This is a genomic window from Sporosarcina sp. ACRSM (genome assembly GCF_022346545.1).
Classification (GTDB): Bacteria; Bacillota; Bacilli; order Bacillales_A; family Planococcaceae; genus Sporosarcina.
This window is the reverse complement of record NZ_JAKRNU010000016.1, coordinates 1-57671: the sequence shown is the minus strand read 5'-3', so window position 1 is coordinate 57671 and position 57671 is coordinate 1. Positions and strand designations below refer to the sequence as shown.

Below are 57671 nucleotides of genomic sequence, written 5' to 3'. Positions count from 1 at the left end.
CCCACTGATCAACCCAAAATTCCAGCCAAGACCCAGTAATACAAGCGCTGTAACGAGCACTGCCATCGAATCAGCTGGCCCCCAAGCCGCTAAAAGACCTGCGGCAAGCAGTGTAATGGCAGAAGCGATCGCCATAGCAGAACGGCCAATTTTATCAACAAGCATACCGGTTACTAACGAAGGCAAAAACATCGCGCCGATATGAAAACCAATGACAATTCCAACTGCATTCAAGCCAAATCCATGGTGTCCCATATGTATGGGGGTCATCGTCATAATGGCAGTCATCACAAATTGAGTAATCACCATGACGGAAGCGCCGGCCAAAATACCTCGTCGCTTATCGATCATTGACAAATCAGCATTTTCCTCTAAAGGTAAACGACCGGACGATTGTTTAGCATCCGCGATTGCTTTTGCGACAATAAAAGGATCTGGCCGAAGTGAAACAAAGAGAATCAAACCAGCAAGTGTATAAGCAGCGGCAGCCAATATAAACGGCCCCGCTAAAGCAGGAATTCCTATGGATACCGCAAACTCTCCCATTACATCCACCAAGTTTGGGCCTGCAACTGCACCGAGTGTAGTGGATACCATCGCTATACTGACAGCCTTTGCCCTTTGTTTGGAGCTGGCCAAGTCCGTTCCTGCATAGCGTGCTTGCAAGTTTGTCGCCGTTCCAGCCCCATAGATGAAGAGCGAAAGGAATAACAGCCAAATGCTATTGGTCACTGCCGCAATGATTACACCGATGGCACCAAGCCCGCCAGCCAAAAATCCAGTCGCCAATCCAGTACGACGTCCAAACCGCTGAGATAGCCGCCCCACAAGCAATGCAGCCCCTGCTGACCCTAAAGTAAATAATGCAGTTGGGAGTCCTGACACACTATCTGTCCCTAACATGTCTCGGGCAAGAAGTGCCCCCACTGTTATTCCTGCTGCCAGTCCCGCCCCTCCAAAAATTTGGGAGATGACAACAACGAGTAACGTTCTCTTATAAAGTTGTTGTTGTTTTTCCGGAGAATGAATGAAGGATTGAGTATCTGTCTTACGTCCACGATGTTGTGACACGATCTAACCGACCTTTCTTAAATATTGATTTTATTTTCTTTATCCTCGAACCAGATTCCAAATAGCTTACCATGTACAAAAAAGCCATACAACATTATATTTGTATGGCAAACAATTTATCTATTAGATAAGACCATTTAGCAAACGTTTGAGAATCACCACTCCTTTCTCAAGTTCTTTAAGCGTATCTGGTGCACAAAACGTACAGAGTTTCCTCTGTACGTCAGATGGTGATCATCGGTGAACTCTTCTTATGTTGTGCTCAGCACTTTACTTGCAGGTTCTTGCGGTTGTGACTCCTGTCTTGCTTTCTCCAATTCTAATTCAATTAACAAATCGCCTGAAGAAATCGCTTCGCCATTTTGAACATGGATATCGGTAACGATGCCCGAAAAAGGAGCCTGGACAGTTGTTTCCATCTTCATCGCTTCAGTGATCACTAAATGATCTCCCTGAGTGACTTTCTCTCCTTTTTCGACGAGCACCTTGATCACCGTTCCAGGCATCGTCGCCGCCAAGTGACTTTCATTTTTCGGATTGGCTTTCAATTTTGAAGCAACGGAAGATTTGATGCTTTCATCTTTTATAATCACTTCACGTTGCTGCCCATTTAATTCAAAGTAGACGACACGTGTACCATCTGTTTGTGCCTGTCCGACGGAAACAAGTTTTACAATCAATGTCTTTCCTGTTTCGATTTCAATTTCAATTTCCTCATTAAGCCTCATGCCGTACAAGAACGTCGGTGTATCCAACGTGGAAACATCGCCAAACTGTTCAATTGTTTTCATATAATCCAAGAATACTTTCGGATACAAGGCATAAGCGATCGTATCATGGTCCGTGACTTGGTCGTCCATTTCTTTGAACAATTCTTCTCGGAGCGCGTTAAAGTCTACTTCTTTCAACAACTCTCCTGGACGGACTGTAAGCGGCTCTTTTCCTTTTAAGATCACTTGTTGCAATTGTTTTGGGAACCCGCCATACGGCTGGCCTAAATACCCTTCGAATAGCTCAATGACAGAATCCGGAAAATCAATTTTGTCGCCTCTTTCCAGTAACTCTTCTTCCGTCAGGTCGTTTTGGACCATGAAGAGTGCCATATCGCCAACGACTTTTGAAGAAGGCGTCACTTTCACAATGTCGCCAAACATCATATTCACGCGGCTATACATATCCTTTACTTCTTCCCAGCGCTTGCCAAGTCCGACGGCTTTTGCCTGCTGTTGCAGATTGCTATATTGCCCGCCAGGCATTTCATGTTTATAAATCTCGGTATTCGGAGCGACCATGCCACTTTCGAAATCCTGGTAATATTTTCTGACGCCTTCCCAGTAATGGGACAGCTCTTCCAAGGCATCGCTACTGACAGAAGGCTCGCGCTCCGTTCCATTTAAAGCATGGCAAAGCGTATTGGCACTCGGCTGTGAAGTCAATCCCGCCATTGAGCTTACAGCTACATCGACAATATCCACGCCCGCTTCAATTGCTTTGGCATACATGTAAATGCCACTGCCGCTCGTATCGTGGGTGTGTAAATGAATAGGTAGATCCACAGTCTCTTTCAACTCGGAAATTAACCGGTAAGCTGATTGCGGCTTTAACAAACCAGCCATATCTTTAATGCCGAGAATATGCGCACCTTGGTTCTCTAACTCCTTGGCCATATTTTTATAGTATTGAATGTTGTATTTCGTACGGGTCGGGTCATCAATATCCCCTGTATAACAAATAGAGGCCTCCGCAATCTTGCCGGTCTGGCGGACTGCGTCAATCGCTGTTTCCATTCCCTTGATCCAGTTTAAACTGTCGAAAATACGGAATACATCAATACCGGTAGCAGCTGATTGATCCACAAACTCACGGATGACATTATCCGGATAATTCGTGTAACCAACTGCATTAGATGCACGAAGAAGCATCTGGAATAACACATTCGGGACTTGCTCCCTTAACGAAATCAGGCGCTTCCACGGGTCTTCCTTCAAGAAGCGGTAAGAAGCATCAAATGTCGCACCGCCCCACATTTCAAGAGAAAAAAGATCTGGCAGCAGTTTCGCTGTTGGCTCGGCAATACGAAGCAAGTCATGGGTCCGGACGCGGGTCGCAAGCAAAGACTGATGCGCATCGCGGAAAGTCGTATCTGTCAGCAACACTTCGTTCCGGGATTTCACCCATTCAACGAGTCCATCCGCCCCTTTTTCATCTAGAATCTGTTTCGTACCGGATGCAGCCGCTCCCAACCCGCTAACTTTCGGAATAGGCGGTTGGTCAAACAATGGCTTTTTCTTTTTCTCAATACCCGGAAAGCCGTTGATCGTGACATTGCCGATATAATTAAGCATTTTTGTCCCACGGTCTTTACTTTTTGGAGAAATGAATAATTCCGGCGTCGTGTCAATAAACGATGTATCGTAATTTCCTGTAATGAAATTCTCATGACGCATGACATTTTCCAAGAAAGGGATGTTTGTTTTGATGCCGCGAATCCGGAATTCTTGAAGGTTTCTCAACATCTTGGATGCCGCTTTTTCAAAGGTGAGAGCCTGCGTCGACACTTTAACGAGCAGCGAATCATAATAAGGCGTAATAACAGATCCCTGGTAGCCATTCCCGGCATCTAACCGGACACCGAAACCACCGCCGGATCGATAAGCCATTATTTTCCCCGTATCCGGCATGAAGTCATTCTGCGGATCCTCGGTTGTGACACGTGATTGGATGGCAAAACCATTGACGGTGATATCCTTCTGAGCAGGGATCCCCACTGTTTCACTGTGCAAAGTGTAACCTTCCGCAATTAAAATCTGGGATTGCACAATATCAATGCCGGTCACCATTTCCGTAATTGTATGTTCAACCTGAACGCGCGGGTTCACCTCAATGAAATAAAATTGATTGTCCGCCACAAGGAATTCCACAGTTCCCGCATTTAAATAATCAACGTTTTTCATCAGCTTGACTGCTGCGTTGCAAATAGCTGTCCGCAAATCTTCAGGTAATGAGACGCTTGGAGCTACTTCCACTACTTTTTGATGGCGACGCTGTACCGAACAATCACGCTCATATAAATGAACGATATTTCCATGAGCATCCCCCAGAATTTGTACTTCGATATGTTTTGGATTTTGGATAAACTTTTCTACATACATTTCACTGTTGCCAAAAGCCGCTTTCGCTTCTGACCTTGCCCGCTCAAAGGCTTCTCTTACTTCCTCGATGCTGTTGACAATCCGCATGCCGCGTCCGCCACCGCCAAGTGCGGCTTTAATCATAATCGGAAAACCATGTTCCTTACCAAAAGCCACTACCTCTTCAAGACCGGAGACAGGACCGTCTGTGCCTGGAATAACCGGTATTTCTGCTTGCTGGGCCTGTACTCTCGCCTTCACTTTATCGCCAAACATATCTAAATGCCGAGATGTAGGACCTATGAAAATGAGGTTTTCCTCCTCACAGCGTTTAGCAAACTCTATATTTTCTGACAAAAAACCGTATCCTGGATGAATTGCATCCACCTCTGTCTGTTTGGCAATTTCGATAATGTTTTCAATATCGAGATAAGCATCAATTGGTTTTTTGCCTTTTCCGACTAGATAAGCTTCATCTGCTTTGTAACGGTGATAAGCCCCTGAATCTTCCTTAGAGTAAATGGCCACTGTACGGATGTCGAGTTCTGTACAAGCTCGAAACACGCGAATAGCGATTTCTCCTCGATTGGCTACAAGTACTTTATGAATCCTTTTGTCCTTACTTTGCATATTGGATTACCCCCACTCGTTTACCTATCCAGCAAACTATAAACATTCCAATAATTCCATTGTTCGTTGAATAGTTTTAATAATCATATACTAGTACCCCAAAATAGTTTAGTCAATACATTTTATTTCATTAATGATGATTTATTTTACTCACTATCTTATTTTTTAGTCCTTCAACTCAAAAAACTCTAGATTATCAAATCTAGAGTTTTCCCGACTTCTTTATATTAAAATTATATTTCCAACTTTTTGTATAAAAACTAACTATTTTGATCTAGATGAATTAATTGCTCTTAAATGCATGTATACCGTATTTTTTGAAATCCCTAAAATTTCCGCGATCTTAACGACAGCATCTTTAAACTGAAAAACACCTTGATTATAGAGCATCGTCACAATGACCTTGTTTTTCAATAAGTGCGGAACACTTTCATCCATCTCCACCTCTTTTTGGACCTGGTTAACCGCTTGGTAAATCAATTCGTCTACATCTTCCACAAAAGTTTCAGAAGCATATGCTGCCCCATTTGAGCTACTTAGATTTGCAAGCACTTCGGACAGTGGCGTATTTAAATAAAAGTTAATACATAAAACCCCAATAATTTTACTATTTTCGCCTTTTATCACAATAGTTGTTGCTTTTAATGGCTCGCCTTTTTTATTTTTCACATTATATGAAATGTATCCTTTTTCGTCTTCCTGCTGTAATTTTGACAGCATGGATAAGGCTAAATCTGTAATCGGAGCACCGACTTGTCTCCCCGTATGATGTCCATTTATGATTTTGACAACAGACTCATTCAGATTCTCAAGACTGTGCAAGACAAATTCATAACCACTGCCCAAGTAATCAGCCATACCTTCAATCATCGTTTTATAAGACTCTAATATAAGTCTGTCATTTTCTGTTAAGGTTATACTCGAGTTTTTCACACTATCACCCGGTTCATATTTTCTAATGAAATATATTTCACTCCGTTAAGTGTAACAATCAAGCTTTTTTTTGTCGAGCCTTCATCGCGTATAACGGCTATAGCCGGTTGGAAATATAAAAGTGTTGCTTTGCTGGTTTTTCACTGAAATATTTTTCTTCAAGCATGTTCAACTGCTGTAATACCTGTCCTGCATAACCTAAAAACCCAGCTTCCAATCTCAAATTCACCTATCAAGTATTTCTGAATATAATACGCTAAGAAAATGAATATAAACAAAGGGAGTCTTTTATTGTGCAACTTCAGGTTAGCAGGTCTTTATTTTCACTCACAGAAGTAAGAACCGTTGAAGTTCAGGCAGAAATGGGAAGGAATATTGACGTAAGTCAACTGACGTTTCAATTTGGCGGAAAGAGTCTCGCTGAGTGGAAAAAATGGACAACCGGGTCAAATTTTAGTGGAGATCCCTTTATTACAATCATCGAAAAACCTCACTTTATTGGCGATACCGGGATTGTCAAAGCCACCTTGAAGTTTGACCTTCCCTTCAATAAAGAGAGTCTTGCCGAGAGATCCATTCGAACACAATATCAACAGTTTATTGGAAGTTACGAATTGGCGATGATCGATCCGCGAACAAAGATGAAGGCTTCCACTACTGTCCGGCTAAATGTCTATGATGAATTCCTTTTTTATAATGAACTAAAGCCAGAGATTGATAAAATTTCTAAACAAGCTCACCAAAGAAATAATCGTTATCTTAAGTACCAAAGTCTCGGAAAGTCCGTAGAAGGTAGAGATCTTCATTTTGTTATTTTGGCGAAGAGTAAAGCCGCAGTTGACAGCTATTTAAATGTTACACTTCCGACGGCATTGGAACAGCCTGAAAAATTTATACATCAGCTGGATAACGGCTTAGCCGGTGAATATCAGGTTCCTATTTGGTTTAATAATATCCATCCCGATGAAATTGAAGGACTCGATGCCCAAGTTGAATTATTGAGAAAGTTCGCCTTGGAGGATAGGATCACGGTTCCTACAGTTAGAAATGGCCAAAAGGAAACCGTAAGCCTTAACGTGACTGAAATGCTTGACCATGTCATTTTTCTCTTCATGTTTACGAATAATCCTGATGGAAGAGCTGCGAATAGTAGAAGAAACGCAAATGGCTTTGACTTAAACCGCGACAATCATTTTCAAACTCAACCCGAAACAATTGTTGTCACTCAGGAAATTGCCAAATGGACTTCCCTCTCCTTCCTAGACATGCATGGTTATATTGGTAGATTTTTAATTGAACCGACCACTCCTCCTCACAATCCAAACTATGAATACGATTTGCTTTACAATAATATGATCAGGCAGGCTCGTGCTATGGGAGAAACGGGATTAGGCAACTCTGACTTTAAGTCCTATGTCATCCCAGCATTAGAATATAAAGACGGCTGGGACGATATGTCTGTCGGTTATACACCAATGTATGCGATGCTGCATGGTTCACTTGGTCACACAATTGAAATTCCAGCATTAAGTCAAGATGGTTTTCATGCGATGGTAGGCATTGGACTGGGAGCCGCCCTTTTTGTACATGAAAATAAAGATCAGCTGTATAAAAATCAGCTTGAGATCTTTAAGCGCGGCGTAAAGGGCGAGGATAATCGTTCAGTCGATCCGTATTTAGTGAATGCTTCCAGAAAATCGATTGGAAGAATAAGAGGTGAACATACAAACTTCTTCCCCGATTACTATGTGATTCCCATAGGTTCAAAACAACAAGAAAATAAATTAGAAGCTTATAAAATGGTCCAATATTTATTGCGTAATGGTGTAAAGGTCGAAAAACTAACAAAAGATACTGTAGTAGAGCGAATCACTTATTCAAAAGGGACTTTTGTGATTCCTATGAAACAGGCAAAACGCGGGGTAGCCAATGCCATGCTCTATAAAGGAGAAGATGTGTCAGGCTGGGAAGCGATGTATGATTCAACCGTCGTAAATTTTCCTGATTTAAGAGGGTTTACAGTACATGAAATTCGCAATACGGATGCTTTTAATCAAAATACGATTAGAATTAGAAATACAGGGCTTCCGAAAGGTAATATTCACACACCTGCAACTTACCATGTGTTATCGAATACAAATAATGAAACCATTAAACTTGTAAACATTCTTCTAAAGAATGGGGCTGTCGTGGAAAAGGCACTTGAAACAAGAGGATTGATCAATAAAGGCGATTTTATTGTCCGAACAAATGATTTACAGCATTTCGGTAAAAACTATTATTTCATTGCCAGATATTTATATACCTCCATTCCTGTAAAGACAATGCAATTAAAGCAGATGAAAGTAGCTGTCATTGGGTCGACTCAATTGAAGTTTGCAGTTGCGGAGCTTGGTTTTGAAATGGTCAAACAAGCAGACGCGGACGTAATTGTTAGCGATAGCAGCAGTATCATCGTATCGTATTTAACTGGAAAAACATTTGTGGGAATAGGGTTTGAACCATTAAAAGCTGTCAGCAGTAGAGGATTATTGCCTGGCTTAAATATAAACCACACAAAAAATGGCCATGATGGCTTATTCAAAGCAAAAATCAAGAACCATCTGCTCACCTCTGGCTATCAGTCCGATGAGATTCTTTATACTACCTCTGGAATGTGGATTACTTCAGTACCCGCAGGAGCCGAGGTACTTGCTTCCTTCAGCAATCGTAATGATTTCTTTTTAGCTGGATGGTGGCCCGGACATGAAAATGCAAAAGGACAAATCCTCGCCTTTACCCATACCTTAAACAATACCACTTTCACCCTTTTTGCCAATGGGCTAGCCTTTAGAGCACATACCCATAATAGCTATCGTTTCATCGCTAATTGCATCTATGATTCATTGGCTAAAAATTTGAGTGGGGAATGAATCATTGAAAAAAATGTCTTGTCCCCCGGTGTTAGAAAGCATTACTTTAGTGGGGGACAGACATCATATTTCAGCAAACTTATCTGATAGTTAACTTGAATCCAACCTGGTATATAGTAAAGCCATTCGAACTTCCGCATGCCCTAATCGCGGCACAGTCGGCTTTCGAATCGTGCGCCAAAGAGTGGAGCATCTAGCGTTTCTCTAAACGTTTTTGATATTACATTGTCAACGAATATGGGTGCATGTTAGCTACCAGATTCCGGAACAATTAGGAATTGCATGAGTAGCTGGTTCGCTACTTTTAGTAATTGAGGAGTAAATTCAATTTATAGTCTCTCTTAATTTGACCAAGTTATACCACAATATTCCGCCATGTTGGGACTCCGATTTACCATGGTTCACAAATCCAAGGTTCTCATAAAAAGAAACCAATTCCTCTTTGCATGTTAAGGTGATCCCTTCCCTTTCATTTTCCACCACAAGTGCTGCCATCTTCTCCATTAAAACCTTGGCAATTCCTTGGTTTCTAGCCTTTGAGGATACTGCTAACCCTAAAATACTCTGATAGCCCCCTCTTTTCGGATTCTCTTGAATTTCCTCGAACAAATCATCCGTTATGTAAGGTTGATGAATAATAGGGCCATTAATGTAACCAAGTATCTCCCCGTCCTTTTCCGCCACGATAAAGGTATCCGGTATCAACTGAATCCTTTCTACAAACGCTTCCTTTGTTGCCGCTTCTTCTTTTGAAAAGCCTTCATTCTCAATATCTAATAGCTGTTCTAAATCTGTCGCCTGCACATTTCTTAAAGATATCATCGAATGTATATCCCCTTTCCTAACTTGTTCAACTTAGTCATTTATCACAAATTTATTTTGTCTCACTGCCTTTTAGCTATGGCAATAAATATACAGTATTAGCTTTTATTATAATATTCATGGGATATACAGTTTTCCCGACTCTTTGCTTCTATTTTTTAGTTATGAAATTATTAGGCACGATTCGTTCTTTTCGCTACTATCCTAAAAAGAAATGAGAATGATTTTTAATTGTAATAAACTTAGAAATAGCTAACGTTTGGCATATTACATTGACAACTAAAGATATAGGCAGGCCATACAAACTTCCGGCAAGTATGTTTCTCTATTCAACGGGCGGGAGTGCTGGGATTCAGTTGGATTTTACAAAGTATACAATTGATGGCTTCCATCTGATCCATAGTGATATCTATTCGCTCGATAAACAACTCGATTTCGTTGTTGAAAGTTTGTTGGCAACGGTAAAAAAAACAGCAAAAGTTTTAGGCACCAGGTACTCGCATACTTCAGAATTATGCGTGTATCTGGTACCTTTCACTACTATCTCCTACTAGTTTGCACAGCCTCTTCCATTAAGAAAATCCGTTTATTCATCGCCGCCAAGAAGACCATTACAATACCATTCAACTAACAATTTCAACGGTTTTAACGTCCTCAATCGTTTTTATGAAATTATAAATTTCTGGCACAGTTCTATTCATATTAACTTTTGTTTTGATCTCTAACAATTGAGAATTACTTTCCAGTATATCTTTAATACGCAAATGAGATATTGCAAATTTCTCTCTTTCCAATTTATGCATCACGTGTTCAACGCTTCCTAATTCATTTATATGGATTTTAAGCATCAATTCTCTTTTTCGGAGTTTTTTCGGACCAAATTTCAACACAATAATCGGGATTAATTCCACACTTAACAGCAATAGTAGAACGCCGAACGCTGCTTCAACATAAAAGCCGGCACCAACAGCAATACCAATCCCGGCCGCCCCCCAAATCATGGCTGCAGTCGTTAAGCCGGAAATGCGATCATTTCCTCTTCTTAAAATGACACCAGCCCCTAAAAAACCGATTCCGGATACGATTTGCGCTGCGAGCCTTAATGGATCCATCTGAATGCGAAGGTCGTCACTCCCGGGAAACGTATAGGCTGATTCAATTGAAACAATTGTAATTAAGCAACTAATAATAGAAATAACTAGACTTGTTTTTAGTCCTAGTGGCTTTCTTTTTAATTCCCGTTCTACCCCTATTACTAAACCTAATACTGCGGAAATACTTAACTTTAAGATTAGTTCCAAATCAATTATGTCCAACTTTCCCACCTCACCTTATGCGATAGCTACAATTGTCACTTTCCGTTGAAACTGCTTTAATTTCATCTCATCTTTAGGGAAATCCAAGTAATTATGAAAAGTACCAAGCACCCGGACAATTCAAATTTCAATGAATACCTGATATCCTTCCCTATTCTTTCAATTCTTTAAAATCCCTTTAATTCCTTTAATTCTTTACATTCTTGTTAGCTAGTAGGCGTCTGTTAGAAATTCGTATTTCACAAATCAAAAAAACACTGGAAATCTGTCGATTTACTCCAGTGAAAGGTGCCCCCAAAATCCATATTTCAACAGGTATTTTTATTAGGCTTAGTCAGTTTAGTTTCCACTAATGATGGTCTCCCCTCGTATGATGCAATGAACGTAACTACTTAGGCTGACCTTTATAAAAGATGAATTTTACGAATTGGACTGAAATGAGGGAGACAAGTACTTCACGGTTCTGTTTTCGCAGGGTGGAAATGAAGCTGCGGTTTCTTGGAAGTCATTCAAATGGTTGAGAAGTGTCGCTTCACTCGGGCGATAGCCAGTCATGTTTTGAAACAGTGTTGGCGAGAGAGAAGAGTTGATAGGTCTTTAAAGAAGCGCACCAAGCAGTCCAGCTACCCCATACTGGACTGGCGCTATCACGTTTTCTGAAAAAAGGCCTGTTTATGAGCCGCACAATGGGGACAGGATTGAACCTGATGCCACTCGATTTCATCTGGTTCGTCAATCATTTCAAGGGTATGGTCGTCATGATCTTTTGGGGCACCTATCTTACCTCCCGCTTTCCGGGTTACTTCTGGGTTCACTTGAAGGGGGATTACTGCTGTTAGCACTTTTTTTAGAGACTCAAACACTAGTGACCTAAGTAGTTACAGATTTAGTAACTAATAAATCGCTACTGGCCCATAAGGACCCTCAATAATATCTATTTTTGTTTCAAAAATATCTGTCAAAATTTCCGGGTTCATAATTTCTTCTACTGTTCCAAAAGCGGCAATTTGTCCATCTTTCATCGCACAAATCCGATCAGAATATTTAGCTGCAAAATTGATATCATGCATAACAGTCAGGATTGTTCTTCCAAACTCCTTCGCAGCATGTCGCAAATGCTCCATCATTTGAACAGAACGAGCCACATCAAGATTGTTCAGGGGCTCGTCCAAAAGTACATATTCCGTCTCTTGGCACAAAACCATTGCAACATATGCCCGTTGCCTTTGACCACCTGAAAGCTCATCTAAATATCTATTTTCCAGATCCGTCAAGTCCAAAAAATCGATATATTTAGAGATGATCGCCTCATCCTCTCTCGTTAATCTTCCCTGTGAATGAGGAAAACGACCATAGCCAGCTAGTTGCCTAACCGTAAGTCTCGTGACAAAATGATTTTCTTGTCGCAATATCGTCACGATTTTCGCTAAGTCTTTTGATTTAGATGTGGAGACATCCATATTTGCCACACTAATTTGTCCTTCATCCATATGCAAAAGTCTTCCAATCATCAAAAGTGTCGTAGACTTTCCAGCGCCATTTGGTCCAATTAAAGAGGTAAAACCGGCTTTTGGTATTTCAATATCCAAAGGTCCTATCTTTACCTCATCCGTATATAACTTTCTAGTATTTTCAATTTTTATCATAGAGCCCTCTTCCTTAAAATTACAATTAGAAATATGATTCCACCAAACAGTTCGATAATAACTGACACTACACCTTGCGCATTGAATACATGATTCATAAAAAAGTACGCACTCGTTAGTATTAAGAATCCTATAGCAAGGGCCATCGGAAACACATATCTGTGATCATGGGTTGGTGCCGCCTGATAACTCAAAGTGGCAACTAAAAATCCAAAGAAAGTAAGTGGTCCAACTAAAGCCGTTGAAATGGACATCAAAACAGCAACTAAAATAAGCGTATAAATGATACTTGGTTGATGTTTAACACCAAAAGAAGTGGCGACATCCTTTCCAAGGGACAATACATTTAATTTCTTGGAATATGTAAGAAGTAAGATTGCGACAATGATGACCATCGGAATGACAATAGGAAAATAGGCAGCATCCGCATTATTGACGGAACCAAACAATCTTGCCTGTAAAATATCAAACTCGGACGGTGAAAGTAATCTTCTCATGAAAGTAGACACGGATCGTAGCCCAGCCCCAATAATAATGCCAACCAAAAGCATAAGTTGTAAATTTCCATACTTCCCCGAAAGCAACCATCCGTACAGGATCAAACTCATCAAGACCATCGCCGTCACTTGAAACAGAAATGATCCAGTACCACTAAAACCGATCAGTGCACCGGCACCAAAGAAAAATATCGTACTCGTTTGAATGGCTGAATACAGTGATTCAAAGCCTAGAAGTGAAGGTGTGATAATCCGATTATTCGTAATCGATTGGAAAGCGACGGTCGACAAACTATGACAAACTGCAGCAATGATCATTGCAGTAAGCGCCACGATCCTTCTCATCACAACCGGGATAAAAGAAGGTGAATCGACTGGAACCGGATTGTTATACACTAAAAGCCCGTACGAAGAAAGAGCACCCAAAGCAATCAATGTGATGAGCAAAATCCAGTAACGTTTTTCCTCTTTCTTAGAACGAAAAGCTCTAGCGGATCTCTTTTCCTTACGAAGGCTAGAATCGATTTCGACATGATCTGTACTTCTATATCCCAATGCGTTCATCTTCCTCTTAGCCTCCTCGGTTTTCTTCGTCTCAATATAATTGCAATAAATACGACTGCCCCCACTGTTCCGAGTATTAAAGAGACAGGTACTTCAAAAGGCATGATAATCGTTCGAGAAATGATATCGCAAACCATTATCGTACCCATTCCGATCACACATACCCAAGGCAAATTACTTCTAAGATCATCGCCTCTGAACATGGAAACAATATTCGGGACAATTAAACCTAAAAATGGTAAGTTTCCAATCACGGCTGCAACAATTCCAACCCCAATAGCAATAAGACCAGTCGCAAAAAGTACGAGCCTATTATAATTCACGCCAAGACTGGTGGCAACGTCTTCCCCTAGTCCAGCCAAAGTCAATCGATTCGCATACATGAAAATAAGAATGGTAACAAGAACAATGAGCCATAAATATTCATACCTACCAATTTGAACAGCCGCAAAAGAGCCTACAAACCAATTTTCAATACTTTGTGTCGCTTGAAAAAGAAGTCCGATAAAAGTGGAAACTGCGGAAATGACTGCTCCCAGCATCAGCCCAATGATCGGAACAATTAAAGATGAGCGAAGTTTAACCCTTCTTAAAAATAAGAAGAAAATCATCGTTCCTATAAAAGAAAAAAGGATGGCACCCGTCATTCTTAAAGCTAAAGTTGGTGCGGGAAATAGTAAATAAACAAGAAGGAGACCTAAACCTGCCCATTCAATCGTTCCTGTGGTAGTCGGTTCAACTAAACGATTCTGTGTAATCAGTTGCATAACAAGCCCTGCCATTGCCATGGCCGCTCCAGTAAGCATGAGTGCTGCTGTTCTTGGCACACGCGTGATGAAAAACATTTCCATCCCATCTTCTTGACCACGTATATCATAAACACCCGTAAACAGTGAGATAATGCCTAAAATAATAACAGCTATAACCGCTACTATAAAAGGTTTTGTCCATATCTTATTGTAGTTATAAAGCTGGGGTTGAGAATTACTCCCAACCCCAGTAATACTATTTTTTTGCACTATGTGATACTCCTTTAGATTACTTACCTAAAGTGTTTGCAAGGTTTTCAAATAACTCTAGATAAGTTTGGATTGATTCATTTGTGTAAGTGTCATTTGGTGCATAAACAATTTTCCCTTCAGTAACAGCAGTTACTTTTTGAAGAGCTGGCGCATTATCGATAACATCTTTAGCAGGAACTGCATCAGACGTAGATGATACTGCAGCATCACGATCCATTACGAAAATCCAATCAGGATTACTTTGTGCAATCGCTTCAACAGAAACCTCATCACCTTGGTGATCTGATGTCGTTTTGTCAACTTCTAATGCCGGAGTCCAGCCAAAAATTTCATACATCGGTCCCCAAACACGTCCAGAACCAGGAGCTGAAAAACCAATATTTCCGCCTGAAACGATGACGCTCATCACTGTATCTGTTCCATTATAAGCAGCCTTAGCATCTTCGATAGCTTTATCAAAATCAGCGTTCAACTGCTTAGCCTCTTCATTTTTATCGAAAATTTGTCCTAAAGTAGTTGTCGCATCTTTAAGTCCATTTACTAAGTTTTCTCCCGGTGTAGCAGCTTCCTCAGAAACATCAATATTCAGATCAATAACTACTGCATTTGGCACTAATTTTTTGATGTCTTCATAATAGTTACCAAATCTTTGACCGACAATGACAAGTTCAGGGTCCACAGCCGCGATAATTTCAAGATTTGGTTCACGGTGATTTCCGATATCTTGAACTGACTCATCACTTACATATGGTGAATCCGCAGGCATTACAGATTTTGGAGCAGCCGCTAACTTAATTCCCCAATCAGATAAAGTTTCATACGTTCTATTATCCAAAGCAACTACATTCTTAGGGTTTATCGGAACAGTAACCGTTCCATGGGCATCCGTGATTTCAACCGTTGTTGCCGCCTCTTCTGTTTCCACTTCAGTAGCATTATTTTCTTGCCCATCGGTTTCACTCGTTCCACCAGTTTCATTTTTTGAATTTGAACAAGCAACCAACAGCAAAGCAAAAATTGCCATAATGATCGTTAATTTAAATTTCCCCATTTCTCTACCTCTCTCCTTATGTATGATCTTTATAAGTAAACAGATTATTGAATTGATGACATTACTATCACTGTTATATTTTTGCGCGTGATTTAAATATAAATTATTTCTATTTCACATAGTGCACAGCGCCAATACAAATTCATTGATAATGATTATCAATTTCAATATCCTACTTGAGTATATCAAATCAAAATAGACTGTCAACTATTTTTTTAAGGATAACTTGACCAAGATCATTGCAAATTTAAAAAATCGAAAAAAATGAACAAAAAAAAGATGGCCGAAAGCCACTCGTTGAGTAGACTTTCCGCCATCATAGAACAGTAAAAAAGTAGTGACATAATATGATACCTTGACCACTGAAATGCTTTTAGGGTTCATCAAAAAGATTGAAGTCAAAGAAGTTGTAATTTAATTTGCAATCGACTGCTCTGTAGCTTTCTCTTTTTCTTTAAATCTTCCAATAATTGCACCGCCGACGAAACCGATTATCGCTGGAAGCAACCATGCGAACCCAGTACTACTCAGTGGAATCATCCCAATTAAACGAGATAAAAATGGGATATTTACGGCTGCTGTCATCGCTTCACATACGCTAATAACCACTGTTAATAACACGGCACCTTGAAAAGAGGCAGTGTTTGGTAAGTGCCTATGGAATATTCCCGCCAATATTACCACGATACAAATTGGATAGATTGCCAAGTAAAGCGGTGTTGCTATAAATACGATTCGATCCACACCTAATACTGCAATGGCAATGCCTAGGACACAGACAATTGCTGCGGTTGTTTTATAACTTAGCTTCCCATTGGTTACACTTTCAAAAAATTGAGCGACAGCTGTGGTCAAGCCAATCGCAGTAGTCAAACATGCCAATGCTACTACGATCCCTAATCCATAAAGTCCACCTTTGCCTAATAACATCTCTACAATCACCAATAATAATTCGGCTCTATCTATGTTTTGTGGATAAATCCCACTGCCAGAAGCTCCTAAATATAAAAGCCCCGAGTAAATAATAGCTAAAAAGGTAAAGGCGATGAGCCCGGCAAATCCGATCATTTTATTTCTTTCCTTTTCTGTGCGATATCCTTTACCCACAATATGTGAAATAAATACACTTGCAACCATAAAACTCACTAATAGGTCGCCTGTTTGATACCCGCCAAGAAATGCATTAACAAAACTACTTGAAACAGCGGTGTCCACTGGTTCTCCAACCGGTGTTATGACTCCCTTTATGATGATTGCTATTAAAATGATCACTAAGGTAGGTGTTAAAAAAGCCCCCACTTTATCGATGACATTATTCCTGTCATTGACAAAATAATAGGTTAACGCAAAGAAAATGATCACAATAGGTGCTGCTGGGATTGATGGAAAAACTGCCTGAATCCCTAATTCATGGGTAACTGCACCCGTTCTCGGAATGGCGATAAAGCTTGAAAATAGCATAATACCAAGTAGTATCCATTGTGAAAATTTAGGATGTACTTTTTTAGTCAATTGATCTACAGTACCACCCGCTTGGGATATAATATAAATCGCTATTATTGGGAAAATGACCCCTGAAATAATGAATCCGATGTTGCCGCTAAACCAGCCCGTACCCGACTGGAGCCCTAAAAACGGTGGGAAAATTAAATTGCCGGCCCCAAAAAATGTAGCAAAAAGCGCAAGCCCAATAATAATACTATCTCTTAGAGGTTTTTTCATATGTAAATCAGCCTTTCTCTTTTTATGTCACCAATTGCTTGAACCCTTCTCTGAGTAGTAGTACACATCATACGAATCTTATTTTGTTAGACAAGTATTTTTTAATATACCATATATTTCACAATAGTGGAAATTCATAAAACAAGTGGATAATATCTTAGAAATATAAAAACGGTATCAGGTCCCATACAATTTAGGTGCCTGATACCATTTTTTCATAAGTCCTTGTATGCTTTCCCAAACTCTTTTGGATCAAATTTCTTCATTTTAAGAAATGCCTTCTTACCCCCGCAACTTGTTCTGGCGTGACCATTGCTCATCATCTTTTCCATTCCTCCGGCACAATCCACCAGGACACGCCCTCCCTATTTCAATGATAAAACTGTGAATAACACTTTTCCAAAATGGATTTTCCACTTAAAGTAAAATTCATAACCTTCAATTACCGGTATGTATTAACTTTCTTAATTTCTGAGTGTTTTTTGTCGAGGTAAGATAAACTTCACCATCCCCGATATACATAAACATACTTTTTTCATTTTCCTTACCTAGCCACAAATAGATTCCATGTGTTGGTAATTGCCCCTCTGCTGATGTATATTTGACCATCACATCGTATTCTGGTTCCGATACATCGACTTTTCCTGTTTGTTTTTGAGCGGTTAATATCGCATTTTGAAATACTTTAATTGTTTCGACATCGGTAAAAGATTGTATAATGTCTTCATTCATTCCGCCAAATCCGTTTGATTTTGAAATTTCCACTGATGAAATCTTTTCATCTAAAAGAACCATTGTGTCGTTTGTTTGTGTTTGACAACCTGCTAAAATTGCCATACCTAAGATTGATAAAAATAAAATTATTGTTGTAAGCTTAATCATTTTTCTGCACCTCATGTTATTTTGATGTATTTCATTCGCAATAATTATATGCCTTATTTTTTAATTGTTGTATACAATTCGACGGAAGTCAATGCTAGAGTAATTGTATAAAAGAAATGAAGGAGGAGTTAATAATTCATAAGCCTTATTCATGGAATGCACGAAAATCTGAACAAATACTGTTAAAAATAAATAATCCCCCATTAACAGCGTTAACGAGGGATTATTTATCGGCTATTGTCGCTTCTTTGTTTTCTTGTTATTTTGTCTTTCAGCTTCTGTTAACGGTTCATTCGCAAGTTCATGATCAAATTCCCGTGACAAATTTTTACGCACCGCTTGCTCATCGCTGACATTACCGCTTGCATTATTCTTTGGACTGTTGCTCACTATAAACACCTCCATGGCCATTAGTTTGCCACGCGGTGTTTTTACTATGCATTGCTACACAATCTTACTTAATGATTAGCCCATATAGACTACAAATCAATTTCAAACAATAGTGGTGTGTGATCTTGCCTTGAGCCAGAATCAATCATTTCAGATTTAAGTACTTTATCTGCTATGCGATCACTCACTAGCCAATAATCAATTCTCCAGCCAGAGTTATTTATTTTACTTGTTTTAACACGCTGGGCCCACCAAGAATAAATACCTGCCACATCACCGTGAATATAGCGAAAAGTATCTGTAAACCCTTTTGCTAAAAGATTTGTAAAACCTTGGCGTTCTTCATCCGTAAACCCGGCTGAACGACGGTTATTTTCAGGGTGGGCCAAGTCGATTTCTTTATGCGCTACATTAAAATCACCTGTTGCAATAACGGGTTTCTCTTTATCTAAACTAGCTAGATAATCGGCATATTTTATATCCCAAATTTGACGATCTTCTAATCGCTTCAAACCATCCCCTGCATTCGGTGTATACACTTGTGTTAAGTAGAAATGATCAAATTCTAATGTGATCATGCGCCCTTCCGCATCCATGGTGCCTGGTGCCCCATTTTTGGGGAAGGTAACAGACGGTGTCAAGTGATTTTTATACAAAAACATCGTACCCGCATAACCTTTGCGTGCCGGTTCTACAGAACTGTTCCAAACCACTTCATAGTCAGGAAACAGCTCACCTAAAATTTCTACATGCTTTTTAGTAGGACCGTTACTTGATAACTTTGTTTCTTGTATGGCAATAATTTCTGGGTTATGTTCTATAATCGTATTCAAAACTCCTTGCGACAATAAAGCACGTGCTGAATTCCCAGTTAATGCCGCATTTAGTGAATCAATATTCCAGGAAATAAACTTCAATGCCTTTCCTCCCCTTATTTTCGTTCTAGCCATGTAACACACTCCACATGGCTAGAATGCGGAAACATATCCACCGGCTGCACTTCCTGCGTGCGATACCCACCATCTTCCAATATCCGCAAATCCCGTGCCAATGTTCCCGGATTACAGGAAACGTAGACAACGCGCTTCGGATTATATTCCAAAATCGTTTTCAATAGCTCTTCGTCACAACCTTTGCGTGGCGGATCGACAACTAACACATCGAATCGCTTGCCATCTGCATACCATTTGGGAATAACAACCTCTGCAGGACCTGCTTCGAAATAGGCATTATCAATGCCGTTTAAATCTGCATTGCGTTTTGCGTCTTCGATGGCTTGTGGAACGATTTCGACGCCGTATACTTCTTTTGCCTTCTGTGCAAGGAATAAAGAGATCGTCCCGATGCCGCAATAGGCATCGATGACGGATTCGCCGCCTGTCAGTTGAGCGTATTCTAACGCTTGACCATAAAGGACTTCTGTTTGTTCCGGATTCACTTGGTAAAAGGAGCGTGCTGAGATTTCGAAATCAATCGGCCCGATTGAATCAATGATGAAGGACTTTCCATACAATAAAATCGTTTCATCACCAAAGATGACGTTTGTCTTCTGATCGTTGACGTTTTGCATGATGGAAGTAACATCGGGAACAACTCGTTTAATCAGCTCAACAACCGCCTCTTTTTGTGGGAATTTCTTTTTGCGCGTGACAAGGACGACCATGATTTCACCTGTTGCACGCCCTTTGCGGACAATTAGATGGCGCAACATACCACGGTGGACCTTCTCATCATAAGCATCAATTCCCAGTGCATGCATCTCGTGTTTCAGCGTCGACATCAGTTCATCCGCTTCTTCACTTTGGATGATGCAGACATCTGTATCGACGATGTGATGAGTGCGGGATCTGTAAAAGCCGGACACCACTTTGCCGTCTTGCTCACTGAATGGGATTTGGGATTTATTGCGATAGCGCCATGGGCTGTCCATTCCCTTTACGGGATGCACGGGTACATGCGGAAGTTTCGCAATTCGGTCCATCACGTCGCGCACCGTTTTTCGTTTTTGCACAAGTTGGCCTTCATAGGATAAATGTTGCAATTGGCAACCGCCGCATTCCGGGTATACATGACAAGGGGGGGCGACCCGGTCTGGCGACGCTTTCGTCACATTTAACAATCGAGCGAACCCATAATTTTTCAACGTTTTGCCGACTTGGATGTCAACTTCCTCGCCTGGCAACGCTCCCGGGATGAAAAGGGGATATCCTTCCACCTTCGCCACACCTGACCCGTCATGTGTCAAATCCTCCACCAAAACGTTGAGGCGTTCATTTTTATTCACAATAAAAGACATTCGATTTCCTCCAAATTTCAGATGTCTATAGTGTACCACGGCAATAGCGAAAATGTAGAGTTGCTAAACAACGCTTCCATTCCAAGAAAAAGCAGACGCCAAACCGGCGTCTGCCTCCCCACGCATCACTTCTCATCCTCCACCCGTTCCTTCACCGCCCCATCCAACGGCGCAACGATGAATGCGGTGATCAGTGCCAAAATCAGAACGATAAATGGCGCGTAGAACATCAGAAAGTTACTCACTAAAACACTCCCCTTACGCGTGATAATCGCCTTTCCCACGGACATAATTTTTGTCGAACAGGAAAAGACGCATGAGCAAGTACAATGACGGTATCAGTAGCCCGAGTCCCATGATAAATACCACGATGAGGGAAATGGCCATGGCCGGGTTCGTGAAGCTGTCGTAAATTGTTAAGTATGGATAGAGCAAATACGGATAATGCGATGCGCCGTAGCCGAAGAAAGCGAAGATGAATTGGCCGCCCAATAAGATAAAGGCCCATCCGTAATTGCGCCGCTTCCAAAGTAGCCATACTGTACCAATGAACAGCAGGAACGAAATGAGGAACATCGGCCAGAAATTTTGGATATTGCTGTAATGTTCCGGATTATGGTTTCTGAGTTCAACGATGATACCGCCTGCCGTAATGATGGTTGGCAATGCCCAAGTCAGCGCATATTTCCGTAGTAGGTTCGTTGCTTCCACATCGCGGGCTTTATTGGCATACCAGGTCAGGAATACGGCGGAAATATATAAAGTTGCCGCAATACTCAATACGACGATCGCCCAAGTTAGTGGACTTGTGAATAACAGCCAATAATCGAGTACCGGCTTGCCGTCCACCATCTCGACAAAGCCGCCTTCCGATATCGTTAGCACGATGGATAGCGATGCCGGAAGCAGAATTCCAGCAAGCCCATACATGAATGAGTAGCCTTTATGGCCACGTGCTCCGTACGTTTCAAAGGCGTAATACGAGCCACGGATTGCCAGCAGGATTATCCCGATACTGACGGGAACGAGCAATGTGGTTCCGTAGTAAAACGCTGTTTTCGGGAAAAAACCGATGATCCCGACGAAGAAGAACACGAGGAATACGTTCGTCACTTCCCAAACAGGCGATAAATAGCGCTGGATGATATTTGTCAAAATACGCTGTTTGCCCGTCAGTAAACTATACGCATTGAAAAAGCCTGCCCCGAAGTCGATGGCACCGACAAGTATATAACCAAATAGGAATGTCCATAAAACGGTTATGCCAAGGATTTCAAGTGTCATAATACGTCACCGCCTTTCTCCATTTCCCGGTCTTCGATTTCACGGTCGACCGGATTGTTGCGGAACATTCTGCGCAGGACGACGATGACACCGATGCCAAGTACGATATACAGCAAGCAGAACAGGATCAGCATCGTATCAACATGCCCGCTTGTCGTGGCCGCGTCCTCTGTGCGCATGAGCCCTCTTAAAATCCAAGGCTGCCTTCCGACTTCGGCCATCCACCAGCCCGCCTCGATGGCGATAATCGATAGCGGCCCGCCTAAGACGATCAGCCAGCGGAACCATTTCGTCGATACCATTTTCCAGCGTCGTCTCGTGCCGATCCAGAATACAGCGGATAGAACGGTCATCCAGACTCCGATCGTCACCATGATATCGAACAGATAATGGATATAGAGCGGAGGTATTTCATCATCCGGGAATTGGTCGAGCCCGATCACTTCGGCACTTGGAATACTATGTGCGAGTATGCTTAATGCATACGGGATCTCAAGGGCGTATTTCACTTCTTCCCCGTCCAACACCCCATAGAGGATCAACGGTGCATTGCCTTCCGTTTCGAAATGCCATTCAGCGGCAGCTAGTTTCTCGGGTTGATATTCCGCCAAATACTTGCCAGAGAAATCACCGATAATGGCGGCTGCAACGGAAAAGATCAGCCCAATTTTCATCGTCAAGAATAACGCTTTTTTATGATATTCATGATTCGATCCCTTCAACAGGCGATACGCCGCAATCGATGCCAGCACGAAGGCAGCCGTCATATAGGCCGTCACGACGACATGCGCCACTTTCGTCGGCATCGCCGGATTGAGCATTGCAATGAGCGGATTGATATTGATCAGTTCACCGTCTACGAGATCAAACCCTTGCGGTGCATTCATGAAAGCATTGACGATCGTAATGAACACCGCGGAGAAGGACGCCCCGAGTGCGACTGGGATCAATAACAATAAATGTTTTTTCTGATTCTCAAATCGATCCCATGTGTATAAGTAAATTCCGAGGAAAATCGCCTCAAAAAAGAAGGCGAACGTTTCCATGAACAACGGGAGTGCGATAACATTCCCCGCAAGCTCCATAAAATTAGGCCACAGTAAAGAGAGTTGTAAACCGATTGCTGTCCCGGTCACAACTCCGACTGCCACGGTAATAACAAACCCGCGTGCCCAGCGCCGTGCAAGTAAAATGTAATGTTCGTCATTTTTCCGAATACCCACCCATTGGGCAATCATGATCATCAGCGGTACCCCGACCCCGATTGTCGCAAAAATAATATGAAAAGATAACGTCGTTTCGGTTAACACCCGTGAAAAAAAGACTGCTTCTTCATTTCCCACTGAATTTCCCTCCCTCAGCTTCCAAATACTCTACCTAAAATTGAAATAAGCATGATGACCGCAATGATGAAGGATAGCCATATCAGACGCTTTTCCTGTATTTTGTACATACGTATGTCCCGTCCTTTCAAATACATCCTGTTACATTCTTATACCCTCTATACATCAACCTAATCTAATATTATGGGAGCCGATGACGGACTATTTATGAAAGCAGAAGAACAATTCTGTGACTTTTTTACACACACAACTCTTGTGAATATTTTGAATTGGGTTTATAATTAACAAACTAAAGCGAGGTGAGCACAATGGAGTTAAAGAGGAAAGTTTTAGCTTATATTACAAAAGGGGAAGAAGACGACCGTGAAATCCTTGTGTTCGAGCAAAAGAACAATCCGGATGCCGGTCTGCAAGTTCCTGGTGGGACCATTGAGGATGATGAATTTCTGATCGATGCTCTCTACCGTGAAATTGAGGAAGAAACAGGAATTCCACGGAAGGATCTTGAATTGCAAGGCAAAGTTAATAAGACCAATTATTTTCCTGAAAATCGCGATGTCGTCTACGAACGCAATATTTTCCACTTGGCCTTTACAGGCGAAGAACGGGAGAAATGGGAGCATCATGTCGAAAGTGATGGGAAAGATAATGGGATGACTTTTTGCCACCGCTGGATCCCGGTCAAAGATTTACCTGAACTCGCTGCCAATCAAGATCAATATATTGACGCGCTTTCATTTTAAAAAAGCTGTATGAGTGCCTTGAAATGGCACTCATACAGCTTTTTATCAACTTATTCGACATCCGTTACGCGATCCTCTTCTCTTAATTCGTCCAGGGGTGCGAACATTTCAATATGCCGATACAGATTTTTGAACTTTGCAGGGAGCATTCCGCCATACTCACCATCCAAGTTCAAAAGCACCTCTTCCGGTGACTCGACTGTAATTTTCTCTGCTTTACTTGAAATGACGAGCGGATCGTTAAGGTGCTCGCCTCTTAGTGCAAGCGATACGACGCGGATGAACTCGGCGATATTGCATTTTTTTAAGATGAGCAATGTAAATTTTCCATCATTGATGCTTGAACCGGGTGCGAGTTTTTCAAAACCACCGACTGAATTCGTCAATCCGACAAGGAATAGCATGGCCTCATCATCGAACACTTCGCCATCATATTCAATCCGCACAGGGCTCGAATGGATCGATGGCAACATTTCAATCCCCTTCAAATAATAGGCGAGTTGACCAAGAACCGTTTTTAACTTGCTCGGTACATCGTATGTCAATTCCGTCAGTCTTCCGCCGCCTGCGATGTTGATGAAATGGCGATCATTCATCATCCCGACATCGACCGGGACCGTTTCACCACGAAGAATGATCTCCACTGCATCGTCGATATCGCGCGGAATACGCAATGCACGCGCGAAGTCATTCGTCGTCCCCGTTGGAATCAAACCGATTTGAGGGCGTTTGTCAAACGGACTTACACCCGCTACAACTTCGTTAAGTGTGCCATCTCCACCCGCAGCGACAATCAGGTCAAATCCTCTTTCCACGGCTAATTTAGCCGCATCCCTTGCGTCGCCCTCTGCAGTTGTTGCATGACAAGAAGTTTCATAACCGGCTTTCTCAAACTTCTCCAACACTTCTCCAAGGTGTTTGCGAAATATTTCCCGCCCTGAAGTAGGATTATAAATAATTCGTGCACGTTTCATGCGGTTTCCCTCTCTATTCGTACAGATGATATTTTATTTTGTTAGATCTGTTTCACTTAAGGTGCTCGGAATTAATCATTTTACTCCTTGGAAGCGCCTGCATTCATTCCTTCAACACATATAGACGCTCATCCTGCCTGACTAGTTTCAGCATGCATCGAAGTGATTACGATTGTTTTTGCAGTGCCGGAAGAAACGTTTTGCGAATATCATCGTACACTGTCAGCCACAACTCCGGTTTTGTCGTATATTCAGCAGTCAAGCGCTTGATGAATTCTTGTTGTTTCTCTTTAAATTCAGGCGCATCTGCTGGCGGCAAATCTTTGCGCATTTCCATTACATACTCTTGGATGGAAGCTGCACGCGGCCCCCATTTCGCTTCCACTTCTCCGTCTTCGCCGAGCAATAGGTAGACGGGGATCGATCTGCCTCCATTCGTCAAATGCCTGTCAATCAGTTCCGTGTCTGCATCACGGTAAACTGCACGTACATCGAGGTTTGCCGCCTCCGTAATCCGACGCAAGACCGGGTTATTCATCATCGCGTCTCCGCACCAATCCTCCGTGATGATTAGGATATTCGGTTTCTTCTCTTTTAGAAGTTCGATGAATTCATCGTCCTGTGGCACTTCAAATTGTTCGTAAATATGGAAACTGTTTTCTTTATGGGTCTCCATCTTATCCATATACTGTGTAAGTGAAATCGCTTCATCGAAATACTGTTTTTCTGTTTTCATTCCGTCCACACTCCTTTACTCCAATTGTACGGTGTCCTTTTGTTTGAATCAAATTCCGGGATTTCAGGACATATGAATGGTCTATGGAAATATTGGCGTTGCGAGCTTTAGTATTGGCACTTACTTACTGACTGTTTATTGGGGCTGTTAGGCTCCTTTTTGGCGTTCGCCGGCAAGTTATTGGCGAATCAGGACTTTTTAATCAGACAAAACAAGACGCCCCATACAGGGCGTCTTCCTTTTATTACCGTTTTGCAATTTCCTCAAGAAGGATTTTGTTGACGAGTGGCGGGTTTGCTTGCCCTTTCGTCGCTTTCATGATTTGACCAACAAGGAAGCCGATTGCGCGGTCTTTCCCGTTTTTATAGTCTTCGATTGATTGTGCGTTTGCATCAAGTGTTTCATTGACCATTGTGCGAAGCGTGCCTTCGTCTGAAATTTGGACGAGTCCTTTCGCTTTGACGATTGCCGCCGCGTCACCGCCTGTTTCAATCAATTCTTTAAACACTTTTTTCGCGATTTTAGAAGAAATCGTGCCATCGGAAATGAGTTTGATCATGCTGGCAAGTCCTTCCGGTGTCAATGCCGTGTCATGAAGTTCCTTTGTCTCTGCGTTCAAGTAAGCGGAAACTTCACCCATAAGCCAGTTGGAAGCAAGCTTCGCGTCGGCTCCGGCTGCCACTGTCGCATCGAAGAAATCGGACATTTCTTTCGTCAACGTCAAGACCATTGCATCGTATTCAGGAAGATCCAGCTCTTTGACGTAGCGCTCTTTCCGCGCATCCGGCAGTTCAGGAATCTCTGCACGGACCCGTTCAACCCACGCTTCGTCGATATGGAAATCTGTTAAGTCCGGCTCTGGAATGAATAAGTAATCATTCGCTTGCCCTTTAACACGCATGAGTACTGTTTTTCCTGTCGCTTCGTCATAACGGCGTGTTTCTTGTTCAATTTTCCCGCCGGCTAACAGGATTTTTTCCTGACGCTCCACTTCATACGCCATACCTCTACGCACAAAGTTGAAAGAGTTCAAGTTTTTCAATTCTGTTTTCGTACCGAATTCTTCCTGCCCGAAAGGACGAAGGGAAATGTTCGCATCACAACGAAGAGATCCTTCTTCCATCCGTACATCAGAAACGCCCGTGTATTGGATAATTGCTTTCAATTTTTCAAGGAAAGCATAAGCCTCTTCCGGAGAACGAACATCCGCTTCCGTAACGATTTCGATAAGTGGTGTTCCTTGTCTGTTCAAGTCGACAAGCGAATGCCCTTCATCCGTATGCGTCAGTTTCCCTGCATCTTCCTCAAGGTGGACACGTTCAATACGGATTTTCTTCTTTTTCCCTTCAACTTCGATTTCAACCCAACCGTTTGAACCGATTGGACGCTCGTCTTGGGAAATTTGGTAGGCTTTCGGGTTATCCGGATAGAAATAATGCTTCCGGTCGAAATTCATGATTGGTGCAATTTCACAGTTCAGCGCCAATGCAGCTTTCATGCCATACTCAATTGCACGTTCGTTCATCGTAGGTAGAACCCCTGGGTATGCCAGGTCGGTAACGTGGATGTTCATATTCGGCTCTGCTCCGAAATGGGCCGGTGCCGGTGACATGATTTTTGTATCTGTTTTCAATTCTACGTGGACTTCAAGCCCGCAAATCGTTTCGAAGTTCATTGGTTATTTCCCCTCCCTGATCGCTGGAGTTTGTGTATGGAAATCGGTCGCTTGTTCAAATGCATGCGCCACTCTGTAAAGCGTTGCTTCATCGAAATGTTTCCCGATGATTTGTAAGCCGACCGGCAAGCCATCCGCAAATCCGCATGGTACTGAAATGGCCGGAACGCCGGCAAGGTTGACCGGTACCGTCAAGACATCATTCGCGTAAAGCGCCAATGGATCTTTGTTCGTTTCACCGATTTTATACGCAGTTGTTGCAGAAGATGGCCCGATGATGACATCGTATTTTTCAAAAGCTTGTGCAAAGTCCTGTGCAATGAGCGCACGAACTTTTTGCGCTTTCACAAATACGTCCTTATGATGTTCTGCACCTAATGCATACGTTCCGAACAGGATGCGTTTCTTCACTTCTCTTCCGAATCCTTCCGCACGTGAACGAGCGTAAAGTTCCTCCAGATCATGAACGCCTTCCGCACTATAACCGTAACGGATTCCGTCAAAACGAGCCAAGTTGGATGTCGCTTCGGATGTCGCAATGACATAATAAGCTTCAGCCGCGTAATGTAAATGCGGAAGGGAGATTTCTTCCCATTCAGCACCGAGAGACTCAAACTTTTGCAGGGCTTCTTGTACAGCCTTTTTCACTTCTTCGGAAACACCTTCACCAAGGTATTCCTTCGGTACACCGATCTTCAAGCCTTTCACATCACCTGTTAGCGCCGCTTTGTAATCCGGCACTTCCTGTGGAGAAGTCATCGAATCTTTCGGATCCAGTCCTGCAATCGCTTGTAGAAGCATTGCGTTATCTTCGACATTTTGTGTGATTGTACCGACTTGGTCAAGCGATGATGCATACGCGATCAAACCAAAACGGGACACACGTCCGTAAGTCGGTTTCATGCCGACAACGCCACAAAATGCTGCTGGTTGACGAACGGAACCGCCTGTATCAGAACCGAGCGCGAATGGAACTTCTCCCGCTGCGACCGCTGCTGCAGAACCGCCTGAAGAACCTCCGGGCACATGATCCAAGTTCCAAGGGTTATAGGTCTTTTTGAATGCAGATGTCTCCGTCGTGGAACCCATGGCGAACTCGTCCATGTTCAGTTTTCCGACAATGACCATACCTGCCTCTCTCAGTTTTTCAACAACCGTTGCATCGTAAACCGGCACGAAGTTTGCCAACATCTTACTTGCGGCTGTTGTCGTAATCCCTTTCGTTACGATATTATCTTTCAATCCGATCGGTAAACCGAAAAGTGGACCGCGGCCTTCTAATGGCTGTTGATCCAAGGCTTGCGCTTGGGCAAGTGCTTCGGATTCGTTCGTTGAAAGAAATGCTTGTACACTTTCATCCAATTTCGCTATACGGGCAAGTGACTCTTCCGTCAATTCTTTGACAGTCAGTTCCCGATTATGTAAAAGCGACTGAAGTTCTACTGCCGTCTTGTTCAATAACGTCATTTATCTTTTCCTCCCCAAATTCGCTCATCAAATGATGGTCGGCACTTTGATCTGTCCAGCTTCGTGTTCTTTTACGCTTTTCAACATCTCTTCACGGTCCAGTACATCGACCGGCTCATCCTTACGCAATACATTGATCATTTGCAGTGGGTGTGTCATCGGTGCAACTTGCTCCGTGTCGACTTCCTGCAACTTCCCGATGAAGCTGATCAATTCACCAAGTTCTTCGGCATACGTTGCCGCTTCGTCTTCTGACAGGCCAAGTCGGATACGGCCCGCCAAATAGTTCACTTCATCTATCGTCATCGTTGTCATACTTTCTCCTCCTCATCATCAATCGGTACGTTTAATAATAACACCTTCTATTTCTGTTGAAAAGTTCAAGTGCGTCGTATTCGTTGCTACCGCTCATCAATAACCGTAAATATGGACGAATGGTTCCTTTTCTCCAGGTTCGTTAATGATCAACGCTTCCGGTCCATTAGAAGTGGAAATACTTACTTCCGTGTAGACATTCGGAAAATATTTGACAATCAGCGCTGTCAAATATTGTGTAAAACTGATAATTTCACTTGTGCCAAAAAACTGGATTGGCACTTGGATTCTGAGCGATTGTAATTGGCCATCCTTATAAAATCCTGTTCCGATAATGTTCACAAAACTAGGAAAATAAGCATCAACTTCCTGTTTCAATTGTTCGAATGCTGTATTCATGTCCCTGTAGTTTTCCGTTTCGGATGACGCCGGGAATACGACGTATTTCTCGTTCACTTTTTTCCAACCTGCAGGTGCCGCTTTGCCTCTTTCTGCAACAGCCGTCGCAAAATACGTTCCCGGGTGGATGGAATTCCGGCTTTCTTGCTTAAACAAACCGACGACAATCGGAACATCCGCAAGCCCGTCCATTGTCCGTAAGCGACGGACGACTTCCTCCGCTATTTTCATACCTTCCTGTTCCAAGACATTATCATCAATCCTCGTTTCTCTACCATTTCTCGAATAGCTGATCGAATTCAGCGCAAGCCCGATTGAAATCCCATCTAACCTGAGTTTCTTATCATCGGTCATGATCAAGTAATTCTGTTCAACGATATGGGCAAGAATATTTGGCGACTGTTCCGCAACTTGTTCCTCCGTCAATCCTTCTTCTGCAGGCGGATTCAACCCCGCCTCATCAGATGAGCTTCTAGAGAGCCAAGAGCGGGCCGTATCCCGATCGATGTACTGCCCTTCTTGAAAGTAATGCGTGCTAGGGCTGAAGTTTTGGACGGATAACCTTAACAGCCCTTCTTCTGCCTCCTGCATATCATACTTCGTGTACAAATTGCTGACAATGAGGCCACGGCTTGCACTTTTCTTAAAAGGGATCAACGTCTGATAAAATTCATCCTTCAGTTTAACGTCCGGAATCATCACCGTCTCTTCCACATTTTCCTCGTTTTCTTGAACGACTTCATCCTCATCCTTTCCGATGGAAGGAAGACATCCCCCGAGCAACAAAATCCCTACTAGCCCGGTGGCGAGCCATACTCTTTTCATTCTCATCACTCCTCTCCGAGTGCCTCGATTAACGTTTCTTCACTCCAAACCGTAATGTCGAGTTCTTCGGCTTTGGCCAATTTTGAACCGGCATCTTCCCCAGCGATGACAAGATCCGTTTTCTTGCTGACACTACCGCTCACCTTTCCACCGAGCGCTTCGATTTTCTCTTTCGCTTCATTGCGCGTCAGAATCGATAACTTCCCGGTCAGGACGACCGTCTTTCCGGAAAATGGTCCATCTGTTGGTACATCCTGTCTGGAGCGGCCTTTATACGTCATATTCACTCCGTAGGACTCCAGTTTTCGAAGCACTTCCACCACGTCTTCATTGCTGAAATAAGTGGTGATCGAGTCGGCCACCTTATCCCCAATCTCATGAATGGTCAGCAATCTCTCAACATCCGCTTCCATCAATGCCGAAAGCGTGCCGAACTCTTCGGAAAGAATCATGGCTGCTTTCTCCCCGACATGACGGATACCGAGTCCGAACAGCAGCTTCTCCAACGAGTTCGCTTTCGAAGCTTCAATCGCTGTCAATAAATTCGATACGGATTTCTCGCCCATCCGTTCCAATTCAATCAATTGTTCTCTCGTTAACGTGTATAGATCTGACACGTCGTGAACGAGGTCCGCTCGGTACAACTGGTCCACAACCCGTTCGCCGATCCCTTCGATATTCATCGCATTGCGCGAAACGAAGTGAATGATCGCTTCTTTCATCTGGGCAGGGCATTGTGGATTGACACAACGCAGTGCCACTTCCCCTTCAATCCGGATCAGCTCCGAATCACACTCCGGGCAGTTATCCGGCATGTCAAACGGTTGTTCATCTCCCGTACGTTGTTCGATTAACGGCCCGACGACTTCTGGAATGATGTCTCCCGCTTTCCGGATGATGACCGTATCGCCGATTCGGACATCTTTTTCTTTAATCAGATCCTCATTATGCAAAGAAGCACGGCCGACTGTCGAACCGGCAACCCGGACAGGCTCCAAAATCGCTGTCGGCGTGACGACGCCCGTCCTACCGACACTCAATTCGATATCGAGTAATTTGGTCAAGACCTCTTCGGCCGGGAATTTAAAAGCGGTTGCCCATCTCGGATTCCTCGCAGTGAAACCAAGTTGCTCCTGATCTTCAAAGTTATCGACTTTAACGACAATGCCATCGATTTCATAGTCTAATTTTGAACGGTTTTCCACCCATTTTCCGATATAGTCGATCACTTCGTCGATGGAGGCACAACGTTTCCGTTCCTGATTCGTTTCAAAGCCGAGTGCGTCCAGTGCATCCAAGGAATCGGAATGGCTATCCTGTCCATAAGCACTGCCATCGCCTCCGATACCATAGATGAAAATAGCCAAGTTCCGGCTGGCGGCAATTTTCGGGTCCAATTGTCGCAGTGAACCTGCCGCCGCATTACGCGGATTGGCGAACGGTTCTTCACCCGCTTCATCACGGGTAGCATTTAAGTGGACGAATGATTTTTTCGGCATATACGCTTCACCGCGCACTTCGATGGATATTGGCTCTTTCAGACGCAAAGGAATCGTTCGGATCGTCTTCAGATTCCCTGTAATATCCTCTCCAACCGTCCCATCCCCGCGTGTTGAACCTTGGACGAAACGCCCGTCCACATATTTAAGTGAAATGGCCAAACCATCAATTTTCAGCTCACAAATATAAGTCACTTGATGTCCTGTAGCAGCTTGGACACGCCTGTCAAATTCCCGCAAATCCTCTTCGTTGAACGCGTTCGATAAACTAAGCATCGGAAACTCATGCACGACTTTTCCAAAACCGGTCAAGATTTCCCCACCGACGCGTTGTGAAGGTGAATCGGGATAGATCAGATCAGGGTTTTCCGCTTCAATCGCTAGTAGCTCTTGCATTAGCTGATCGTAAACCGCGTCAGGGACAAGTGGTTTATCGAGCGAATAATACGCATGGCCATATTCATGAAGCAACTGATTTAATTCTTCCACCCGTTTTTCGAGTTCCATTCGATCCATCGACTTCTTCTCCTATCATCCTTTTTCAATCGGTGCAAATTTGGCTAGCAATCGCTTGATGCCTACCGGATCTGGAAATGCTATGTCCAGTTCCACATCCTCGCCTGCACCTTTCACACTGACGACCATGCCAGTGCCCCACTTGTTGTGTACCGCTTTGTCTCCTACTCTCCATCCCATCTTGTCCCCACCACTGGACTTATAGACCGGCTTTTTGACAGCAGGACGGACAGGGGCTTGATTTCGCGTCGAAGATGTTCCCCCGATTGAAAACCCGGAATGGGCGGACAGCGCTTCTGTAATGTCACCCGAAATCTCTCCGATAAAACGCGATGGGCTATTATAACTCGCACGTCCATAAAGCGTTCGGTACGATGCCGATGTTAAGTATAATTTCTGTTCTGCACGGGTGATCCCCACATAAGCTAGGCGTCGTTCCTCTTCCATTTCTTCATCGTCTGCCATGGAGCGGGAATGCGGGAAGACATTTTCCTCCATGCCGATGATGAAGACGACAGGGAATTCAAGTCCTTTTGCTGCATGCATCGTCATCAGGACGATTTTTTCCGCTGATTGGTTTTCTTCTTTATCAAGCGAATCGATATCTGCAATTAAAGCCAGATCCGTCAAGAACGCAACAAGTGACTTATCGCCGCTCTCCTCTTCTGCACGCTTTTCGAACGCTTCTGTGACAGAAAGGAATTCTTCGATATTTTCAAGGCGGCTTTCCGCTTCGATCGTTTTTTCCCGTTGCAACATCTCGCGGTAGCCCGATTTTTCAAGTACTTGTTCAACAAGCTCCGTGACCGATAAATATTCCTGCATCTGTGTAAAGCCGGCAATGAGTTCACGGAATTTCGCCACTTCATTTGCCGCTCTCGCGGTCAACCCCATAAAGTCAACTTCCTGCAACGCATCAAAAATCGAACGATCATGCTCGATGGCAAATGTAGCCATTTTATCGAAAGAAGTCGCCCCGATGCTCCGCTTCGGTTCATTGATAATCCGCGCGAGTGCAAGATCATCGTCATTATTGGCGATCAATCGTAAATAGGCTAGTAAGTCTTTGATTTCTTTTCGGTCATAGAACTTTGTTCCGCCGACAATTGTATAATCCAAATTCGATTTCACAAGGTATTCCTCAATCACTCGTGATTGGGCATTTGTCCGATACAAAATAGCGAATTGATCGAGTTTCAAGTTTTCCTGCTCTTTCAACTCAATGATTTTACCGACGACAAATTGTGATTCATCTTTTTCATCACTTGCTTTGTACACGCGAATGGGTTCGCCTTCTTCATTATCTGTCCGCAGTTTTTTGTCATAGCGGCTTTTGTTATTCATAATGACGTCATTGGCCGCCTGTAAGATGCGCTTCGTGGATCGATAGTTCTGTTCAAGCATAATCATCTCAGCATCTTTATAATCCTTTTCAAAAGAGAGGATATTGCCGATGTCTGCGCCGCGCCAACGATAGATCGATTGGTCGGAGTCACCGACGACACAGATGTTCTTGAACTTGTCCGCCAACATTTTTACGAGTCGGTATTGGGCATTATTCGTATCTTGATATTCATCAACATGGATATATTGGAATTTGTTTTGATAAAATTCGAGGACTTCTGGGACGCGTTCGAATAAGGTCAACGTCATCATGATCAGATCGTCGAAATCGAGTGAATGGTTTTTGCGTAATCGTTTGGCATAGCCATCGTAAACGTCCGCAATCGTCTTTTCATAGGGATTGAATGCATTGATTTGTCCGCGGAACGCTTCCGCATCAATGCATTCATTTTTCCCAGAACTGATCGCATTGAGCATGGAACGTGGATCATATTGTTTCGGATCCAAGTTCAAGTCTTTCAAGACGTTTTTAATGACCGTCAATTGATCGGCTGTATCAAGAATCGAAAAAGTTTTTGAAATGCCGATCCGATCGATATCACGGCGCAAAATACGGACACACATCGAGTGGAATGTGGACACCCACATCCGCTCCCCCGTACCTGGACCAAGCAATCCATCAATCCGTTCGCGCATTTCACGGGCCGCCTTATTCGTAAACGTGATCGCTAAAATTTTGGATGGATACACGTTTTTTTCCACGACCAAATAAGCGATCCGATGGGTGAGAACGCGTGTCTTGCCGGAACCTGCCCCTGCCATGATCAACAGCGGTCCTTCCGTCTTCTTCACCGCACGCGCTTGCTCAGGATTCATGCCTGCCAACAAGCCTTCTGCAATTGTATTCATATTCTACCGCCTTTCGGAACGTTTGTTCTTCTATTATACACTGAATTACTGTTGACGGGAAACCGATTTGACCGCTTCAACAGTGGAAAGTGCAGCTTTCAAATCTTTGTAAATAATATTGCCGACAATAACTGTATCCGCTAGGGCCGCCATCGTTTTCGCCTCTTCCGCATTCGTAATGCCTCCGCCATAAAAGAGACGCGTATTTTCCAGTACGCGCGATGCCGCTTCCACCATTTCAGGATCGCCATATATACCGCTATATTCCATATAAAATACCGGTAATTTAAATAGATGCTCGGCCATACGTGCATACGCGATGACATCCTCTTCGTCCGGTACCGTCTCCACGCCGGTCATTTTTGCCGCTTTGCAATCCGGATTCAGAATGCAATAGCCTTCTGCAACCACTTCATCCCAGTTCATCATATGGCCATATTCACGCAACGCCGCATGATGCAACCCATTGATAAACTCTACTTGTGTCGAGTTCAACACCGAAGGGATAAAATAATAATCGAAGCCCGGTGTCACAGATTCAACAGTCGATACTTCCAAAGCAACCGGAACAGAATAACGCCGCACCCGGACGAGCAAATCAAGTACATTATCGAGTGTAACACCGTCTGATCCCCCGACGATCACTCCATCCGTTCCCGATTCTGCCAGAAGCTCCAACGTTTCGTCCGTCACTGTTTTTGCAGGATCTAATTTAAAGGCATGACGCCATGTCGTATAGTCCATGTTCAACCACCTAATCTCATATTGTACGTTCCTTCAGTATACCAAAAAAACCGGACGAGTTCTTTTCTCGTCCGGTGCTTCGTTTATTGAGTTTCTTCTTTTTCCTTCTCTTCCGGATACAATCGGTCTAATACGATATTGTATCCGCCCGAACCGTAATCGACACAACGGCGGACTCTTGAAATGGTAGCGGTGCTGGCGCCCGTCTCATGTTGGATCGTATCGTATGTCTTCCGCTGTTTCAGCATTTGCGCCACTTCCAGACGTTGTGTCAGCGACTGCAATTCACTGATGGTACAAAGATCATCAAAAAATTTATAGCATTCATCGAGGTCTTTCAATTCGAGTATCGCCTTAAAAAGCTGTTCCGTCTGATGACCACGGATTTTATCGATTTGCATATCCTTTCCCACTCTCTGAATGTTTTCTTATGGCATGAATGTCACAGATTGGTCCATACCCGGCTTCGTTGAGACGATATGGATCCATGTTTTACCCGGTACCAGTTTCACTGGGGATCCGTTTTCCATCGGCATCAGAATATCGTCCTTATTTTCCCATTCAATGGCTTTGACGAGCCCTGCCTGGAATAGCATCCCTTTGCCACCCGTCTCCAAATCGACTGCCTGTCTTCCTTCATTATCGATTGTGCGATGCGCAGTTTCAAATACAAGGATATTGGATAACTCCACTGGGGCATCATTCACTTTATCAATCGTCAAGACATCATTCACAGTCCGTTCGTATGTCCCATTCAGCACATCATATGAATAATTGCTTGTAAATTTCGGATCCGCACTGTAACTAACCGTAATCGTAGAGGCTTGATCTCCTATTTTAGCATCTTCAATCGATTCATGGAAAGAAAATGGTGACGGCTGATCCATTTCCATTGTGGAATCCGTCTTCTCCGCTCCCGCTAAAATGTTTTCCCCTGAAATATAGGAGTTATGCGGGGCACGTCGGTCTTTCGAGCGCCAGAAAAGCGTGCCATCATACTGCATGCCGTTCACATTATCCACAAAATTGCTTTGCAACAATTGTTGTGCATCCGGGCTATAGCCATGTGCCACGTAAAAAGCATCGAGCCCTTTAGAAATATGGACAAAATAATCCCTGGCACTGCGCACAGGCCCGATTTCTTCCGGCAACTCACTTTGGAAGAGCGCTAAAAGTCTCGTCACATTCCCTTCAGCCGCCAACTCATAGACGATGTCCGCATCACTGATTCCGGATTGCGGTCTCGCCAATGGATGGTTGTTAATCGTAACCAAAACCGGACGACGAGTCGTTTCTTCTTCCGATAGAATGCCTGTAAAAGGGGCTGCATAGCTTGTTACCGGTTCTTCTTCTTGAACGATTTCTTCCTCTTCCAGCGGCCCCGTTACGGGTTCCTTCACCTCTTCATCATTGTTACATGCTGTCAATAGTAATATAGCGGCGGTCAATCCTACGAACCACCCTTTCCATTTTCTTCTCATTTCTTCCTCCTATCTTTCCTTTACGGGAATCAGTACTTCGTTTTTCATCACATCATAAATGCCTAACGGCGTAATGCGTACATATGGCAAATGCGTCGTTTGCAAAAACTGTAACGAAAAGATGGCATCCCCATATTTGAAGCCTCGGTCCACCAATGCTTTTTTCAGTTCCAATTCTTGTGCCATCAATAAGTCCATCGGTTCGTTCGAAAAGCCGCCTCCGATGACAAGCGGCAATGTTTGGATGATTTCCCCATTCTCTACGAGCGCCATCCCGCCTCCGATCCGTTTGACTTCTTCGAAAGCCCGGATCATCTCTTGCTTGTCCTTCCCGAGCAGCAGAATATCCCCCGTATTCGAATACGTGGAAGCAAAACCTTGGACATCCGTTGCAAATCCTTTGATTACCGTATTGACATGCCATTTTCCCTGGCGGTCAATGAGCATCAGAAAGCTCTCATCATGCCCGTTCTCCAATTGAGCGGTTGTCGTATCCCGTGTAATCTGAAACGGCTTCGTGATAACATCGTTCACCATTTCAATCCCGATTGGTTCATCGAATCGTAAATCGGATTCCTTCAACTCAAAATCCGGAGCAAACACGCCAAAATCAGACCAATTGATGGAAGGGAACGGTTCCGTCGGCCTTCCTGCACGTTTCACCCATTCACCTTTAGACAACACATCCGTTGGTACGGGATGATCGACATCTTCCAAAATATTGAGTGATGCATAGCGCCCTGTCGCAATCATGCCGTGCAGATCCGTCATATTGTAGTAACGCGCAATGTTATAAGTGGCCATTTGATAAGCATCAATCGGTTTTACCCCCGCATCAAGCGCAATGCGGATACATTTGTCCATCACACCGTCGATGTAAAATGACGGCGACGAACCATCTGTTGTCATCATGAGATGATCAAATACGTCCAACTCTTTCTCCACCGCGGCTTTTAACAAATCAGGAAGATCCGGTCGGATGGACGAATGGCGCAACGTCACTCCATAACCATGTAAAAGCCTTGTCTCCACTTCTTCGATGGTCATCGCTTCATGATCGCCGTCCACCCCAAGAAGACGCATGCGGGCAAGTGTCCGCTCCGAGGCCCCTGGGAAATGGCCTTCCATTTTCTTGCCTTCCGCTTTTACAGTCTGAAGAAAAGAAAACATATTCGGATCACCGTTCATCAGCCGAGGCCACCCTGTCAATTCACCGCCTAACAGAACATCTGGCCGTCCAGCCCATTGTCGGATCGAATCAACATTAAATAAAGTCGCTTCATTTTCCGTAGCCGTCTGTGAATCAAATCGTACCCACCAATAAAATGAAAACGGCAACGTGCTCAATTCGTCCATAATCGAAAAAGACGTTGTGTCATCAAGGGTCAGGAAAAAAGCAAGGTTGTCCGCAATCATCGTAGTCGTTCCGCGCTCCGCTGCATAACTTGCAAATGTTCGAGGATTGTACAATTGAAAAGGATGCGCATGCGGTTCGATATACCCCGGCACAATCTTTCTCCCGGACGCATCGAAAATTTCCGCGCCTTCTGTAACAGCGGGCATGGCCTGTCCGACATAGACAATCCGATCCCCTGAAACCCAAATGTTTCCCTTCATCCACTTTTTATAAATAGCATGCAAGTATTCCCCGTTTGTAATAATGAGATCCGGCGACTTTTTGCCTTCGATGATCGCCAGCTGCCCTTTTATCTCACTATGCCCCCACATGAAATCCCCTCTCTCCTCTACTCACTAGTATACTATTTATCGTAGCATAGCATTCATGAAATACATAGAGAGTTGGAAATTTTGGACAGGACGTTTTGGAGTTGTTCACGAGCGTTGGTTTCTTTTAACTTGGCGTTGCCTCGTTTGTGTAAAACGTTGATTTCTTTCAACCCGACGTTGGCTTGTTTAGGTAAAACATTCATTTCTTGAACCAAAACACTGTGAAGCAACAAGATTTTTCGATGAAAAGGTTTTTCCAAGTTTTGAGCGAAATAATTACAGATACTACAAAATGGATGGGATTTGATCATATGGCGGACAAAATGGAATTCAATGAAGAAATGGCGACGGAGTACGATAAAGGGATACGCCGAACATTGCCTACGTATGATTCAATGTTCAGACTTGTGCAGACATATCTTCGGGCGCATACGGCACAGCAAGCCCATGTGCTCGTCGTCGGGGCTGGCGGTGGCAATGAACTCGCTTTGTTAGGCCCCGCAAATCCTGAATGGACGTTCACCGCCGTCGATCCTGCACCGCCAATGCTCGATATCGCGCGCACGAAGGCAGCCGCTTTACAAATGGCAGATCGCGTAGAATTTATCGGGGGAACAGCCGAGGAAGTGCGTGCGGACAATTTGCATGATGCCGCCACTTGTATGCTCGTTCTGCACTTCATTGCAGACAGGCAGGAAAAACTCCGTCAACTGAAGGCGATTCGCCAATGCTTGAAAGAGGGTGCACCGTTTGTGATGGCGACGATGTATGGTAATCCGGGCAATCCGGCATTCGATGAGCTGTTTGCACTGTGGAAAGCTTATTGGCTCGATTCGACAAGTTTGTCACAAGAAGAAGTGGATGAAATGGAGAAAACGGTCCGTGCCCTGTCCTTCATTCCCGAAGAGGAAATTGTCGGGTTACTCAGTGAGGCCGGCTTCGGCAAAATCGCTAAATTCTTTACGACCAATATGTTCGGCGGATGGATTTGCCAGGCGACATGAAAAATGATTGTCCCGCTCCTCATCAGGAGTCGGGGCTTTTTTTATAGGATTCCACTCCACAAGATTGCTTGTATCATTTCTCCAAATTCCGTCAACGCTAATGACAAAGCTTTTTCAAGGCTTTACCTGAAAGGAGAGTTGCAAGTGTTTGAAAAAAAAGCCCCTCCTTTATTCGATGGATTGGCGGAACAATTCAAGCCGTCGGATGACATGATTCAGACACCGCTACACATGAATGGCCAATATGCTTTCCTTTTCTATTTAAAGTCCGTGGTGGATGGAAATACACTCCAGCAAACGGTGATCAAACCCTTTTTTGAAATGTCCTCTGAGGAAAGCTTTACTTCTTATATCCAATCTTTGCCGAATCGAATCGATATGCCAAATATAGATAAATTGCTTATTTTGTTAAGCGCGGGATTTGTTTTGATTGCGATTGGGAATCATATTTTCTTGTTGGATATCCGCCTCGTGAGTAATAAAGAAGTACAGGATACCCTGATGGAACCGACAGTTCATGGACCTCAAAAAGGATTAAGTGAAGATATTGAAGTGACAATCAATTTAATCAGGCAAAGGTACCATCAGCCTTCTTTAAAAGTTGAAACAATCCTGTCGGATGACGAATCCAACCGAGCAATCGCCTTACTCTATGATTATGATCGAGTCAATCCCGATATGTTGAAAAAAGTCAAGGAGCAGCTTGTTGAACTCGATACTCCGTTACTCCAATCGGCCGGCGACCTCCAACATTTTCTGAACAAGGGTACATTCACGCTATTCCCTTCAACGTTGATCACAGAACGACCGGACCGCATCGTCTACAATTTGAACAACGGTAAAGTGATTATCGTCATTGACGGAAGCCCGGATGTCATCATTGTACCTGTCATTTTTTTCGATTTCATGTCTTCAATGGAAGATAATTACCACGTCTTCAGTGTAACGGCATTTACAATCCTTTTGAGATATACCGGTTTGTTCGTATGTATTTTGCTCCCTAGCCTGTATGTGGCAGTGACATCGTATAACCCGGATATTTTGAGACTGGAACTTGCGCTCACTGTTGCGGGTGGCAGGATCGGTGTCCCTTATCCATCCTTTATAGAAGTATTTTTCATGTTATTCTTCGTGGAATTATTAACGGAAGCAAGCATGCGATTGCCGAAAGCCGTCAATTCTACCGCGACCACTGTCGGTGGACTCATCTTGGGCACGGCGGCAACAGAAGCGGCACTGACTTCAAATATCATGGTCATCGTCATTTCGGCAGTCGCCATTTCCACATTTGTCATTCCTATCAACGAGATGAGTTTTTCCATACGGGTTATTCGGCTTATGCTACTTGTTTATTCGGCTTTGTTCGGGATGGTCGGTTTATTGGTCGGTTTTATAGGCTTAATTATGCTTTTGGTAAGTAAAGAAAGTTTAGGTGTACCTTATTTACGGATTCCATGGATTAGTAAAAATGAGGAGTTGAGGATGGACAAACGATGAGCCGTTTCCTATTCTACTTGATTTTGGTAAATATGCTGACAAATATGGTTTCCCTCACGCCAAGGATACTAATCGCCGGAAACAATAGTGGAACCGTCCTTGCGCTTGTTCTTGCCCTGCCCGTCGGAATGATATTGACCTACATGATCATTTCCTTATTTAGTCGTTTCCCCGGGCAAGACTTGCCCGAAATCTTGAAGTTGCACGTACCCAAATGGATTGCAACGCCCGTGCTTCTTTTTCTCGCTCTTTGCTGGTATCTTGCGGGGCTCTCAACACTGGTCATCTATACATTCATTATTTTTCGTTTTCTGACGCCTGAAATGTCCATCTATACAATCGTCCTAACTTTTGTTTTTGTTGTCACATATGGAATTCTGATGACGACAAGAAATATTTTATATATGAGTGAAATTGTCATTCTTATCGTAGTCCCTTTTATTGTCTTCATCCAAATAAAGGGTTATCTCAGCCCTAGCCTGAAATGGGATTATGTAAGGATTGCCGTCATGCATATTAATCATTTGCCGGATTATGCGGCTTTTAGCACCTCGCTCTATATTGTCATCGGGGTAGCCAATTTAATAATATTCAATCGATACTTCACGAAATTGAAAAAACCGTCACGAAAAGGTATGGTCTTGCTTACAGTAGTTTGTACATTTATCCTTTTCACTACTTATTTCCTTCCAATCGGCTTTGGAGGATTTGACTCCCTAAATAATGTTTTGTACCCATGGATAATGACAAGCGATTCCATCCGTATGAAATTCGGAGTCATTGAAAGAATCGTCTTTATATTCATCGGCGCCTACTTGGCCCTCAGTGTCATCAGCATGACGATACATTGGCATGTTTCCATCCAGCTACTTTCCAGTATATTTCATTTCAAACGATTAAAGTGGAAGTCGTATAATTTAACAATTCCTTTTTTTATCGTTTGCTTTTGGATTGTTGCGATGTTCTCGGCAACAAGGATGACAGTCGATAATCTGTATAAGTCAGTCGAAATATTCGATAAATACTTTTTGCCGATTCTTCTATTTTTGCTCATCGGTAGTCTTTTGTTGGCAAAGAAAAGGGGAGCGTCCAATTGTCCGGAACTCAAAAAATGATAAAGCGCTTTTTTTCTATCCTCATGCTGATCGCCCTCCTTTTTCAATCCGGATGTGCCTTTAAAGACATTGACAAACGGATTTTTGTATTGGGAATAGGCATAGATCCTTCCGAAACAGTGGAAGACGGTTTCAGGGTGACATTGAAGTTGGCCAAGCCAGCCGGTGAAGTCAAGGCAGAGGCTGCCCAAGGCTTTACGCATTTAGCTCATGATGCCGAGTCGATTGCAGAAGCCATTCGGGATATGGAAACACATGTTGATAAAAAATTGGAGATGGGACATAATCGGAGCATCGTTCTAAACAAGGAATTGCTTTCAAAAGACATGGATACATTCATGGATTATTTTACAAGACGTGCGGATATCCAAATGATCACTTACGTTGCCGTAGCTGAAAAGACTGCCGAGGAGACAGTTTCCTTTGCACCGGACACTGAACCTCCTGCAACAATCGCGTTATATAACTTTTTCGATAATACCGGAACGGAAAGCCCGTATGTCCTCACTACATTCCTATTCGAATTCAGAAGAGAGGTATTAAGCAAAGGGATCAATACGGTTTTACCCATCATCGATTTCAATGAGGAACAAAAACATTTTATCGTCAATAAATCGATCGTACTTAAATGGGGTGAGGAACCCGTTGAATTGACGCAAGTTCAAACGAAGTATTTTAATTCACTGATCAATAATGTATCCAATTTCACTTATAAAATTGAAGAAGACAATCTGCACTTGGTGTTGCACATCGATGAAGTCAAGATGAAATATCAGATTATCCTTGACGAAGGAGAGACGCCACGGATTGATATGAAAATCACAAAGGTCGGTGTCATTAGTGAATCCACTAAACGTCTGAATAACTCCGACTTGAAAAAGTACGATAAAATAGCAGCTGATGATATTAAAAAGAAGGTCATGGATTTATTGACTACCCTTCAAGAGAACAATGTCGATCCATTCGGATTCGGCTTGCGTTATCGTGCGACGAGATTGTCGCACAAAGACACGATTGACGAATGGAATCGCATTTATCCTGAAATCGAGTTTAATGTCACCATGGATATCAATTTGAAAAGTACAGGAGCGGTCGAATAAAATAACCGATCACATCAAAAAATCACTCCAAAATCCCCCGCTCTGTCAGGGAGCAGGGGATTTTAGGTTCAAGCATTTCGGACGTCTTTCGGCGTTGTGAAAAATACGGAGAGCATGGATAGAATGCAAAGCATTACGCAAACTCCTAACCCGATCATCGCGGCAAAGCCCGCATCATGGCTGGCTGACAATGCACCAAAAACACTGGCGCAAACTGCGATACCAATGGAACCACCGAGCGTGCTCGCCATTTTGTAAATGCCCGTCGCAACGCCCGCCTTGTCAGCCGGTGAATTGGCAACGGCCGAATCTGTCGAAGGCGTCGCATACAGACCAAGACCGATTCCAAATAAAATGAAACCGATGATCACTGCGATAGTGTAAGGCATATCATCCAAAAACGTGAAAGCCATAAGCATGACGCCGATACTCGTCACTAAAGGTCCGATCATCATCGGCTTTCTTGCCCCTATTTTCCGGATCAGCTTTTCCCCGATTCGGATTGTCACTAAAATACAAACCAGATAACCGATGGACAAAAGCCCCGACTGAAATGACGTAAAGCCTCTCGCCATTTGGAGATAGGTATTGATAATGATCAAAGACCCCGCTACCATATTCAATAAAAAGTTCGATAATGTCGCGCCTGAATAGGCACGATTTTTGAAGATGGAGAAATCGATAAAACTATCGTCTCCTTTTTTGAATCCATTTCGAAAGAAGAAAATCGCTGATACGACAAAGAGGAGAAGCAAAGAGAGGGTAATCTTGCTTGACCAACCGAATGAGCCACCCCGTGTAATGACGAGGTTTAAGCTGAGCATCGCCAACACAAATGGGATCAGGCCCACGTAATCGAACTTCTTACTTGTGGCCACTGTTTTCGTCTCAGGTGTACCTTTTAATAACACGAGAGAAAGGATAGCCACCGCGATGGAAAAAATGAAAATCCATCTCCAGCCCAACGATGTCGCAATGGCTCCCCCGGCCAACGAACAGATGCCTGTCCCACCCCAGGAGCCGATCGCCCAGAAACTCAATGCGCGTTGACGGGCTGCACCGTCATAATACGCTTTCACGATCGACAGCGTCGCAGGCATGACGCAAGCCGCGGAAAACCCTTGAATGACCCGTGCCGTTATGAAAAGCGACGTGTTTGTTGCAAGAATAAGAAGTAACGACCCGACAATGCTCAGTATCAAACCGATGACCGTTAACCGCACCGCCCCGAAACGATCGACAAAGCCTCCCGCAACGACGACGAAAATTCCCGAAAAAAGGGCTGTCAGGCTAATTCCGATGCCAATCGTACTGACATCGATGCCCAAGTCCTGCTGGATAGCCGGCACCGTATTCAACAGCGCCTGCGCAAACAACCAATATGTAATAATCCCTAATACGAGACCCGTTATTAATTTATCATTACCTTTATATGTACCTTCCATCTGTACCTGTACACTCCATCTAGTTTGACTTTCTTACATGTAAAAAAAAGACCGGACCTTGGAAGGTTGATTTATCCAAGATCCGGGATAATGTTCAAGCTACTTTATTCAAACGTACGCCAGCCGATGTCCTGTCTATAGAAGAATCCATTCCATTCCAGTTGGGACAAGCCTTTATACACTTGACTTTGTGCTTCTTTCAGTGAGTCCGCTTTCGCTGCGACGAGAATGACGCGACCGCCATTTCCTGCAAAGCCGGCGCCATCCGATTTCGTCCCCGCATGGAACACGTCCAATCCTTGTGTCTGCAGAATATCGAGATTAGGCAATGCCGTTCCTTTTACCACATCTCCCGGATAACCGTCTGCCGCTATGACAACGCCCAACATCGCTTCGTCATGCCATTGCAGGTCATACGGTTTGCAATCCATAAGCGCAGCCATGAATGCACCGAAATCGGATGCCATCCGTGGCAAGACGACTTGCGTTTCAGGATCCCCGAAACGTGCATTGAACTCGATCACTTTCGGTCCATCTTCCGTCAAAATAAGACCTGCATATAAAATTCCTGTAAACGGCGTCCCTTCCGCTGTCATCGCTTCGACAGTCGGAACGACCACTTTATCATACGCTTCTTGTACAACGCTATCCGAAATTTGCGGAACCGGTGAATACGCGCCCATGCCGCCTGTGTTTGGCCCTTTATCGCCATCGAACGCACGCTTATGGTCTTGTGCGATGACCATCGGGTAAATTTGTCCATCATGCACAAATGACATATAAGAAAACTCTTCGCCGTCCAGGAATTCCTCAATGACGACACGTGATGAAGACTCGCCGAATTTCTGATTGCCGATCATATCATCGACCGCATCCAATGCTTCGTCCAACGTCATCGCGACAATGACGCCTTTCCCAGCCGCAAGCCCGTCCGCCTTAACGACAATCGGAGCACCATTTTCACGGATGAAAGCTTTCGCTTCTTCCGCGTCCGTGAACGTTCCATACGCCGCAGTCGGAATATTGTATTTCGCCATCAGCTCTTTCGCAAACGATTTACTGCCTTCAATTAGCGCAGCCGCTTTCGTCGGGCCGAATGCCTTCAATCCATGCTCCGCGAAAAAATCGACAACGCCTTCCGCAAGCGGTTGTTCAGGACCGACAAAAGTCAGGTCCACTTCATTTTCTTTCGCGAACGAAACAAGCGCTTCGAAATCCAATGCATCGATTTGTACACATTCCGCATCATTCTTCATACCATCATTGCCTGGCGCGACAAAAACTTTCTGAACGGAAGGGGAGTTTTTGAACTGTCTGGCAATCGCATGTTCGCGGCCGCCGCTCCCGATAACGAGTATATTCAACGATAATCCTCCTTAGTGTTTGAAATGACGGACGCCTGTGAACACCATGGCAATGCCGTATTCGTTTGCTTTTTTAATGGAATCCTCATCTTTGACCGATCCGCCTGGTTGGATGATAGCCGTGATGCCTGCTTTCGCAGCCGCTTCAACTGTATCGTCCATCGGGAAAAACGCGTCTGATGCAAGTGCTGCTCCTTTTGCACGTTCTCCCGCTTGTGTCAATGCGATATTCGCTGCGCCAACGCGGTTCATCTGTCCTGCACCGACACCGAGTGTCATATGATCATCCGATACAACAATCGCATTTGATTTCACGTGCTTGACGACTGCCCAGCCTAGTTTCATCGCTTCCCACTCTGCTTCTGTCGGTTCACGATCCGTTGCCACACGGATATCCGCATCCGCAAAGCCATACGTATCCGGTTCCTGCATTAACAGTCCGCCTTCTACAGACACGGTATTCCATTTATCTTTTTTGTTTTGATCAAACGAAATCGTAAGTAAACGGATATTTTTCTTCTTCGTCAAGATTTCAACAGCTTCAGCTGTGAACGATGGTGCAATGATGATTTCAAGGAATATTCCTGATAGTTTTTCAGCAGTTGACGCATCCACTTCACGATTCAAAGCGATAATGCCGCCGAAAATGGATACCGGGTCTGCTTCATAAGCTTTATTGAACGCATCGAAAACCGTTTCGCCTGTACCGACGCCACATGGATTCATATGTTTCACTGCGACTGCCGCAGGACCTTCGAATTCCTTGACGATTTGGATCGCTGCATTCGCATCTTGGATATTGTTATAAGAAAGCTCTTTGCCGTGCAATTGTTCAGCATAAGCGATCGAGAAATCCGAACCGAGTGGACGGCTATAAAATGCCGCTTTCTGATGCGGGTTTTCACCGTAACGGAGCGGTTGTTTCAACTCATATGTATAAGTCACCTGCTCCGGGAACTCTTCGCCTGCAAGATCAGTCAAGTAGCCTGAAATGAGCGCATCGTACGCAGCTGTATGGCGGAATACTTTCGCCGCTAAACGTCTGCGTGTTTCCAATGTCGTTTGGCCATCCGTCTTCAACTCTTCCAACACTTGCGCGTAATCCGCTGCATCGACAATGACCGTGACATACGCATGGTTTTTCGCAGATGCACGTAGCATCGCCGGTCCTCCGATGTCGATATTTTCGATTGCATCATCCGTTGTCACATCCGGTTTGGAAATCGTTTCTTTGAATGGATACAAGTTGACACAAACGATGTCGATCGGTTGGATGCCATGCTCTTCCATTTGCGCCTGATGCGTCGGGTCATCTTGTTTCGCAAGAAGTCCACCGTGAATCATCGGATTGAGCGTTTTTACACGGCCTTCCATAATTTCCGGGAAGCCTGTTACCGCATCGACAGCTGTGACAACTACGCCATTATCCGCCAGGTGTTTCATTGTTCCGCCTGTAGACAGCAATTCATAGCCAAGCCCTTCCAACTCTTTCGCAAACTCCAAAATACCACTTTTGTCTGACACGCTTAGCAGTGCACGTTTTTTCACGAGTAATATCCTCCATTTTTGTAATAAATAAAGTCGGTAAAAATGTTCACCGACTTGATCTTATATTTTCATTATGTAACCACTGAAGCTACTTTCAGCGTAGCGATTAGCAAAATAGTTTATTCAATGCATCCTTATAGAGTTCGTGTTCAACCGCATGAATCGCTTCCGCCGTCTTTTCGACGTCTCCATCGATGACATCGACCGCTCGCTGTGCAAGAATCGGACCGGTATCCATCCCTTCATCAACAAGATGAACCGTAACCCCCGTCACTTTCACACCATGCCCGATCGCTTGTCCAATGGCATCTTTCCCAGGGAAAGATGGCAACAAAGACGGATGAATGTTTACGATTTTGGAAGGGTATGCTTTCAATAACGTCTGACCCACAAGGCGCATATAGCCTGCGAGAATTAACCATTCCGCCCCCGACTCACGAAGCGCAGTAAGAATGGCTTCCTCATACGCCTCTTTCGTCTCGTAATCTTTCGGTCTGAGTGCCGCAATCGGGATATTCGCTCTGCGAGCACGTTCGACAACGAACGCTTCCGGCTTGTTCGTCACCATGAGGACAATTTCGGCGTTTAGCTCCCCTTTTTCACATGCTTCCGCTAATGCGCCGAAATTACTGCCGCTTCCAGATGCGAAAACGGCAATTTTCATTTTACGAGTCATTTTGTAAGGCTCCCGTCATGTTCACCTGTAAATGTGACCCCTTCACCTGCTGTGACGCGACCGATTTTGTATGCTTTTTCACCGTGTTGCTCAGCGATCTCAATTGCACGATCCGCTTGTTCAGCCGGAAGTGCTACGACAAAGCCGACGCCCATATTGAAGACGCTATACAAATCTTTATCCGTCAATTGTCCTTTTTCCTTCAGTATTTGGAATACTGGAAGGACAGGCCATGCGCCGAGGTCGATTTCCGTTCCAAAACCTTCCGCTAACATACGCGGCAAGTTTTCGAAGAATCCGCCACCTGTAATATGCCCCATTGAATGGATGTCCAATTCTTCGTGCATTTGAAGGACAGGTTTCGCATAGATTTTCGTCGGTTCAAGAAGCGCCTGACCAACTGTGCCAAGTGCTTCATATCCTTCGATAACACCATCGATTGCATAACCGTTCTCTTCCAGAACGATTTTACGAACAAGTGAATAGCCGTTAGAATGAATGCCGCTTGATGCAATCCCGACAAGCACATCGCCTTCAGCCACTTTTTCACCTGTCACAATACGACTTTTTTCGCAAGCACCCACTGCGAATCCGGCAAGATCGTATTCATCGATCTCGTACAATCCAGGCATTTCCGCCGTTTCTCCACCGATTAACGCTGCTCCTGACTGAACACATCCATCGGCAATTCCTTTAACAATCGCTTCCACCTTCTCAGGTACCGCTTTGCCAAGCGCAATATAGTCCAGGAAGTAAAGCGGTTCTGCCCCTTGCGCCACAATATCATTGACACACATGGCGACACAGTCGATACCGATCGTATCGTGTTTGTCTGCCATAAATGCCAGTTTCAATTTCGTCCCGACACCGTCTGTCCCTGAAATCAGGACCGGCTCTTTATATTCCAATGCTGAAAGGTCGAACATGCCGCCGAAGCCGCCGAACGTTCCTGCAACACCCTTTCGTGCAGTCCGTGCCACATGCGATTTCATCCGTTCAACCGACTCATAGCCAGCCTCGATATTGACTCCCGCTCTTTCATATGCCTTAGACATGCAAAAGGCCCCCTATCTCACAATTTCTTTTTCATGTGGCATTGCCGTATCCGAATAGATTTCCGTCGGATAATTTCCAGTGAAGCATGCCAAACATTGCCCACAGTTCTTCATCTCTGGAGAACGGCCAATCGCCTTTAACATCCCATCTGCAGATAGGAATGTGAGCGAATCCGCTTCAATAAGATCCCGGACCTCTTCAACAGTTCTGTTCGTTGCAATCAATTCGGAATCTGTACTAATATCAACACCATAATAACAAGGACTGACAAGAGGAGGAGATGCAATCACGACGTGAACTTCCTTTGCACCAGCTTCCTTTAGCATCCGTACAATCCGTTTGGACGTCGTGCCGCGGACGATGGAATCATCGACCATGACAACCCGCTTACCTTCAACGACTTGTTGAACCGGGGAAAGCTTCATCTTCACGCCTTTTTCCCGTAACTCCTGTGACGGTTGAATGAATGTCCGACCGACATAGCGGTTTTTGATAAGGCCGAGTTCATATGGAATTCCGCTCTCCTCTGAAAAGCCGATAGCGGCCGAAATACTTGAATCCGGCACACCTGTCACAACATCCGCTTCAATCTTCACTTCACGTGCCAACTGTTTCCCACAACGTTTTCGTGCTGAGTGGATATTGATCCCATCAATATTCGAATCCGGGCGGGCAAAATAGACATATTCCATCGAACACATCGCACGGTCCGACGCTTCGGCAAACCGTTCGGAACGCATCCCTTTGTCATTAATAATGATCAATTCACCCGGTTCAACCGAGCGGACACATTCTGCACCGATAATGTCAAATGCACATGTTTCGGATGCAACGACCCATGCATCCCCCATCTTCCCGATGGATAAAGGACGGATCGTATTCGGATCCTGCGCTACCATCAAACCATCGTCCGTCAACATGACAAAGGCAAATGCACCTTTCAGTAGCGCCAAAGCTTTTTTCACTCTGTCTTGTTGCGTTAACGTACCACTCGTCGTTCTTTTCACTAAATGTGCAAGCACTTCCGTATCCGAAGCCGTTTGAAAAATACTGCCTTGACGTTCGAGATGTTCACGCAATTCAACTGCATTGACGATGTTGCCATTGAGCGCAATCGACAGGCTTCCTGTCGTTGAACGGAACACAAGCGGTTGGACATTTTCTATACCGCGACCGTTTTCTGTCGTATAACGGACCTGTCCAATAGCCGCATTTCCTTTTAGATTTTTTATCGCATCACCGGAAAATACTTCATTGACAAGACCTTCATCTTTAACGACATGCAGTTTTTTGCCTTCCTTCGTCACGATACCGGCGCCTTCCTGCCCACGGTGTTGCAATGCGTGCAGACCATAATAACTGATCTGCGCCGCATCTTCATGACCCCAAATGCCGAACACGCCGCACTCTTCGTTTAAGCCTCTGAGTTCAGCAAGCATTGGATAGCCCCTTTCCAAGCAGTACGGAATTCTTCAACCGATCCGTCGATTAACGTACCGTTGTCACCATTGATGACAAGTCGATCGCTGTCAGTCACTGTACCGATTTTAACGGCATCCGTTACAGCCGCTTCGAAAGCTTGTGCATGTTCTTCTTTAACCGTAACAAGGAAACGTGATTGCGTTTCACTGAAAAGTGCCGTTACTTCAGAACCTGAAACCGTTACGCCCGCTCCAAGACCTTGTGCACCAAATGCTTTTTCACAAAGCGCAACCGCAAAGCCGCCTTCCGATAAGTCCGTTGCCGATTGAACAAGCCCCTCTTGAATGGCAGACAATAATTGCTTTTGACGAGTCGCTTCCACGTTTAAGTCAATCACCGGAACTTGTCCGAAGATTTTCCCTTCCGTCATTTGTTGAAGCTCACTGCCGCCGAATTCCATTGCCGCTTCACCGATAACGTAAATGACATCGCCCGCCTGTTTGAATTCCGTCGTTACCGTTTGGGAAAGATCATGGACGAGACCGACCATACCGATTGTAGGCGTTGGATAGACCGGAACACCGTTCACTTCGTTGGATAAAGAAACGTTCCCACTGATGACTGGCGCATTCAATTTGCGACATGCCTCAGAAATCCCTTCCGCTGACTTTTCAAGTTGCCAAAACACTTCCGGCTTATCCGCACTACCAAAGTTCAAACAGTCCGTGATTGCGATCGGTTCAGCGCCAGAACAGACAAGATTTCGTGCCGCTTCAGCAACTGCAATTTTCCCACCAGTTTCTGGATCGAGATAAACAAAACGTGAGTTACAATCGGATGTCATTGCAAGCCCTTTATTCGTCCCATCGACACGGATAACGCCTGCAGAAGCTCCCGGTGCAACAACCGTATTCGAACGCGCTTGTGTATCGAATTGGTTATAAACCCATTCTTTGGATGCAATCGTCGGGCGTTGCAATAAGTCTTTCAACGTCTCTGTTAAATCGTTGACAGCCGGCTCTGTTTTTTCCATTGCCTGGAACTCTTTGAAGTAAGCAGGTTCCTCTGATTTTTTATGGTAAACTGGTGCATCTTCAGCAAGTGCATCCGCTAATACTTCTGCAACCACTTCTCCTTTATGAAGCAAGCGAAGCATTTTATCATCTGTTACTTTCCCAATTGCCACAGCTTCAATGCCATGTTTCGCGAAAAGATCCGTCACTTCTTGTTCACGGCCTTGTTTTACGACGATCAACATACGTTCTTGGGATTCTGACAACATCATTTCATACGCTGTCATTCCTTCTTCACGTTGTGGAACAAGGTCAAGATTCAGCTCTACTCCATATCCAGCTTTTGATGCCATTTCCGCAGCCGAGGATGTAAGACCCGCCGCACCCATATCTTGAATACCGATCAATGCATCTGATTTTACTAGTTCCAAACATGCTTCCATGACCAATTTTTCAAGGAATGGATCGCCTGCTTGCATCACTGGAAGTTCTGCTTCTTCTTCCACAGTCACTTCAGAAGAAGACATCGTCGCACCGTGAATGCCGTCACGCCCTGTTGTCGCACCTGCATACATCACTATGTTGCCGACACCGGACGCAACACCTTTTTGAATATCTTCATGATTCAATAAACCGACCGCCATCGCATTGACCAGTGGACGCTTTGAATAACAATTGTCAAATTGCACCTCACCGGCAATCGTCGGGATACCGATTTTATTGCCATAGCTTGCAATCCCAGCAACCGCCTCTTCGAATAGGTAACGGTCACGTGCATCCGTCAAGTCTCCAAAACGAAGGGAATTGACGAGCGCAACAGGGCGTGCCCCCATGGAAAACACATCACGCAATACTCCGCCTGCACCCGTTGCCGCACCGATGAACGGTTCGATGGCTGAAGGTGAGTTATGCGATTCCATTTTGAAAACGACCGCCTGATTATCGCCGATATCGACGATCCCTGCGCCTTCACCAGGTCCTTGAAGCACACGCTCTCCATCCGTCGGGAATTTACGTAGCACAGGCTTTGAACTTTTATACGAGCAATGTTCTGACCATAATGCGGAGAACAAGCCGGTTTCCGTATAGTTCGGAAGACGTCCGAGCATTTCTTCTGCAAGTGCAAATTCTTCGTCAGTCATTCCCATTTGAAGGTATAGTTTTTCATCTTTAATCTGTTGAGCGTTCGGTTCATGCTTGGCTGACATTGTTTTCACTCCACCTTTTCAAAATTGAATTGAAGAGAGGTAATCCGTCTGTTCCTCCAATGATCTCTTCGACTGCACGTTCAGGAAGCGGCATCATGCCGAGTACATTCCCTTGTTCGTTTAACACCCCTGCAATGGCTTCCGTGCTGCCATCGACGTTTTCATCCGCATATGTAAAGACGATGCGGTTGTTCGCTTTCAGCTCCGCGACAGTTGCTTCATCAATGTAATAATTGCCATATTCATGCGCAAATGGAATTGTAACCTCTTGACCGTTTTCATAATCCGCAGTGAATTTAGAATCTGTATTATGAACAGTCAACTTCGCACTGCCCGCTCTGAATTTCATGCCTTTATTCCGTAGGAAAGCCCCCGGCAATAGCCCTGTTTCCGCAAGGATATGAAAACCGTTGCCTACGCCTAGAACCGGCTTACCTGTCGCAGCGAACGCTTTTAAGCCTTCTATCGCTGGCGAGCTTTGCGCCAATGCACCCGGACGAAGATAATCACCATAAGAAGCTCCACTTGGGATAAGGATCGCATCGTAACCCGCAAAATCCGTTTCTATGTGCTGGACGTATTCCGCTTCTGCTCCTAGAACTTCTTTTACCGCGTGATACATATCAATATCAGAACCCGATCCCGGGAATGTTAAAATAGCGAACTTCATTTGCCCGCAACCTCCCCGATTTCATAACGGTAGTCTTCGATTACTTTATTGATCAGTAGCTTGTCACACATTTCTTTGACATGTGCATCGATGTCAGATGCTGAACCGTTTAATTCCAATTCAATCACTTTTCCGATACGAACGTTTTCAACTTCGTTAAAGCCTAATGTTTGTAGTGCTTCCTTTGTAGCAATTCCCTGCGGATCAACAACACTTTCACGTAGTGTTACGTATACATTTACTTTTGTCATGTCTTTTTCCTCCCAAAATGGAATTAGTTTACGTTAGTTCGTACAACCCAAACGGATCATTGAGGCCAAATGCCGGATGCATCAATTTCTTTTAAAGTTTTTTCGATATCGTCAGTCATGATTGTGACATGACCCATTTTACGCTTTTCTTTCGCTTCCGCTTTTCCATACAGATGAATGGACCAATCAGGATATTTGCCGACCACATTGGTCAGTGGCGCAACATGTTCCCCAAGTACGTTCACCATAATGGATGGCGCCCACAATCTTGGCTTACGTAGCGGCCAACCGCAAACGGCACGGATATGCTGGTGGAATTGCGAAATATTACATGCTTCAATGGAATAATGCCCTGAGTTATGTGGACGTGGCGCCAGTTCATTGATGATAATCGTATTATTCTCAAGAACGAACATTTCAACCGCCAACGTGCCGACAAGTTCCAAGTGATCAGCAATTTTAGTTGCCGCTTCTTCAGCTCTTGCCAATACATCTGGGTGTACCCGTGCAGGAACAATCGACTCATGTAGAATATGATGCTTATGGATATTTTCCGCGATCGGCAGACAGTAGGATTGTCCTTCCGCATTGCGCTGGATAATCACGGAAATCTCCTTTGTGAATGGAACAAATGCTTCCGCGATGCAAGCCGAATGAGCAAACAGGGATGCCGCTTCCTTCAAATCATCTGCAGAATCGATTTTCAATTGTCCCTTGCCATCATAACCGCCAAACGCCGTCTTCACGATACAAGGGAATCCGACCTCTGCAATTTGAGCTGTCAGTTCGTCAAATGTCTGCGCAGCAATATAGTTCGCGACAGGAGCACCTGAAGCTGTAATTTCCGCCTTTTCAGTGATACGATTTTGCGTAATCCGGACAAGATCCGCACCCTGTGGCACATAAGCGATTTCGGATAGTCGTTTCAATCCTTCGTAATCAATGTTTTCAAATTCATACGTAATGACATCACTTACTTCAGCAAGCTCTTCAAGTGCTGCCTCATCATCATAAGGCGCCACAATTTGAATATCTGCAATCTGACCGCATGGCGAATCCATCACAGGATCCAGTACAGCGATTTTGAACCCGGCTTCCTTCGCCGCAAGCCCCATCATTCGGCCCAGTTGCCCTCCGCCGATGATCCCGATCGTCTGTCCAGGTAAAATGGTTTTCATAGTAAATCACCGCTGCTTTCCAATGCGATTTTACGCATATTGTCACGTCGCTCTTCCAAACGTTTCATCAAGCTTTGATCATGGACCGCTAAAAACTGCGCTGCCAACAGGCCGGCATTCGTAGCCCCTGCTTTGCCGATCGATACGGTTGCCACGGGAACACCACCCGGCATTTGCACGATAGAAAGAAGTGAATCCATTCCATTCAATGCCTTCGATTGGACCGGTACGCCAATGACAGGAAGAAGTGTCTTCGCTGCAACCATCCCCGGAAGATGAGCCGCCCCACCCGCTCCAGCGATGATAACCTCTATTCCCCGACCTTGGGCTTGTTCTGCATATTCAAACATGAAATCAGGCGTACGATGCGCGGAGACTACTTTCTTTTCATAAGGAACTGCTAACTCGTCCAATATGTCACACGCATGCTTCATCGTTTCCCAATCACTTTTACTACCCATAATGACACCGATCTTCGGTTCCACTGATTATCCGCTCCTTTTAATCAATCACAGCACTTATATAAAAGTTAAATCAAACAAAAACGTCCTTGAATAACCCACTCTTCACACGCGTGAAAAGCGGATTATTCAAGGACGTTGAAATATGCGTTAAGATGACTGTATCCATTGGGACTCACACACCTCTCGCTTCAATTCTTGAACTTTCGCTTTCCCGCATAGTCCGGACATTACGGTGTCCTGGTAGAAACACTGAAGCCAATTCTTCAGCATATATGGGGGATTCCTATTTACTCTACATATTTTATCAAGCCTTTGGCTGTTCGTCAACGGAAAAACGAACATTGTTATACTTCTTTTTTTACAACGTTCGTCTTTTGTGCATTTATTGTTCAGAAAGAACTCCTTTGAATTGAATGAGTTGCCGAACAGGTATATATTCACCATTCACTTCCTCAAACAACGGCTCTTCCTTTCTGCCCGCTACGATATATCCTTCAGCTGCTAATCTGCCCAAGCACTCTTCAATGCTTTCCCCTTCCTTTACTTCAAACCATACCGTCTTTTTTTTGCTCATCCCTAAACAACTTTCCTTTCCTTACTGTCTTGACCCAGAACCCGCCATGAATCGTCTTCGCCTCATAAGCAATGATAAATGCCCTTGGATCGATTTCTTTAATAAGCGTATATAATTTCAGCTCATATTTACGCGGTGTAAGAATCTGCATAGCAGAACGGTCTCCATCCAATCCATTCGCAGACCAATCCGTTACCCCATACCCTTTCTCCCTCAAAATAGCTGGTAACTTCAAATTTTTCTCTGCAGTAATTACATTCACCGTAATGTAGCCAAGTGCCATCTTCTCTTCAATCTTCGTACCAATAATAACACCGCATCCATAACCGACCGCATAAGCAACCAAATTTTGAATTTCGTTCAGATTATCCAATACGAGGCCTAATCCAACAACGTATATAACAACTTCCACCATACTTACAGCGGCTGCAAAATACCTATACCCTTTAAGCGTTAAGATCATGCGCACTGTAAAGAACGTAACATAGACAATATTGATCGTGAAAATGATCAGCAACATTTGCAAAGTAATATCCCCTTTCCTCGCTTGCTCTCATCGTATCGCGCACAGTGGTGGATTTCAAGAGAAGGGTAATAGTATTTTCGGTTCAAATCCTCAAATGGATGGAGATTTGAAATGGCGTGGGGCAATGTGAGTGGGATTATCGTTCGAGGGGGTTCTGTTGGTTGTTATAAGTCACTAAGGGAAGGATAGAGTTGAGAGCGAGGGAGAGGCGAGAATATGAACGCTGGGAAGTAGTTATGAGCGCTGGGGCGAGAGATTGATCACTTGGATGTAGTTATGAGCGCTGGAGCGAAGGATTGATCACTTAAAAGTAGTTATGAGCGCTGGAGCGAAGGATTGATCGCTTGAAAATAGTTATGAGCGCTGAGACAGGAGATTGATCGCTTCGAAATGACTTTGAGCGCTGAAGTAGGATAAAGAGCACTTGGAGAGAATTGAGCGGGTGAAAGAGAGGTATGTTCATTTGGAAGATACTTTGAGCGTTTGAAGCGTCAGGATGATTGTTATATAATTGCTTGATCTGTATCTTTCAAGTTTTTTATATTTACAAACAAAAAAAGCCACTACCTATTGGCAATGACCTTGACGCCTGGCGACGTCCTACTCTTGCGGGGGAAAACCCCAACTACCATCGGCGCTGAAGAGCTTAACTTCCGTGTTCGGGATGGGAACGGGTGTGACCTCTTCGCCATC

The 57671-nt window shown here is 44.1% G+C and carries 47 protein-coding genes, 1 rRNA gene, 1 pseudogene and 1 riboswitch (1 of these 50 running past the window's edge); of the genes and pseudogenes, 6 read left to right on the top strand and 43 right to left on the bottom strand.

Annotation, left to right across the window (positions count from 1 at the left end):
* The 3 genes and pseudogenes from MHZ95_RS19415 to MHZ95_RS21030 all read right to left on the bottom strand — a co-directional run.
* Positions 1 to 1071, bottom strand: partial view of an MFS transporter gene (locus MHZ95_RS19415; protein ID WP_239392458.1) — the 5' portion only. It extends 234 nt beyond the left edge of the window; only the first 1071 of its 1305 coding nucleotides appear in the window; its start codon is at positions 1069 to 1071; its stop codon lies beyond the left edge, outside the window.
* A 320-nt stretch (positions 1072 to 1391) separates the two neighbouring features.
* Positions 1392 to 4832 (bottom strand): annotated as a pseudogene (gene pyc, locus MHZ95_RS19410) (pyruvate carboxylase); the annotation flags it as partial.
* Positions 4833 to 5096: 264 nt separating this feature from the next.
* Positions 5097 to 5765 (bottom strand): helix-turn-helix transcriptional regulator, encoded by a 669-nt coding sequence (locus MHZ95_RS21030; protein ID WP_370643118.1) that lies wholly within the window; start codon positions 5763 to 5765, stop codon positions 5097 to 5099.
* 293 nt (positions 5766 to 6058) lie between these two features.
* On the opposite strand from MHZ95_RS21030, the gene MHZ95_RS19400 reads away from it, so the two are divergent.
* Positions 6059 to 8677 carry a M14 family metallopeptidase gene (locus MHZ95_RS19400; protein WP_239392455.1) on the top strand — a complete coding sequence of 873 codons (2619 nt, stop codon included), beginning with the start codon at positions 6059 to 6061 and terminating at the stop codon, positions 8675 to 8677.
* A gap of 324 nt (positions 8678 to 9001) precedes the next feature.
* Here MHZ95_RS19400 and MHZ95_RS19395 read toward each other — a convergent pair whose 3' ends face one another.
* The 14 genes from MHZ95_RS19395 to MHZ95_RS19335 form a co-directional block, all read right to left on the bottom strand.
* A complete protein-coding gene (locus tag MHZ95_RS19395) occupies positions 9002 to 9499 on the bottom strand; it encodes a GNAT family N-acetyltransferase (protein WP_239392454.1) in 498 nt (165 codons plus the stop codon).
* 623 nt (positions 9500 to 10122) lie between these two features.
* Positions 10123 to 10806, bottom strand: a complete 684-nt coding sequence (locus MHZ95_RS19390; protein WP_370643119.1) for an MgtC/SapB family protein — start codon at positions 10804 to 10806, stop codon at positions 10123 to 10125.
* A gap of 902 nt (positions 10807 to 11708) precedes the next feature.
* Positions 11709 to 12461, bottom strand: a complete 753-nt coding sequence (locus MHZ95_RS19385; protein ID WP_239392452.1) for an iron ABC transporter ATP-binding protein — start codon at positions 12459 to 12461, stop codon at positions 11709 to 11711.
* Positions 12458 to 13522: an iron chelate uptake ABC transporter family permease subunit gene (locus MHZ95_RS19380; RefSeq protein WP_239392451.1), complete on the bottom strand. Its 1065-nt coding sequence runs from the start codon at positions 13520 to 13522 to the stop codon at positions 12458 to 12460. Before MHZ95_RS19380 ends, MHZ95_RS19385 begins: the two co-directional genes overlap by 4 nt.
* The gene (locus MHZ95_RS19375) at positions 13519 to 14541 is read right to left on the bottom strand and encodes an ABC transporter permease (RefSeq protein ID WP_239392450.1); all 1023 of its coding nucleotides are present in this window, start codon (positions 14539 to 14541) and stop codon (positions 13519 to 13521) included. The genes MHZ95_RS19380 and MHZ95_RS19375 overlap by 4 nt, the downstream gene beginning before the upstream one ends.
* Positions 14542 to 14560: 19 nt before the next feature.
* Positions 14561 to 15595 (bottom strand): siderophore ABC transporter substrate-binding protein, encoded by a 1035-nt coding sequence (locus tag MHZ95_RS19370; RefSeq protein WP_239392449.1) that lies wholly within the window; start codon positions 15593 to 15595, stop codon positions 14561 to 14563.
* A 414-nt stretch (positions 15596 to 16009) separates the two neighbouring features.
* Positions 16010 to 17317 (bottom strand): branched-chain amino acid transport system II carrier protein, encoded by a 1308-nt coding sequence (gene brnQ / locus MHZ95_RS19365; protein WP_239392448.1) that lies wholly within the window; start codon positions 17315 to 17317, stop codon positions 16010 to 16012.
* Between the two features lie 438 nt (positions 17318 to 17755).
* Complete coding sequence (locus MHZ95_RS19360) at positions 17756 to 18199, bottom strand: YhfM domain-containing protein (RefSeq protein ID WP_239392447.1); 444 nt, start codon at positions 18197 to 18199, stop codon at positions 17756 to 17758.
* A gap of 234 nt (positions 18200 to 18433) precedes the next feature.
* A complete protein-coding gene (sspO, locus tag MHZ95_RS19355; RefSeq protein WP_239392446.1) occupies positions 18434 to 18589 on the bottom strand; it encodes a small acid-soluble spore protein O in 156 nt (51 codons plus the stop codon).
* An 89-nt stretch (positions 18590 to 18678) separates the two neighbouring features.
* Entirely contained in the window at positions 18679 to 19539 is an 861-nt protein-coding gene (locus tag MHZ95_RS19350; RefSeq protein ID WP_239392445.1) for an exodeoxyribonuclease III, read from the bottom strand.
* On the bottom strand, positions 19521 to 20885 hold the full coding sequence (gene rlmD, locus MHZ95_RS19345; RefSeq protein WP_239392444.1) for a 23S rRNA (uracil(1939)-C(5))-methyltransferase RlmD: 1365 nt from the start codon (positions 20883 to 20885) through the stop codon (positions 19521 to 19523). Before rlmD ends, MHZ95_RS19350 begins: the two co-directional genes overlap by 19 nt.
* Before the next feature lie 125 nt (positions 20886 to 21010).
* Positions 21011 to 21130 (bottom strand): cytochrome bd oxidase small subunit CydS family protein, encoded by a 120-nt coding sequence (gene cydS / locus MHZ95_RS21065; protein WP_483315927.1) that lies wholly within the window; start codon positions 21128 to 21130, stop codon positions 21011 to 21013.
* A gap of 13 nt (positions 21131 to 21143) precedes the next feature.
* Positions 21144 to 22169, bottom strand: a complete 1026-nt coding sequence (locus MHZ95_RS19340; protein ID WP_239392443.1) for a cytochrome d ubiquinol oxidase subunit II — start codon at positions 22167 to 22169, stop codon at positions 21144 to 21146.
* A complete protein-coding gene (locus tag MHZ95_RS19335; RefSeq protein WP_239392442.1) occupies positions 22166 to 23512 on the bottom strand; it encodes a cytochrome ubiquinol oxidase subunit I in 1347 nt (448 codons plus the stop codon). The genes MHZ95_RS19340 and MHZ95_RS19335 overlap by 4 nt, the downstream gene beginning before the upstream one ends.
* A 308-nt stretch (positions 23513 to 23820) precedes the next feature.
* Between MHZ95_RS19335 and MHZ95_RS19330 the strand changes: the two genes are divergently transcribed.
* A complete protein-coding gene (locus MHZ95_RS19330; protein ID WP_239392441.1) occupies positions 23821 to 24255 on the top strand; it encodes an NUDIX hydrolase in 435 nt (144 codons plus the stop codon).
* A gap of 50 nt (positions 24256 to 24305) precedes the next feature.
* Here the strand turns inward: MHZ95_RS19330 and MHZ95_RS19325 are convergent, their stop codons facing one another.
* From MHZ95_RS19325 to MHZ95_RS19270, 12 genes are all read right to left on the bottom strand, one after another.
* A complete protein-coding gene (locus tag MHZ95_RS19325; protein ID WP_239392440.1) occupies positions 24306 to 25229 on the bottom strand; it encodes a diacylglycerol kinase in 924 nt (307 codons plus the stop codon).
* A gap of 166 nt (positions 25230 to 25395) precedes the next feature.
* Positions 25396 to 25965 carry a thioredoxin family protein gene (locus MHZ95_RS19320; protein WP_239392439.1) on the bottom strand — a complete coding sequence of 190 codons (570 nt, stop codon included), beginning with the start codon at positions 25963 to 25965 and terminating at the stop codon, positions 25396 to 25398.
* A gap of 244 nt (positions 25966 to 26209) precedes the next feature.
* Positions 26210 to 27640 carry an Asp-tRNA(Asn)/Glu-tRNA(Gln) amidotransferase subunit GatB gene (gatB, locus tag MHZ95_RS19315; RefSeq protein WP_239392438.1) on the bottom strand — a complete coding sequence of 477 codons (1431 nt, stop codon included), beginning with the start codon at positions 27638 to 27640 and terminating at the stop codon, positions 26210 to 26212.
* A gap of 3 nt (positions 27641 to 27643) precedes the next feature.
* Positions 27644 to 29107, bottom strand: coding sequence for an Asp-tRNA(Asn)/Glu-tRNA(Gln) amidotransferase subunit GatA (gene gatA, locus MHZ95_RS19310; protein ID WP_239392437.1), 1464 nt, complete (start codon positions 29105 to 29107; stop codon positions 27644 to 27646).
* A 27-nt stretch (positions 29108 to 29134) separates the two neighbouring features.
* Complete coding sequence (gene gatC, locus MHZ95_RS19305; protein ID WP_239392436.1) at positions 29135 to 29422, bottom strand: Asp-tRNA(Asn)/Glu-tRNA(Gln) amidotransferase subunit GatC; 288 nt, start codon at positions 29420 to 29422, stop codon at positions 29135 to 29137.
* Positions 29423 to 29518: 96 nt separating this feature from the next.
* Complete coding sequence (locus MHZ95_RS19300; RefSeq protein ID WP_239392435.1) at positions 29519 to 30646, bottom strand: CamS family sex pheromone protein; 1128 nt, start codon at positions 30644 to 30646, stop codon at positions 29519 to 29521.
* 5 nt (positions 30647 to 30651) lie between these two features.
* The gene (ligA, locus tag MHZ95_RS19295; RefSeq protein WP_239392434.1) at positions 30652 to 32661 is read right to left on the bottom strand and encodes an NAD-dependent DNA ligase LigA; all 2010 of its coding nucleotides are present in this window, start codon (positions 32659 to 32661) and stop codon (positions 30652 to 30654) included.
* 15 nt (positions 32662 to 32676) lie between these two features.
* Entirely contained in the window at positions 32677 to 34914 is a 2238-nt protein-coding gene (gene pcrA / locus MHZ95_RS19290; RefSeq protein WP_239392433.1) for a DNA helicase PcrA, read from the bottom strand.
* A 45-nt stretch (positions 34915 to 34959) separates the two neighbouring features.
* Complete coding sequence (gene pcrB, locus MHZ95_RS19285) at positions 34960 to 35658, bottom strand: heptaprenylglyceryl phosphate synthase (RefSeq protein ID WP_239392432.1); 699 nt, start codon at positions 35656 to 35658, stop codon at positions 34960 to 34962.
* Between the two features lie 83 nt (positions 35659 to 35741).
* Positions 35742 to 36059 (bottom strand): YerC/YecD family TrpR-related protein, encoded by a 318-nt coding sequence (locus MHZ95_RS19280; RefSeq protein ID WP_239392431.1) that lies wholly within the window; start codon positions 36057 to 36059, stop codon positions 35742 to 35744.
* A 27-nt stretch (positions 36060 to 36086) separates the two neighbouring features.
* Positions 36087 to 37139, bottom strand: a complete 1053-nt coding sequence (locus MHZ95_RS19275; RefSeq protein ID WP_239392430.1) for a DUF3048 domain-containing protein — start codon at positions 37137 to 37139, stop codon at positions 36087 to 36089.
* Between the two features lie 9 nt (positions 37140 to 37148).
* Complete coding sequence (locus MHZ95_RS19270) at positions 37149 to 38867, bottom strand: adenine deaminase C-terminal domain-containing protein (RefSeq protein ID WP_239392429.1); 1719 nt, start codon at positions 38865 to 38867, stop codon at positions 37149 to 37151.
* A gap of 311 nt (positions 38868 to 39178) precedes the next feature.
* Here MHZ95_RS19270 and MHZ95_RS19265 point away from each other — a divergent pair, with 311 nt between their 5' ends.
* From MHZ95_RS19265 to MHZ95_RS19250, 4 genes are all read left to right on the top strand, one after another.
* Positions 39179 to 39871, top strand: a complete 693-nt coding sequence (locus tag MHZ95_RS19265) for a class I SAM-dependent methyltransferase (protein WP_239392428.1) — start codon at positions 39179 to 39181, stop codon at positions 39869 to 39871.
* 144 nt (positions 39872 to 40015) lie between these two features.
* On the top strand, positions 40016 to 41368 hold the full coding sequence (locus MHZ95_RS19260; RefSeq protein ID WP_239392427.1) for a spore germination protein: 1353 nt from the start codon (positions 40016 to 40018) through the stop codon (positions 41366 to 41368).
* Positions 41365 to 42483 carry a GerAB/ArcD/ProY family transporter gene (locus MHZ95_RS19255; protein ID WP_239392426.1) on the top strand — a complete coding sequence of 373 codons (1119 nt, stop codon included), beginning with the start codon at positions 41365 to 41367 and terminating at the stop codon, positions 42481 to 42483. Before MHZ95_RS19260 ends, MHZ95_RS19255 begins: the two co-directional genes overlap by 4 nt.
* The gene (locus MHZ95_RS19250) at positions 42462 to 43583 is read left to right on the top strand and encodes a Ger(x)C family spore germination protein (protein ID WP_239392425.1); all 1122 of its coding nucleotides are present in this window, start codon (positions 42462 to 42464) and stop codon (positions 43581 to 43583) included. Before MHZ95_RS19255 ends, MHZ95_RS19250 begins: the two co-directional genes overlap by 22 nt.
* Positions 43584 to 43651: 68 nt before the next feature.
* Here MHZ95_RS19250 and MHZ95_RS19245 read toward each other — a convergent pair whose 3' ends face one another.
* The 14 genes from MHZ95_RS19245 to rrf all read right to left on the bottom strand — a co-directional run.
* Positions 43652 to 45028, bottom strand: a complete 1377-nt coding sequence (locus MHZ95_RS19245; protein WP_239392424.1) for an MFS transporter — start codon at positions 45026 to 45028, stop codon at positions 43652 to 43654.
* Positions 45029 to 45132: 104 nt separating this feature from the next.
* Complete coding sequence (purD, locus tag MHZ95_RS19240; RefSeq protein WP_239392423.1) at positions 45133 to 46392, bottom strand: phosphoribosylamine--glycine ligase; 1260 nt, start codon at positions 46390 to 46392, stop codon at positions 45133 to 45135.
* 12 nt (positions 46393 to 46404) lie between these two features.
* Positions 46405 to 47940 (bottom strand): bifunctional phosphoribosylaminoimidazolecarboxamide formyltransferase/IMP cyclohydrolase, encoded by a 1536-nt coding sequence (purH, locus tag MHZ95_RS19235; protein ID WP_239392422.1) that lies wholly within the window; start codon positions 47938 to 47940, stop codon positions 46405 to 46407.
* Positions 47941 to 48046: 106 nt separating this feature from the next.
* Positions 48047 to 48616, bottom strand: coding sequence for a phosphoribosylglycinamide formyltransferase (gene purN, locus MHZ95_RS19230; RefSeq protein WP_239392421.1), 570 nt, complete (start codon positions 48614 to 48616; stop codon positions 48047 to 48049).
* Entirely contained in the window at positions 48613 to 49671 is a 1059-nt protein-coding gene (purM, locus tag MHZ95_RS19225; RefSeq protein ID WP_239392420.1) for a phosphoribosylformylglycinamidine cyclo-ligase, read from the bottom strand. The genes purN and purM overlap by 4 nt, the downstream gene beginning before the upstream one ends.
* Positions 49672 to 49683: 12 nt before the next feature.
* Entirely contained in the window at positions 49684 to 51111 is a 1428-nt protein-coding gene (purF, locus tag MHZ95_RS19220) for an amidophosphoribosyltransferase (protein WP_239392419.1), read from the bottom strand.
* Entirely contained in the window at positions 51087 to 53315 is a 2229-nt protein-coding gene (gene purL, locus MHZ95_RS19215; protein ID WP_239392418.1) for a phosphoribosylformylglycinamidine synthase subunit PurL, read from the bottom strand. Before purL ends, purF begins: the two co-directional genes overlap by 25 nt.
* Entirely contained in the window at positions 53299 to 53985 is a 687-nt protein-coding gene (gene purQ, locus MHZ95_RS19210; protein ID WP_239392417.1) for a phosphoribosylformylglycinamidine synthase subunit PurQ, read from the bottom strand. The genes purL and purQ overlap by 17 nt, the downstream gene beginning before the upstream one ends.
* On the bottom strand, positions 53982 to 54236 hold the full coding sequence (gene purS, locus MHZ95_RS19205; RefSeq protein ID WP_239392416.1) for a phosphoribosylformylglycinamidine synthase subunit PurS: 255 nt from the start codon (positions 54234 to 54236) through the stop codon (positions 53982 to 53984). The genes purQ and purS overlap by 4 nt, the downstream gene beginning before the upstream one ends.
* A gap of 56 nt (positions 54237 to 54292) precedes the next feature.
* Positions 54293 to 55414 (bottom strand): 5-(carboxyamino)imidazole ribonucleotide synthase, encoded by a 1122-nt coding sequence (gene purK, locus MHZ95_RS19200; protein WP_239392415.1) that lies wholly within the window; start codon positions 55412 to 55414, stop codon positions 54293 to 54295.
* Complete coding sequence (purE, locus tag MHZ95_RS19195) at positions 55411 to 55899, bottom strand: 5-(carboxyamino)imidazole ribonucleotide mutase (RefSeq protein ID WP_239392414.1); 489 nt, start codon at positions 55897 to 55899, stop codon at positions 55411 to 55413. Before purE ends, purK begins: the two co-directional genes overlap by 4 nt.
* A 175-nt stretch (positions 55900 to 56074) precedes the next feature.
* A riboswitch (purine riboswitch) is annotated at positions 56075 to 56174 on the bottom strand.
* Positions 56175 to 56260: 86 nt separating this feature from the next.
* The gene (locus tag MHZ95_RS19190; RefSeq protein WP_239392413.1) at positions 56261 to 56452 is read right to left on the bottom strand and encodes an NETI motif-containing protein; all 192 of its coding nucleotides are present in this window, start codon (positions 56450 to 56452) and stop codon (positions 56261 to 56263) included.
* Positions 56424 to 56972 carry a DUF2179 domain-containing protein gene (locus MHZ95_RS19185; protein WP_239392466.1) on the bottom strand — a complete coding sequence of 183 codons (549 nt, stop codon included), beginning with the start codon at positions 56970 to 56972 and terminating at the stop codon, positions 56424 to 56426. Before MHZ95_RS19185 ends, MHZ95_RS19190 begins: the two co-directional genes overlap by 29 nt.
* A 593-nt stretch (positions 56973 to 57565) precedes the next feature.
* A 5S ribosomal RNA gene (rrf, locus tag MHZ95_RS19180) occupies positions 57566 to 57671 on the bottom strand; the annotation flags it as partial.

Coding starts and splice junctions, on each gene's coding strand:
- purN (WP_239392421.1), bottom strand. CDS start 48,616: ATGACTCGTAAAATGAAAATTGCCGTTTTCGCATCTGGAAGCGGCAGT.
- MHZ95_RS19370 (WP_239392449.1), bottom strand. CDS start 15,595: ATGGGGAAATTTAAATTAACGATCATTATGGCAATTTTTGCTTTGCTG.
- MHZ95_RS19380 (WP_239392451.1), bottom strand. CDS start 13,522: ATGAACGCATTGGGATATAGAAGTACAGATCATGTCGAAATCGATTCT.
- gatC (WP_239392436.1), bottom strand. CDS start 29,422: ATGACAACGATGACGATAGATGAAGTGAACTATTTGGCGGGCCGTATC.
- purK (WP_239392415.1), bottom strand. CDS start 55,414: ATGAAAACCATTTTACCTGGACAGACGATCGGGATCATCGGCGGAGGG.
- MHZ95_RS19395 (WP_239392454.1), bottom strand. CDS start 9,499: ATGATATCTTTAAGAAATGTGCAGGCGACAGATTTAGAACAGCTATTA.
- purQ (WP_239392417.1), bottom strand. CDS start 53,985: ATGAAGTTCGCTATTTTAACATTCCCGGGATCGGGTTCTGATATTGAT.
- MHZ95_RS19385 (WP_239392452.1), bottom strand. CDS start 12,461: ATGATAAAAATTGAAAATACTAGAAAGTTATATACGGATGAGGTAAAG.
- MHZ95_RS19350 (WP_239392445.1), bottom strand. CDS start 19,539: ATGGCTAGAACGAAAATAAGGGGAGGAAAGGCATTGAAGTTTATTTCC.
- MHZ95_RS19320 (WP_239392439.1), bottom strand. CDS start 25,965: ATGAAAACAGAAAAACAGTATTTCGATGAAGCGATTTCACTTACACAG.
- gatB (WP_239392438.1), bottom strand. CDS start 27,640: ATGAACTTCGAAACGATTTGCGGGCTTGAAGTCCACGTAGAATTGAAA.
- MHZ95_RS19255 (WP_239392426.1), top strand. CDS start 41,365: ATGAGCCGTTTCCTATTCTACTTGATTTTGGTAAATATGCTGACAAAT.
- MHZ95_RS19275 (WP_239392430.1), bottom strand. CDS start 37,139: ATGAGAAGAAAATGGAAAGGGTGGTTCGTAGGATTGACCGCCGCTATA.
- MHZ95_RS19360 (WP_239392447.1), bottom strand. CDS start 18,199: ATGATTAAGCTTACAACAATAATTTTATTTTTATCAATCTTAGGTATG.
- pcrB (WP_239392432.1), bottom strand. CDS start 35,658: ATGGACTATACGACATGGCGTCATGCCTTTAAATTAGATCCTGCAAAA.
- MHZ95_RS19265 (WP_239392428.1), top strand. CDS start 39,179: ATGGCGGACAAAATGGAATTCAATGAAGAAATGGCGACGGAGTACGAT.
- purS (WP_239392416.1), bottom strand. CDS start 54,236: ATGACAAAAGTAAATGTATACGTAACACTACGTGAAAGTGTTGTTGAT.
- MHZ95_RS19340 (WP_239392443.1), bottom strand. CDS start 22,169: ATGACACTTGAAATCCTTGGCATAACCGTTTTATGGACATTCCTATTT.
- MHZ95_RS19270 (WP_239392429.1), bottom strand. CDS start 38,867: ATGTGGGGGCATAGTGAGATAAAAGGGCAGCTGGCGATCATCGAAGGC.
- MHZ95_RS19190 (WP_239392413.1), bottom strand. CDS start 56,452: ATGAGCAAAAAAAAGACGGTATGGTTTGAAGTAAAGGAAGGGGAAAGC.
- ligA (WP_239392434.1), bottom strand. CDS start 32,661: ATGGATCGAATGGAACTCGAAAAACGGGTGGAAGAATTAAATCAGTTG.
- MHZ95_RS19325 (WP_239392440.1), bottom strand. CDS start 25,229: ATGAAACGTGCACGAATTATTTATAATCCTACTTCAGGGCGGGAAATA.
- gatA (WP_239392437.1), bottom strand. CDS start 29,107: ATGACGTTATTGAACAAGACGGCAGTAGAACTTCAGTCGCTTTTACAT.
- purM (WP_239392420.1), bottom strand. CDS start 49,671: ATGTCTAAGGCATATGAAAGAGCGGGAGTCAATATCGAGGCTGGCTAT.
- purL (WP_239392418.1), bottom strand. CDS start 53,315: ATGTCAGCCAAGCATGAACCGAACGCTCAACAGATTAAAGATGAAAAA.
- pcrA (WP_239392433.1), bottom strand. CDS start 34,914: ATGAATACAATTGCAGAAGGCTTGTTGGCAGGCATGAATCCTGAGCAA.
- brnQ (WP_239392448.1), bottom strand. CDS start 17,317: ATGAAAAAACCTCTAAGAGATAGTATTATTATTGGGCTTGCGCTTTTT.
- MHZ95_RS19300 (WP_239392435.1), bottom strand. CDS start 30,646: ATGAAAAGAGTATGGCTCGCCACCGGGCTAGTAGGGATTTTGTTGCTC.
- MHZ95_RS19245 (WP_239392424.1), bottom strand. CDS start 45,028: ATGGAAGGTACATATAAAGGTAATGATAAATTAATAACGGGTCTCGTA.
- rlmD (WP_239392444.1), bottom strand. CDS start 20,885: ATGTCTTTTATTGTGAATAAAAATGAACGCCTCAACGTTTTGGTGGAG.
- purF (WP_239392419.1), bottom strand. CDS start 51,111: ATGCTTGCTGAACTCAGAGGCTTAAACGAAGAGTGCGGCGTGTTCGGC.
- MHZ95_RS19330 (WP_239392441.1), top strand. CDS start 23,821: ATGGAGTTAAAGAGGAAAGTTTTAGCTTATATTACAAAAGGGGAAGAA.
- MHZ95_RS19280 (WP_239392431.1), bottom strand. CDS start 36,059: ATGCAAATCGATAAAATCCGTGGTCATCAGACGGAACAGCTTTTTAAG.
- MHZ95_RS19185 (WP_239392466.1), bottom strand. CDS start 56,972: ATGTTGCTGATCATTTTCACGATCAATATTGTCTATGTTACGTTCTTT.